Source organism: Nitrospira sp. (assembly GCA_016873435.1).
Classification (GTDB): Bacteria; Nitrospirota; Nitrospiria; order Nitrospirales; family Nitrospiraceae; genus VGXF01.
Window position 1 is genome coordinate 167,887 of sequence record VGXF01000002.1, and the last position, 56,994, is coordinate 224,880.

Sequence of the window (56,994 nt, forward strand, 5' to 3'; positions counted from 1 at the left end):
TTCGAAATGGAGGAGTGACCTATGGTTCCGGTGAAATCATTCATGGTACCCGTTGAGAAGTTTGTCACGATTGATCGCGACACAGACGTGCGGGCGGCTGCAGCCCTGATGCGCGACAAGAACATCGGCAGTCTGTTTGTGGCACGTAACAAGGAAATCATCGGAATTATCACGGACACAGACATGGTCCGCCGCGTCGTGGCCGTAGGGCTCGATGCGTCCAAGACGCCGGCCGAGCAGATCATGTCGGCACCGATCCTAACCATCGAAGAGGACAAGACGTTGCTCGACGCGAACGATCTGATGGCCAAGTCGCATCTACGGCATCTGGGTGTCTCCCGCAACGGCAAGCTGGTGGGCATGATTTCGGTGCGCGATCTGGTTGTGTTTCTGACGAATCTGCCACGGAAGAAATAGGATGGCGTTCCCCCGACACAGGCTTCGTCGGTTGCGGCAACAGGAGCCCTTGCGGCGGCTCGTCCGCGAGACGTGGCTGACCGCGTCCGACTTCATCTATCCAATGTTCGTGACAACCGGGAAGAGCCGCAAGGACGAGATCGCGTCGATGCCGGGGCAGTATCGCTTTTCTGTGGATCTGGCGGTCAAGGAGGCTGCGGAGGCGAAGCGGCTGGGCATCCCCGCAGTCATTCTCTTCGGCGTACCGGACAGCAAGGATGAGAAGGGGACGGGCGCCTACGATCCCGCGGGTATCGTGCCGCAGGCGGTGCGGGCGCTGAAGGAGCAGGTGCCGGATTTGCTGGTCATCACGGACGTCTGCATTGACGAGTACACGTCGCATGGGCATTGCGGTTTGGTGAAGGATGGTCGCATTCTCAACGATGAAACGCTCGACTGTCTCACGGCCATGGCACGCGTACATGCCGAGGCAGGCGCCGATATGGTGGCGCCGTCTGACATGATGGACGGCCGCGTACTGGCCATCCGCAACGAGCTGGATCGGGGCGGTTTCACGGAACTGCCCATCATGGCGTATGCGGCCAAATTTGCCTCTTGTTTCTATGCGCCGTTTCGGGATGCGGCTCAGTCCTCCCCCAAGTTCGGCGACCGGCAGTCGTATCAAATGGATCCGGCGAACGTCCGCGAGGCGCTGCGGGAAATCCGGTCGGACATTCAGGAAGGCGCTGACATTGTGATGGTCAAGCCGGCCCTGCCGTATCTCGATATCATTGCTGCGGCCCGCGCCAACACGACCGTACCCATTGCGGCCTACCAGGTTAGCGGCGAGTACAGTATGATCAAGGCAGCCGCACACGCTGGCTGGCTGGACGAATCCCGCGCCATGCTGGAATCGTTGTTGGCCATCAAGCGGGCCGGCGCGGACATGATGCTCACGTATTTTGCCAAGGATGCTGCCAGGCTTCTCAATTCCTGATCGCATGAAGATCACCCGAGGCCTAGCCGCCCATCACCGCACGTCCCATCCGGTTTTAACCATTGGAAATTTCGACGGGCAACATCTGGGCCATCGTGCGTTATTGCGGGATGTCGTCCGACGCGCGGATGCGGCCGGCGGTACGTCGCTGGTCATGACCTTCGATCCGCACCCCGTTAAAGTACTGGCTCCGCACGTGGACCTACGCTTTCTGACGACGCGGGCCCAACAGCTTTCCTATTTCGAAGCTGCCGGGATTGCTGAAGTTCTGTTCGTGGAATTCACGCCGGTGTTCGCTGCGCTAACGCCAGATCAATTCATGCAGCAGGTGCTGCGTGACGCGATTGGTGTGATGGAGCTGTTTGTCGGAGAGCATTTCGCATTCGGCAGGGGCCGGACCGGCAAGATCGCAGATCTGGTCCGGTTCGGATCAGACGCTGGTTTTCAGGTGCATCCCGTCCAGCCGATGCGCCTGGAGGGGGAAGTCGTCAGTTCGACGCGCATCCGACAGATGATTCAGGGGGGCGAGGTACGGTCGGCGTCGCGCATGCTAGGCCGGTGCTATGCACTGGAGGGTGTCGTCGTGCCTGGTGAGCAGCGCGGGCAGACGTTGGGCTATCCAACGGCGAATCTGAAATTGCCGGAGGAGCGTGTCATCCCTGCCGACGGCATCTACGCTACTCGGACATTCTGGGGCGCACGAGTCTTCGATTCCGTCTCGTACATTGGGACGCGGTCGACGTTTGGCGCCGGCGAACGTCTCCTTGAAGTGTCACTACTCGATGCAAAGGAAAATCTGTACGGCCAGACCATTCGCGTCGAGTTTGTCGAGCGAGTCCGTGAAGACCGCACGTTTGCGTCCGCCCAGGAGTTGGCGGCCTGCATCGAGCGGGACGTGCAGGCGGCACGCAAAATGTTAAAGGCCGCTCCTCAACTGGTGGCCGGCCCATGACGACACAGCTTCGGGTCCGAGCGACCCTCCATCGGTTTGAGCGTGCGGTGGTGGCTGCTGTACAGACGCAGGGACTCTTCAGAAAAGGCGAGCATGTGCTCGTCGCCGTATCCGGCGGGCCTGATTCGGTTGCCCTACTGGCGGTGCTGGTGGCGCTGGCGCCGGCCTGGCGGCTGACGCTGTCCGCATGGCATGGCAATTATGGCTTACGCGGGAATGAATCAGAGGAGGACGAGGGATTTGTGGCGCGCCTCTGCGCCGACTGGCGCGTGCCGCTGATCCGCGAGCGCATTGTGCTTCACGGCGGTGCGCGGGCAAATTCGTCGCTCCAGGCGCGCGCGCGCGCTGCGCGCTACGAGGCCCTCCAGCGCGCTGCTGACGCGCAGAGCGCCGACGCAATCGCCACCGGCCACACGGTCGACGACCAGGCGGAAACGCTAGTCATGCGCCTGTTGCGTGGAAGCGGCGCGGCAGGCCTGTCCGGCATCCGTCCGCGGCACGGGCGGATCATCCGGCCGCTGCTCAACCTGGACCGCGCCGCGGTGCTGGCTTATCTCAAGGACAAGGGGCAGGCATTTCGTACCGATTCCAGCAACGCCACGCCAGTCTATCTGCGCAATCGCGTTCGTCATGAGCTGCTGCCTCTCCTGGCCCGGTTTAATCCCGCCGTTGTGGACGCGCTGGCCCGAACGGCGGAAATCTTCCGCGATGACGATGTCTGCTTGCAGCATATGGCATTGGACTGGATGAGCCGGCATGTCCGACGAACCGAAGCGCAGGCCCTGACCGTTTCGAGGACGGCATTGCTGCAATTGCCGGTGGCGTTGCAGCGGCGCGTACTGCGCGAACTGGCCCGGGAGACTGCCGGAAGCACGCAAGGCCCGACCTTTGGTCCAATCGACGCGGTGTTAAAAAGAGTTGTGAATGGGCGTACCGGCACGTCCTTGTCACTGGGACGGGTTTGCATGGTTCGGGACTACGACACGATTCGTATGGCCCCAGCTTCTTCGCAATCATGGGAGCGCATGCGGGCGATCCCGCTCGCGATCCCGTCAGAAATCCTGTGGCCGCTGACCAGCCAGGTGGTTCGGATCAGCCTAACGGAGGCACCGGTCGAGAAACAGGCTCTCGAACGAAATATCGTGCGGTTCGATGCCGATCGATTCACGCATCGATTGACGTTGCGGTCGTGGCAGATTGGCGATGCGTTCCAGCCCAGCGGCATGGGCGGGCGTCGGAAGAAGCTCCAGGACTATTTTTCAGATATCAAGCTGCCGCGCGAACAGCGAAGTCGGGTGCCACTGGTGGTAGCTCCTGAGGGCATCCTTTGGATCGTCGGACATCGGACGGATCACCGGTTCGGCGTGACGGCGACCACTCAGCGAGTCTTGACGGTGGAGGTCGGACCGATTGAAGCAGCGCAAGAGGGGAGAGGCTGAGATGGAAAAGATTTTCGGCCGTCCGATCGTCACGCAGGGGGACATGCGCAAGCGCATCGAGGAGCTAGGGGGCCAGATCGCCCGCGACTACGCCGGGAAAGAACTGATCCTTGTCGGCATTCTCAAGGGCGCGTTTGCGTTTTACGCTGATCTGGCCCGCGCGATCCGTACGCCCCTCCGCGTGGATTTCATCGTCGTGACCAGCTACGGATCGAAGGTCAAGACGTCCGGGAAAGTGACGATGGTCACCGACTTGACTGAGGATATCAGGGGCAAGGATGTACTGCTCGTCGAGGACATTGTGGATTCAGGTCTGACGGTCCAATACCTTGTCAAAACGCTGGCAAAACGCAAGCCCCGGTCCATCAAGGTCTGTGCCTTATTGAGTAAGCCGCAACGCAGGAAGATCGTGGTCAAGGTGGACTATGTCGGGTTCGAAATTCCCAACAAGTATGTGGTAGGGTACGGGCTTGATTACCAGCAGCACTATCGCAACCTGCCGTACCTGGCTGTCCTGGACAAGGTGGATGAAGAAGGGCGCAAAGCATAGGCGGGGACGATTGTAAGATTTGGATACCCCGTGTTAGGATACACCGTCAGTCGAAGCCCCGTCCGGTGTGGTGAGGGGAAAGAGGAAGCGCAATGAATTCACGGGCCAAAAATCTGCTGTTCTGGGTCGTCGTCGGGCTGTTCATGATCCTGCTGTTCAACGTGTTCAGCGTGACCCCGCAAGTCCCGGAAGATGAAGTGATTTTTAGCGAGTTCATGGCCAAGCTGGACAACGGCGACATCACCAAAGTCACTATCAAGGCCAATCACATCAGCGCGATTCTGAAAAACGAAACGCGAATCAAGACCTACGCCGCCGAGTATCCTGATCTGGTGAAAGCGCTGCGCGAGCGAAACGTCCAGATTGAAGTTAAGCCCCCGGACGACAGCCCGTGGTACATCACGTTTCTCCTTACCTGGGGGCCGTTTATTCTGTTCCTCGGTCTGTGGTTTTTCCTGATGCGGCAGATGCAGATCGGGGGCAACAAGGCCCTGTCGTTCGGCAAGAGCCGCGCGCGGATGCTGACCGAGGAGCGTAAGAAAGTTACGTTCGCCGACGTAGCGGGGATCGACGAAGCCAAAGAAGAAGTTTTCGAGATCATCGAGTTTTTGAAGGACCCGCGGAAGTTTCAGAAGCTGGGCGGTCGGATTCCAAAAGGGGTACTGATCGTCGGACCTCCGGGTACGGGCAAGACGCTGCTGGCCAAAGCCATCGCGGGGGAGGCGGGGGTGCCGTTTTTCAGCATCAGCGGATCGGACTTTGTCGAAATGTTCGTGGGCGTCGGCGCGTCGCGTGTGCGGGACCTGTTTGAGCAAGGCAAGAAACATGCGCCCTGCATTATCTTCATTGACGAAATCGACGCCGTAGGCCGCTTGCGCGGCGCTGGACTCGGCGGTGGGCACGATGAGCGCGAGCAGACGCTCAATCAGTTACTCGTCGAGATGGACGGCTTCGACACGACTGAGGGCGTCATTTTGATTGCTGCGACGAATCGGCCGGACGTGCTTGATCCGGCCCTGCTGCGCCCAGGCCGGTTCGACCGCCAGATCGTCGTGAATCGGCCGGACATCAAGGGCCGGGCAGAAATTCTTAAAGTCCATACCAAAAAGGTGCCGGTGGGGGGCAATGTCGAGCTTGAGAAGATCGCGCGCGGGACCCCTGGCTTCTCCGGGGCCGATCTCGAGAATCTAGTCAATGAGGCAGCGCTCTGGGCCGCCCGGCAGAATAAGAAGGAAGTTGAGAGCGTGGACTTCGAAATGGCCAAGGACAAAGTGCTCATGGGTGCGGAGCGCAAGAGCATGGTTCTGACCGATGACGAAAAGCGCGTGACGGCGTTTCATGAGGCGGGCCATGCGCTCATAGCCAAGTTGCTGCCGGGGACTGATCCGGTCCATAAGGTGACGATCATCCCGCGCGGCCGTGCCCTGGGCGTGACCATGCAGTTGCCGACGGACGACCGGCACAACTACTCGAAGGAATATCTCTACAACACGCTGGCGATTCTGATGGGCGGTCGCGTGGCCGAGGAGCTGATCTTCAAGAACATCACGACCGGTGCGGGCAATGACCTCGAGCGGGCTACCGATCTGGCACGCCGGATGGTGTGTGAGTGGGGTATGAGCGAAATGCTTGGGCCGCTGACGTTCGGCAAGAAAAACGAGGAAATTTTTCTTGGGCGAGAAATCGCCACGCATCGTGACTTTAGCGAGCAAATCGCCGAACAGATCGACCGGGAGATTAAACGGTTGGTCACAGAGAACTACGACCGGACCAAGCGGCTTCTGACCGAGCACATGCATATCCTGAAAGCCCTGGCGGAGGCGTTGCTCGAGAAGGAAGTGCTCGACGCCCCTGAGATCGACAAGATCGTCCAGCAGGGACTGCCCCAGGCGACCCCCGCCTGAACATCTTCGTTCCGCCATGTGGTGTTCGTGCCCACAGAATGAACACCCGATGCTGACACCGACCACTCCGTTTCCCAGTGCTGGACCATCCGTGTCCTGGTCACGCACATGATCGTTCACACACAGAAGCCGGCGGACACGTTCACGTTGGCACACGGGCGCCGGCTGGCATTGGATCGCCCGCTGGTGATGGGCATTCTCAACGTCACGCCGGATTCTTTCTCGGACGGAGGGCGCTATCTCGATTCCCACGCGGCGCTGGAGCGTGCCACGACGATGGTCGGAGAGGGCGCCGATCTGATCGACATTGGAGCCGAATCATCCCGTCCCGGTGCGCTGCCTGTGCCGGCCGCAGAGGAATTGAGGCGCCTGATTCCCATCGTGCGGGCAGTTTGCAGACAGGTGGCAGTGCCGGTCTCAGTGGACACGACCAAGGCGGTTGTGGCCGAGCAGGCCATCGGACAGGGCGCCACGATTATCAATGATATCAGTGCACTAGAAGCTGATCCGGCTATGGTGGCGGTGGTGGCGCGCACTGGAGCCGGTCTGGTATTGATGCACCGGCAGGGGACGTCTCCTACCATGCAGGTGAAGCCACAATATGGCGATGTGGTCGGCGAGGTGCGGGCGTATTTGCAGACGCGGATGGAGATGGCCTCGCGCGCCGGCATTGCGGAAGATCACATCGTGCTTGACCCCGGAATCGGATTCGGGAAAAATCGCGAACACAATCTCGCACTGCTGACTCGATTGGAGGAGTTGCTGGTGCTGGGGCGACCGCTCCTGCTCGGGGTCTCCCGCAAGGCGTTTATCGGCGAGGTCCTGGGCCGGCAGACGGACGAGCGGATCTGGGGGACGGCGGCCGCGGTGGCCGTGGCGGTGTTGCGCGGGGCCCGGATCGTCCGGGTTCATGACGTGACAGCCATGCGGGATGTCGTCAGGATGGTGCATGCGATCCATGAAGCGCGCTAACAAAAAAGCCGTGCTGGCCCAACGGGCCCTGTTCGGGACCGACGGTGTGCGAGGCGTCGCCAACCTCGAACCGATGACCAGCGAGACGGCCATGAAACTGGGCCGTGCCGCCGCGTATCTATTCAAGCGGCGTGCAGGCCGGCATCAGATCGTGATCGGCAAGGATACTCGCTTGTCAGGGTATATGCTGGAGTCGGCGCTCACGTCGGGCATTTGTTCGATGGGTGTGGACGTATTACTGGTCGGCCCCATGCCGACACCCGGCATCGCGTTTCTCACTCGCAGCCTGCGGGCCGATGCGGGCGTAATGCTCTCCGCGTCGCACAATCCCTATCAGGACAACGGTATCAAATTCTTCTCCAGTGACGGACTGAAACTGCCCGATGAGGTCGAAGCCCGCATGGAGCAATTGATTACGTCGGATGAAATTGAGCATCTGCGTCCGACAGCGGAGGCGGTGGGGAAGGCTTTCCGGGTCGACGATGCTGAGGGACGTTACATTGAATTCGTGAAACGGTCGTTGCCGCGCGACATGGACTTTCAGGGATTGAAAGTCGTCGTGGACTGCGCGCACGGGGCTGCCTACAAGGTTTCTCCGAAAGTCCTTCGCGAACTGGGCGCGACGGTCTGGGTGATCGGCGACAAACCAGACGGCACGAACATCAATGCCGGGTGTGGCGCTGTCTATCCGGCCCGCCTCCAGGGTGCGGTGCGCGAACACACAGCCGATATCGGAATCGCGCACGACGGGGATGCGGACCGGGCGATTGTGGTGGATGAGCAGGGGAAGATCATCGATGGCGATCGTGTCATGGCGGCGCTGGCGCTCGACATGCATGCGCGGGGCGAACTCAAAAAGAAAACCGTGGTCGGTACGGTGATGAGTAATTTCGGGCTTGAGCAGGCCCTGACTCAGGCGGGTATTGCGCTGGTACGTACGCCAGTCGGGGACCGTTATCTGCTCGAGCGCATGCTCGCCGATGGCTACAACTTTGGCGGCGAACAATCCGGGCACTTGATTTTCCTCAACTACAACACGGCCGGCGACGGGTTGATTTCCAGTCTACAAATTTTGTCGTTGATGAAACGCTCGGGAAAACCACTCTCCGAGCTAGTGCGGTGCATGACACCGGTGCCGCAGGTCCTGCTCAATGTGACCGTCAAGACAAAGCCCGCCTTGTCCTCCCTGCCGGATGTCCAAAAGGCGATCAAGCAGGGCGAGGCGAAACTCAAGGGAACCGGTCGCATTCTGGTGCGCTATTCCGGAACGGAGCCGCTGTTGCGGGTGATGGTGGAAGGCGAGAGCGATGCGCTGATCCGGACCGTGGCCGAAGAGCTGGCCGCCCTTGCCCGCACCCGCCTGGGATAACCCCCCCCTCTGTTGCAACTGCGTGTTAACGGCGCCATGCTACCAGTGGTGCCAAACTAAAATATCCTATGTATTACTTTACATATAATGTATAAACTTTTGTTATTATAAGTTAAAATGATGGATGTTTAATGATCTTCGCTGATCTACCGTACCGTGAGCGAGCGCTGGGCTGACAGTAGCCCAGCGTGTCCTGCAGCAGTCCGCGGCTGATCGGTGGCGTGCGGATCTACGACATGATGCGGATCGTGGCGGGCGAGGTGGCGACGGGCAAGCAGTGGATCGAGTTTATGGGGAAGAACCAGTTACACTGCCGGGTGGAACGGGTGCTGAGCAGCTGGCCGGCCAGTGTTGCTATGCTCTGGGGCATGCCATCTGTCTGGGGCTGGCGGCTCCCGTGTTGCGCTATGCGGGGCTGGCCGAGGCTGCGCTGCGGCTGGACCCGGCGGCGGGGCTGCTGGTCATGCTGACAATCAGGGAGCATCGGCGGCGGGGATGATTCCTACGGTTGAATGGAAAAATGGTGTGGTGCGGCTGCTGGATCAAAGCCGGCTACCTGTGCACGTCAAGTTTCTGAATTGCCGAAACTCTAAGGCGGTTGCCTCCGCCATCCGTGAACTCAAAGTGCGTGGTGCTCCAGCCATCGGTGTCACCGCGGCCATGGGTGTCGCGCTGGGGGCCAAGGCGATCAAAACCACCTCGTATGAAGCGTTTGCCACCGCAGTCGTGAAAATTTGTGACGAACTGGCTGCCACGCGGCCGACCGCGGTCAATCTGTTCTGGGCCATTACGCGGATGAAAAACAAGCTGGCCGCGCTCAAAGCCAAACCAATTGCCGAGATCAAGCGGGTACTGGTAGATGAATCGCAGAAGATTCTCGACGAAGACATCGCCATGTGCCGGGCGATGGGGAGACACGGCGCAGCGCTCATCAAAAACGGCCAGACAGTGCTGACGCATTGCAACGCAGGCGCGCTGGCGACCGCCGGCTATGGCACGGCGCTCGGCGTGATCCGCTCGGCCTGGGAATCCGGCAAGCAGATCCAGGTATTGGCGGACGAAACACGGCCGGTGTTGCAGGGCGCACGGCTCACCGCGTGGGAGCTGATGCAAGATAAGATTCCCGTCACGCTCATTACGGACAACATGGCCGGCGCGTTGATGAAGCAGGGGAAAGTCCATCTCTGCATCGTTGGGGCCGACCGCATTGCCGCGAACGGTGACGTGGCAAACAAGATCGGGACCTATTCAGTGGCGGTCCTTGCCAGGGCCCACAACATTCCCTTCTATGTCGCCGCGCCATATTCCACAATTGACCTTGTCACTAAGTCCGGCAACGACATTCCTATTGAACAGCGCAATCCCTCTGAAGTAACCACGCTTCACGGCGGGCTGGCCACGGCTCCAGCCGGGGTGCCAGTCCTCAACCCAGCCTTCGACGTGACCCCGGCCGCTCTCATCACCGCCATCATCACTGAGCGAGGCGTGTTCACCCCCGGTGAGATTGCCACGCAGTTTCGCTCCTAGGCGATCGCGCTCCGGACTATGCGCTGCCGCGTCATCGGGGCTTGCATCTCGTGCCCGCTCTTCTGATGGATGATGTTCCACAAAAACACATCGCAATGTGGCCGCTTGAGTGGGGCACCACATATCGGGAAAGTCGGTGGAGTTCCGTAGGGGGAATAACTCGCCTGCATCGACAAGGCAAGAGCAAATTAAAATAGGGCTCGCGCTGTACGACGAACCACTCGCTAAAGCGTGCGTGTGTTCCAGGGCCCTTTTCGTGTGGAGTGTTCCAGGGCCGTCTTCAGCGCCTTGAGAAAGCGTGTTCGTGGCCAGGGAGTGGCGCCGAAGCGGGCGAGGTGGTCGGTGTAGACTTGGCAGTCCACAAAGTGAAAGTGCCAGCTGCGCAGTTGTTTGACCAGATGCACGAACGCGACTTTTGAGGCGTTGGGCTGCCGGGCGAACATGGATTCACCGAAAAAGGCTGCCCCCAGCGACACGCCGTAGAGCCCGCCCGCCAGGGTTCCGTCCTGCCAGGCTTCAACAGAATGTGCATAGCCCATCTCGTGCAACTGACAATAGGCTTCAATCATTGGATTGATAATCCATGTGCCGGGTTGCGTGGGGCGTGTGATCATGGCGCAGTGGGTAATAACTTGTTCAAAGGCCGTGTCGAAGCGGATGTCGAATCGTTGCTTGGCGCAGGTTTTCTCCAGGCTTCGGCTCACGTGCAATTCGTCCGGCCGTAGCACCATGCGTGGATCGGGCGAGAACCAGAAGAGAGGCGCGGTCGTGTCATAGGGCCACGGAAAGATGCCCTGCGCATAAGCGGCCAGAACGCGCTCGGGCTGGAGGTCGGCGCCATAGGCGACCAGGCCTTCGACGTCCGCCTTGCGTGGGTCGGGAAAAGGAAAGCGCGCAATCCATGTAGGAATGGTCATGGGCGTCCCTGCTTGCGGTTCCAGAGGCGGCCACATTATAATCGCACCCGTTTGACGGGGACAGCCACAATTTTGAGAGGAGCTGCAAGGATCATGTCGGAACGGACGTTGGCGATCATCAAGCCGGACGCGGTGAAGAAGGATGCGATCGGGGGCATCATCAACATGTATGAAAAGGCGGGCCTGCGGCCGGTGGCGCTGCGGATGATGCGCATGGCGAAGCCGACCGCCGAGGGGTTCTATGCCGTGCACAAAGCGCGACCGTTTTTCGATAGCCTGACGACCTTCATGGCTTCTGGGCCGGTGGTGGTTGTGGTGCTGGAGGGAACGGATGCAATCAAGCGCCACCGCGATCTTATGGGCGCGACCGATCCGGCCAAGGCCGAGGCGGGCACGATTCGCAAGGCGCATGGTACCAACATCGAGTATAATGCGGTGCATGGCTCAGATTCGGCTGAGACCGCTCGCGCAGAGATCAGCTACTTCTTCCCGGAAATGGACGTGGTGGCGCGGTAGCAATCTTTCCCGCGTTCTCAGTCTTCTCATCATCCTAATCGTCACGGGCTGCGGGGGACCGCACATACGCCTCGTACCCGGTGACGAAGTGCAGACACTCCTCATCCAGCAGGCGCAGGGGCATTTTGCGGAGGGCCGCTACGAGGCCTCCGCCCGCCTCTTACGCCGTCTCCTCGACAGTTATCCGCGTTCTACGCGTGAAGCCGAAGTCCGCTGGTGGTTGGGCCGCTCCTATGAGCAGGCGGGTCGCTACAAGCAGGCGCTGGCGGAATATCGCCTGCTGGCGTCGCTGCCGCCACATCCGGAGGCACGGCCAGCTACCTACGGAACTGATGCGAAGATGCGCAGGGCCGCGCTCGAACAGCGGCTAGGACTGCTGGCACAGGCCCCCAAGGGGCTGGTCGGCCTGCACGTCTCGCCACGCACGCTGCCCGATGCAGTAACCATCGATCAGTGGATGCAGGGGGTTGCACAGGCCGGTATAACGTTGTTGGTGTTGGATGTAGGGACGAAAGCGAGTGAGCCCTCGCCCGGGGTCTATTTCAAAACAGCTTGGGCGACGTCCACACGTGATGTGTTTGGTTATGCGGTCCGGGCTGCTCATCAGCGCGGCCTCGCCGTGTTCGCTTCCGTGAGCCTTCGTCGAATGCCCTGGCTGGATACGCGCTTGGGCTGGAACGATATGACGTTGGACCGGGCAACGGGGCGGTTGATCACTTCAACTGAGCTGAATCTGTTCCATCCGGCCTATCAGGAATATTTGGTTGGATTTCTGGCTGATTTGTCTATGACGGGCATCGACGGCGTGCTGTTCCGCGCCGAATCGCCCTCCGGTCCGATGGAAGGCTTTTCGGCCCACGCGCTGCGCGGGTTCGAACGCGATTTTTCGATCAAGCTCGATCCAACCACACTCGCGATTCCCAGCGAATCCGTCTGGCGCGTGGCACCGATGAACAACGGTCAGCCGATACGACCGGAAGGTGTGCCGGACTATTGGCGGTGGCTGGGATGGAAGGCGCGCGAGACGGTCGCAACGCTTGCGCGGCTTCGGCAGGCGGTCCAACAGCGGGCACCTGTTCTGCAGTTCGCATTGGAAGTCCATCGTGAGGCCGTGTCCGATCCGCTAGCCGCGCTGTTCCGCTACAGCGAGGATGTGTTGGAGGCAAAGGCTGCCCGGTTCGAATTTTATCTGACGGCCGACGGACCACCGCCGATGCCCTTCGTGACCGTGCCGCCGCCCGGGACCGCGCCGACCGTTGTGCGTTCCGCCAGCACCTTCGCAGGCCGCGCGTTGGAGCTGATCGGCGAGGCGGACGACCTTTGGCTGGCAAAAACTTTGCCGACGGGCGACAGCGCGCGTCCTTGGGTGCGTGTGACACCTGGCACCGATCGCGCGTCGCTGGCACCCGGCATGGGCTTGTTGTATCTTGAGACGCCGCTCGACGGATCGTAGGTTGACAGAGCGAGGGAAGTCCCCCTACGATCACGCGGCTGTGAACGCAGGTTGAGGCTGAGGCTAAGGTTCGCTTTTAAACACCTAGTCTTTCTCAACTTAACCCAAATCTCAACCGTCACCTTGCTTGAAGGGAGCCTATGTATCCGACAGAGTTGAAGTACCACAAAGAGCATGAATGGATCCGCCTGGACGGCAAGCAGGCCACGCTAGGCATCAGCCATTTCGCCCAGGACGCGCTGGGCGACATCGTCTTTCTTGACCTGCCCAGGGTCGGCGCGACCGTCACGGAAAATCAGCAGATCGGCGAGGTGGAATCTACCAAGACGACCTCCTCCATCTATACGCCGGTGAGCGGCACAATTGTGAAGATCAACGCAGACCTCAAGGACCATCCTGAGGTCGTCAATTCTGATCCGTACGGCAAGGGCTGGATCGCGGTGATCGAACTCAGTGATGCCAAACAGGTGGACGGGTTGATGACCGCCGCCCAGTACGAGGCCTTTTTAGCTGGGCAGAAGACAGGTTGAGGGAAACACATTGTCTGACTAACACGATTGTTCCGCGCTGAGCCGCTCTCTAAACCGCAACCTGCGTGTTCCATGAAAAAACAACAACACATCGCCATCCTGGGCGCTGGACCAGGCGGCTATGTAGCTGCGATCCGTGCCGCCCAATTGGGCGCGCGGGTGACGGTCATCGAGCGGGACGCGCTCGGGGGCGTCTGTCTCAACTGGGGATGCATTCCCAGTAAGGCGCTGCTCGCCGTTGTCGAGCTGGGCGACAAGGTCAAAAAGTCGGCGGAGGCTGGTCTCGTTATTGAAGGTACCGTCGGGTATGACCCAGTCCGCATGGTCGCTCGCAAAAATAAAGTGGTGGAGGGGCTGGTCAAGGGTATCGCCACGCTGTTCAAGAGCTGGAACATCGAACAGCTGGATGGTACGGGTGAATTGCTGGATGCCAAAACGCTTCGCGTCGTGAAACGCGATGGTACGGAGACAATTGTGCAGGCCGACGCCATTGTGATCGCCACCGGCTCCTCCTGGCCCAACCTGCCGCTATTTCCCATTGACGGCAAGCAGATCATTACGAGTAAGGAGGCGCTCGATCTGCAAGTCATTCCAGCCAGCCTGCTGATCGTCGGTGGCGGAGTGGAAGGCTGTGAGTTCGCGTCCTTATATAGTGGTCTGGGGACCAAGGTGACGCTGGTCGAAATGCTGCCGACCATCCTGCCGCTGGAGGACGAGGAAATTGCGTCGGTCATGGCGCGTGAGCTGAAGAAGCGCGGCGTGGAGCTATGCACCGGGACAACGGTCGAAAAGCTCGAGCGGCAGTCGAATTTGGCGCGTGCCACATTGAACAATGGAGTGATTGTCGAGGCGGCGCAAGTGCTTGTGTCGGTTGGGCGTGGATTCAATTCAAAAGGCATCGGCCTTGAGAAAGTAGGCGTGTTGGTGGGGTCCCGTGGGGAGATTCTGGTCAACGACTGCTTGGAAACCAACGTGCGCGGCATCTACGCCATCGGTGACGTGACGGGGAAGGCGATGCTCGCACATGTGGCATCTGCGCAGGGCAAGGTGGCTGTGCAGAATGTCCTCGGCCATCCGTCCAAAGTCAGCTACAATCTGGTCCCGGCCGGGATTTTCACGCTGCCGGAGATCGGACGGGTCGGGCTCACGGAGCGGCAGGCGCGAGAGAAGGTGCAGGCGGTCGGGCGCAACCCGCATGTGGACGTGAAGATCGGGCGGTTTCGGTACGCGGCGCTGGGCAAGGCGCAGGGCACGGGCGAAACGACTGGCCTATTTAAAATCATTGCCGACGGGATGACCAATACTCTTCTCGGTGTACATATCATCGGTGCCCATGCAGCCGATCTGGTCCACGAAGCGGCCATGGCCATGCACACCGGTGCGTCACCTGCGCAGGTGGCGGAGATGATCCATGCGCATCCGACGCTGGCTGAGGGGCTAATGGAAGCGGCGGAGGACGTGGAGGGGATGGCCATTCATCTGGCACGCAAGAAGGCGTAAGATGGCGCAGTCGCTTCTGAGTATCCTGGCCATGCTAGCCGGGCTAGGGGCCGTGGATGTCTGGAACGGCTGACCAGTGTGACGGGAAGAAATCGCATCGCCTGAACAGGCGAACGTAGAGGCGGCTCAGGTGCCTAGTTCTGCTCTAATTGAGGCTCTGCCGACCACGTTGGCGGGGTAGAACAAAAAGCTCGTTCTGAATCGCGCGACGACGGCTGAAGAGGAGACGTTGCCTAACGTTGGGCTGATACTGGCGCAGTGCATGGGTTGGGGGAGTAAGGCGTATGGCCGGTATCGGACAGTAGAAGAGTTGCGCGATGTGAAGGGCATCGGCAAGAAACGGATGGAGGAAATGCGACTATTGGGTACGGTGAAGGCGTGAGTGACCTGAACAAGCAAGTGGATTTGATCCTCCGTGGTGTCGTGGAGGTGATCCAGCAGAGCGAGTTGGAAGCCAAACTGGCCCGCTCGATCAAAGAAAAGCGACCGCTGCGGATTAAGGCCGGCTTTGATCCAACCGCGCCGGATCTCCATCTGGGGCATACGGTCCTGATCCATAAGCTTAAACACTTTCAAGATCTCGGCCATCAGGTGATTTTTCTGATCGGTGATTTCACCGGCATGATCGGCGATCCGACCGGTGTCGCTGAAACCCGAGTCGCGCTGACCAAGGAACAGGTGCTAAAGAACGCGAAGACCTACGAACGGCAGATTTTCAAGATTCTCGATCCGAAGAAAACACTTGTGGACTTCAATAGCCGCTGGATGGGCGCGATGAAAGTGGAGGAGCTGGTCCATCTTGCGGCGCATTACCGCGTGGCGCGCATGCTGGAGCGCGAGGACTTCCACAAGCGCTACCACGAACAGAAACCGATCAGCGTCCATGAGTTTCTCTATCCGTTGATCCAGGGCTACGACTCCGTGGAGTTGAAGGCGGATGTAGAGCTGGGCGGGACGGACCAGAAGTTTAATCTATTGGTTGGGCGCGATTTGCAGCGAGCGTATGGGCAGGAGGCGCAGGTAGTTATCACGATGCCGCTACTTGAGGGGACTGACGGCGTGCGAAAGATGAGCAAGAGCCTTGGAAACTATATCGCGCTTGAGGATAAACCGGAGGAGATGTTCGGCAAAATCATGTCCATTAGCGACACGCTCATGCACCGCTACTACGAGTTGCTGACGACAGAGGATCTAGGCCGCGTCACGACGCTGCATCCGATGGAATCCAAGCAGGCGCTGGCGGAGCAAATCGTCGTCCGCTATTACGGTGCGGAGGCGGGTCAGGCGGCGCGGGCGGTATTCCAACAAAAATTCCAGGAAAAGGAATTTCCAACTGAGCCGGATGCGCGGGTGGTGCTTACCAAGGTGGATCTCAAGGATGGGAAAATCGGCCTGGTGGATGTCATTGCTAGGACCGGATTAGTGCCGAGTAAGAGCGAAGCCCGCCGTTTAGTGGCGCAGGGTGGGGTCGAAGTCGACGGGGAGAAGCAGCAGGATGCCACTGCTACGCTGGTTCTGAAGGCCGGACACCAGTGCCGGCTCAAAGTTGGCCGTAGGAAGTTTGCTGTGGTGGAGTATCGTCCGTAAAGCTGTGAGCACTTCCAGAAATGCAGGAGCAAAACTAAAGGTTTGATCCGTTGCCTCAGTTTCGCTAAGGCGATATTAGGGCGATAGTAGACGCAAACGAGGGGTGGAGCGGGCGATGGGATTTGAACCCACGACAACTTGCTTGGGAAGCAAGGACTCTACCGCTGAGCTACGCCCGCCTCCGATTCCCTCAAAATGATCAACCTGCTGCATCGTATCGTCCGCCCTGTGGTAAGTCAAGAATGACCTCCCATAATCGTTGGATAATTACGAAAGGAACGCCCATGACACGTATGCAATATGCGGTTTTAGTGGCTGCCGCTATGGTTGCCGGTTTCCTCGGTAGTGCCCTTTCTGAGCGTCTGTTCGTCGTCAGTGTAGCCGTGGCACAGTCCAAGTCGAATAGCCTCACTGCTGAGGAGTTTCTGCTACTCGACAAGGCCGGCAAAGTTCGCGCAGGATTAGGCTTGGATGCGAATGGGGAAATCGGCTTGGTATTGACTAGCCGGGATGGCTCCAGGAAGCTCTATCTGTCTCCGGATGAATCTGCTGCCGTTAGACTAGTTGACCGAAACGGCAAGGTGCTCTGGGCGGCCCAGTAGGGAGGGGCCATGTCCATCAACTGGAAGGCCATCGTGCGGGATGTCTCCATTGTCTTTGGATTGGTGCTGGTGAGTAGCTTGACCACTTCAGTGATCGTCCAATCAATGGGAGGGGAAGTCACGCCGCTGGTCATCGGACTCTCCAATATTTTCTGGGGCACGGTGGGGTTTGTGATCAGCGGATGTCTGGTCGTAATCCAACGGTTCAAACATCTGTTTCTGGTGGCCATCGGGCTTTGGCTGGTGAGTTTTGTGAACGTCCTAGCGGAGATGACGCAGCCGACGGTCTGGGCGGCCGGCTTACTACTGATTCTGCTGATGATGGGGTTAGGCGGCAGCCTGTCGTACCTGTTCATGCCGTCGCCGAAACCCGAAGCGACTCCGCCGCCTACATGTGAAACATGAAGCGTATCGCCTAAAGCGATGACGAGATACGAATGATGCGGACTAGACGGCCTTTTGAACGAAACCCGAACGTAGGCAGCGGGTGCAGACCTTGATGCGTTTCGGGCTGCCGTTGATCAGCGCCTTGACGGTCTGCAAGTTGGGGTTGAACGTCCGCTTGGTTTTGTTGTTGGCATGACTGACGTTGTGCCCGGACTGATGCCGCTTGCTGCAAATCTCGCATGTGAACGCCACGATCGCACTCCTTCGCTGACTGAGGTTCTTGGTCCAAAAACGAGCGTATGCTAACATACGGCTTCCTTGCCTGACAAGCTTCTCACAGCGTCCTCGCCGCATGCCGACCATCTGCACGAGCTTGTGCAGCGCCTTGTCCGTCCAATTGAATTCGCCAGCCGCGACGCCTTTGCCCATCTGTCAACGGTGAAAAGCCTTGGCCCGTTCGTGTCGCATCAGGTGCTGGAGGCGCTGGTCGGTAATGTCTATCCGCCGCTAGTTGAGACCGGCTTGCTGGCGCTGCGCAGCCTCTTTGCTGATTTCGACACCGTGACTGATCCCGCTGAACGCCGCCGGCGAGTTGAGGAAGCCCAGGTCATTCTCACGCGGCTCAAGGCGCCGGATGTTTGGAGCCAACCGCCGCCTCCGGTCAAGGACAAAGTCGTCTGGGAGTTGCCGATCCAATATGTCAGGGGCGTGGGGCCCAAGCGTGCCGCGTTACTGGCAAAGCTGGGGATTCATACGGTCGAGGAAGCTATCTGGATGATCCCATGGCGGTACGAAGACCGGTCAAAGATGACGCCCATTGGGCAGGTGGCGCTGGGTGTGACAACGACGGTGTGCGGCACGGTGACGCGCGCGCGCCTCAATCGCATCCCGCGCCGCCGCCTGTCCATTCTGGAGGCGACGATTGAGGACGACACGGGCTCGCTGCAGGCGGTGTTTTTCAACCAGCCCTATCTGGAGAACGTCTTCAAAACCGGAACGCGGATCATGGCGAGCGGACGAGTGATGGCCGGTCGCAAGGGCTGGACGGACCTCCGCATAGAGGCACCCCAGTACGAGGTGCTGGATGACGAGGATGCGCCGCTACACGTGGGCCGGATCGTGCCTATCTACCATGAGACAAAGGGGCTGACGAGCCGCCAGGTCCGTGTACTCATGAAGGACCTGTTGGACCGCCATCTGGATGGACTGGTGGATGCATTGCCGGAAGCAGTGCGGAGGCGGCAACGGCTGTTGCCGGTCCGCGTCGCGTTGCGCGAAGCGCACTTTCCGCACTCGACCGGCGATCTGGACTTATTGAATCAAGGCTTCACGCCGGCGCATCGCCGGCTGGCCTTCGAGGAGTTGTTCTTGCTTCAGCTAGCGCTGGTGCTTCGACGTCGGTCGGTGCAGCAGGAAACCAAGCGTCTCCGGTTTCAGATGGACGCGCCGCTGGCCGCCCAGGTGCGCGCAGCGCTACCGTTCAAACTGACGCAGGCGCAGGAGCGCGTGTTCGCGGATATTCAGAAGGATATGGCATCCGCCCATCCGATGAACCGGCTAATTCAGGGCGACGTGGGATGCGGGAAAACTGTCGTGGCGCTACTGGCCATGACGACGGCCTGCGGGTCTGGCAGTCAGGCTGCGCTGATGGCGCCGACTGAAATCCTGGCGGAGCAACATTTCCGGACGCTTTCGCCGTGGCTGGATCCGCTTGGCATCAAAGTCGTATTGCTCACCAGCGGGGCAGCGCTGAAGACGCGGGCGGCTATTCGCAAACAGGTCGAGTCCGGTGATGCACAGATGGTCATCGGGACGCATGCGCTGATTCAAAAGCAAGTGAAATTTAATAAATTAGGGTTGGTGGTGATCGATGAGCAGCATAAGTTCGGAGTGTTGCAGCGCAAAATGCTTCAAGAAAAAGGTTACAATCCTGACGTGCTCGTGCTAACGGCCACCCCGATTCCACGGACCTTGGCCATGACGGCCTACGGCGACCTGGACGTGTCCATCATCGACGCACTGCCGCCTGGGCGCAAGCCGGTCCGCACGCGCGTGTTCACGGAGGCGGAACGCGGGCAGGCCTATGCATTTCTGCGTAGCGAGCTGCGGGCAGGTCGGCAAGGCTATGTGGTCTATCCACTAATCGAGGAATCTGAGAAAGTGGACTTGCGGGCGGCTATTGATGGGGCCGAGCGACTGCAGAAGTATTTTACAAAATCAGCTACAGTTGGCCTGTTGCACGGACGGATGAAAGCCGAGGAAAAAGAGCGTACCATGACGGCATTTAAAGCGGGTGACATCCAGGTGCTGGTGTCCACGACAGTGATTGAAGTGGGGGTGGACGTGCCGAATGCCACAGTGATACTGATCGAACATGCTGAGCGATTTGGACTGGCGCAGTTGCATCAGCTGCGCGGGCGGGTCGGGCGCAGCACGCAGCAAGCCTCATGCGGGCTGATGGCCGAATTGCCACAGAGCGATGAAGGCAGCAAGGCGCGGCGGCGGCTCGATGCACTGGTCCAGTCGAACGATGGATTTGTGATCGCGGAAGAAGACCTGCGTCTCCGTGGGCCGGGTGAGCTTTTGGGCGTACGGCAGTGGGGCGTACCGGAGTTTCGCGTAGCGAATCTGATCCGGGACTCGGCGTTGTTGGAACAGGCACGGCAGGAGGCTGTTGCGTTGGTGCAGGCGGATCCGCGCTTGAAGGCAGCTGACCACACTGCGGTGCGAGCAGCCATGTTGCGTAAGTGGGAGACCAAACTCTCGTTGGGAACGGTGAGCTAACCCGTGGGATTGGTGCAGCGGGTCAAGCACGACCTGAAAGCCGGCTGGGCCACGCTTCGCTATGAGGCCGCACGGGCAACCACGCGGGCGCTGGAGGAGTCGGAACTCCTCAGGCTGCGGCTCGATCTGCGCCGACTAGACGAGCGCGTTCGAGACCTCTGTGGCGATATCGGTGAGCGGGCGGTGGACCTGCACGAGCGTGGCGAGCCGGTGGATCGCGTGCTGGAAGATCGTGCAATCAATCATCTAGTGCAGCAGGTGTTGTCGCTTCGAGAGGAACGGGCAAAATTGCTGTCCGAGATGGAGGACATCCGCAGTGGCGAGTAGCGGGATGTTGCTCGCAGGAGTAGACATCGGCACGCTGACCTGCCGACTACTAATCAGCCGCGTGACGGTGGATGGTAAGCTGACGGAGGTCAAGGCGGACCGTCGCATTCTGCGTTTGGGCGAAGGCGTGGATCATGACCAAATGCTCCGTCCTGCCGCTATGGCGCGCGTGATCGAAACGCTGCAGGAGTGGCGAGCAGTCATCAATGCACATAAGGTGGACGCGCAGATTGCCGTAGCGACCAGCGCCGTTCGCAATGCCCGCAACCGCGACGAGTTTCTCAGACGGGTCAAACAGGAAGTCGGCTTCGAGGTTGATGTGATTAGTGGCGAGGAGGAAGCCCGCCGCACGATGCTAGGTATTCGCTCCGGACTGCCGGCCGGCGTGACGAATATTCTGGGGCTGGATATCGGAGGCGGAAGCACGGAGTTCATCCTTGATCGTGCTGGCAAACTGCCGGTCCTGCGTTCGATCGAAATTGGCGTGGTGCGGCTAACCGAACGGATGTTGCAACACGATCCGCTGACCGTAGATCAAATCCAGGCTGTTCGTGATCTGGTTTGCCAGGAAGCAAAACGGGCGATGGCTGCACTGGGGCCGCTTGGAGATGTCACGTTGGTAGGCACGGCCGGCAGCATCACTACGCTGGCCGCGATGGCGCAGAAACTCTCGATCTACGAGCCGATCCGCATTCACAATTACTGGCTCAAGCTGGTCACGATCAAAGAATTGGAGCGTGAAATTCTCGCTAAGACAATCGCGCAGCGGCGCAGCCTACCGGGGTTGGAACAAGGACGTGAGAAAGTTGTCGCAGCTGGTACGCTGATCCTAAGTGGCATCATGGAGGTGTTGGGTTTTGCCGAGGGCCTCGTGAGCGACGTCGGCCTGCGCGAAGGCGTCTTGATCGATTTGAGCCAACGCCGCTGCAAGGCGTGAAGAGATCGCTACTCGTCGGGGTGCGAAACTTTTCGGTTCGTTTTTATGTCCGCTCTGTGATGCTTAGCCTCTAGCATCTTTTCCTTCGCGCGTTTGCTCCGCTTCCGCTTCTGCCGTCTGATCTTCTCAATTGCTTGGCGGTGCTTGCTGGCTGCGCCAAGCACCAACTCCTCCATCTTTTCAGCTAGCCGTTTGCGCGCGAGGTAGCGGTTGAGTCCTTGTGAGCGTTCCTCCTGGCAGCGCACGGTCAGGCCGGAGGAACGGTGCGTCAGCATTACACAGGTGGACACCTTGTTAACGTGCTGACCGCCGGGTCCTCCAGAACGAAGGAACTGTTCATCCAGATCACGCTCGTGGATGCCGAGTTTCAGTAGGCGGCCTTGCAGAACCGCCCATTTATCGGGGCTGACGGGACCGTAGGGCATGACGGAATTTCTCCATCTAGCGTTGCGAGTACCAGCGGAACCCCTTGGTTTCCTGAAACGCCGTTTTCGGCGCCCCGCCAGGCTTTTCCAATAGCAACACTTTGAAGTCCCAGAGGCCGAACCAGGCCGGATCAATGATCTCGTGATAATGATACCCGGAGAGCCGGGCCAGCATGTCGCCCAGCGCCTGTGCTAATTCGTTCTCAGTATAGGCACGAATGGAAAAGGATTTCCCCTGCGCCTGACAGAAGCGCTGGATGGCGTAGGCGGCACCAGTGCAGAGGACTTTTGTGTCCGGCTTGACCATGAGGAACTGCGGTAGCGCGAGATACTGCTCCTGAAAACCAAGCCAGCGTGACGCCTGTCGCAGATGCGTGTATTGAACTTCATATTCGGTATGTCCGGGCAGTTTTACTGGTGTGGGCCAGCCAGTCTCCACGCCGAACTCGACGAGAAGGGCGCGGCCACCTGGGCGCAGTACGCGCCAGAGTTCAGCGAGAAATCGAACGGGGCCCAGATTGAAGACGCATTCGTCGGGTAATTGCGGATTGAGTGGCAGCCGGATGCGGCGAATCCAGTCAAGCGCTTCCTGATGGACGGGCGTCTGGCTCCGGCCGGTTTCAATCTCGTGGCGCGTGAGATTGACCGGCGTCATGTCAGCGAGGTTTTCGTTATCGATGACGATGTCGATGCTGGCATCGTGGAAGGGCAGGTGTTCGGCGTTTGCATTCAACCCGCGGCAGGGCCAGCCGGCCGCGCGGGCAAGGCGTAATTGTGTTTTGACAAACGGCGGCGTGAGATCAAGAAAAGTGTACTGGAGCCCCTGTCGCTCGGCCGGCGAGAGCTCCGCCGCAAGTTCCTTGGCGACGTATCCCAGCCCGCCGCCGATTTCGACCAGCATACGCGCTTTGGATGACCACCAGCCGCGCTGCCGCAATTGCCGGCCGAGCAGCCGGCCATAGGTCAGGCCTTGCAACGCTTCGCTCGGTTCGCGGAACAGATGCGAGACTGTCGTTTCAATCGTGTCGAAGTGACCCTCGTGACTGGCTATGTCCTTCGTATGAAACTGGACGAGATGCTCACCGCCCTCAAAACCCTGCCGGCCTGACCAGCCTTCACGGATCTGCTGCAAGAGCAGGTCCCACTTGATGTTCAGCCGATGCCCGCCGTCGGGCGGTTCGGTGCCGTAGTAACAGAGCGAATAGTTGGGAAGCGACCAGCGTTCTAAGAACCAGCAGCCATTCTGTCCTTCCGGCCCACACACCCACTTACCATAGCGATTAAGGAGTTCCCCGACGGTTGCGTGGCCGTCCATAGCGGTCAGGAGTTCCAGTCCGGCACGATTGAGGCGGACAAGCGGGAACTGATCGTCGAGCGGAGTGAGCCACCATTCGTTGGCGCTGTATTGGTACATGATCATGTCTGGCATGCGCCAGGCACGGAGCGCGAGAACCTGATCGGATAAGGTGAGAGGTTGATGGAGTGTAGCGGCTAATTTCATGGTGCGTGCGTTAGGGTAAACGGCTAGTTAATTCGGGACGTAAGGTACATGAATGGCGGAACGGAAGTCGAGCGCGGAACGGTCAGGTTTGCGACGGGAGAGAGGATTCTATGACGGTCAGCATGCCTCGCATAATAGGATGTACGCGACAGTGATAGGGATACCGGCCGGGCGGCAGGCTGTCAATGGTGTAGCGCGCGTTAGGCAGCATGGTGCTCGAATCGAAGGCGCAGGTCTCGTCGGTGACGCAGCCGTCGTGGGTGATCGTGTGCTCGGTCGGCGTGAGATTATCCCATCGGATCGGCGTGCCAATCGTGACAGCGGCCGTCTTGGGTGAAAAATAGGGCGAGGCGTCGTCGATTGTGATCAAAAACTGCATCGGCGTGGCCGTGCCGGGCAGGGCGCTCAGTAGCAGCGCGGCAATTGCAATGACAGTGCGAACGGCGGTCTTGGCAAGATTTCCGATCATTGCTTCATCATACCATCTTTTTTCATATGAGAGACAGCACATGGGGATTTGCTCCTGCCAATCGTGGGCAGAGAAGGTTTTTTTCAATGGGCAGGCAGGGGCAAAAATTATTCCGAACCAGGATGAAACCGCTGGATTTTCAGCAATTTACGATCAGGGTGGTCTACGGGTTGAAAGCGGTAACCTTTTCATGATAAATGGGGCCGCAAAACAGGGCCAAGCGCAGCACGGGATTAAGGGGGAGGCATGGCGATAAAGAAAAAGAAGAAAACGGCCACGCGGGCGGCCAAAAAATTAAAAAAGCCGGCAACAAAGAAGGTCACACAAAAGACGAAAAAGAAAGTCGCGCCCAAGCCGGAAATAGCCGCAAAGCCTGCACCAGTTGCCAAGCCGGTGAAGCCCGCGATGTCGTCCGCAGCGCCGGTGCGCGAAATGAAGCCCTCCCCGTCGCGTCGGGAGTCCATGCGCGAGGAACTGCCGGACGATCTGGATATCGACGACGATCTGGGAGACGACCTACCCAATGCCATGCGCGAGGGCATGGATGACGAGGAGTCGCTTAACGGGGAGGGAAACCACTACCTCGACAAGCCGGACGAACTTGACGAGGACGAGTAGGCGCGGGCGCAGTTCCAGTAAATCAGCCCACTGGGTCTTGTCCAACAATCCGACGATTCTCCACCCCCATGGCCAGTCATTTTCTGTTTATCGCCGGCGCGCTTCGTGAGCGAAGTTCGCGGGAGAGCGCCGACTTACAACTGCAGCATGGCCTCTGGGGGCTGCGCAGCGCCTTGATTGCCGATAATCTTGCACGCTATCTCGACCCGGAGTCGTGCGGCTGGGTGTATGTGCTGAAGGAAGGTCTTGGCGCGCGCTTTACGATCACCTCCGGCGTACGCGCGTTCAATCTGTTGGATGCCTTTGTGCGCGACGAGCTGCGCACCGAGGCCCGCTACGGATACATCACGATCGGGCCGGTGCAAAGTTGGGCGTCGTCACCTGAACAGGATCTGCCGGTGCTGAAGCGCGTGCTGGACGTGCCCGACCAGGCTGAACTCACTCGCCGGTTTAATCTCGGCATGCATCGTCTGACGCAGGCACAGCACGACGCATTATTGATATCGATCCCAGGAGCAGGATGAGTCATAACTGGGCACGCGCCGTGCTGGTGCTGTGGGTCAGTGCTCTGTGCAGCGGAGGGGGGGGCGGTGTGTTCGGAATATCTGCCTGGGCTGCCTGCACGATGGAGCGGGAGCGGCCTGGACAGACCGACCGGTTTATCCGTCACCTCGGTTCTGAGTGCAGCGAGGCAGAACGCGCCGCGCAGGCGATCAAGGCGGAGGAGGTACTGGCAGCGCTGGAGGCCGGTAAGGGCGTGGACCTTGCCGGCGTCGTGCTGACGGGGGATTTGCTCTTTGACGCACTGCCGCCTGTTGCCGTGGAGACTATTGCGGATGCTCCGCCGGTTTTTCTTGACCTGGTTGAAGCCGCGCAACTCAGGACCGTGCGGCATCTGGGCGGCTCTTTGACGATGACCAACTCGCTCATACGCGGAGCGATCGGTAGTCGGACGGCGAAAGATTATCTCGTGATCCAGGAGGGCGTCGTCGCGACCGGCACGACCTTCGAGCAGCCCGCCGACTTTTCCCGCACGGTGTTCCTGGGGTCGGTGGATTTGTCGGGCTCAGTGTTTGCAGCCCAGGCCTTTTTCATTGCGGCCCGGTTTGCACAGCCGGTCCGGTTCGAACAGACATCCTTCGGTCCGCACACGCGGTTTCACAAGGCGGTCCTATCTGACACGGCGATATTTCGAGGCGCTGCCTTCAACGGACTGGCGGAGTTGCTCGAAGTCGTCTTTGCCAGAGACGCCGATTTTTCCCGCACGAAGTTTCGACTGGGAAGCGGGTTTTCTGGCAGCCGTTTCCGGGGCCGTCTGGACATGTCGGAGGCAGTGTTTGAGAGGGAAGCGTTTTTCACTTTCACGGAGTTCGAGCAGGACGCGGTCTTCCGGGGTGGACTGTTTAAGGGCACCGCAGACTTTTCCGATGCGCGTTTCCAAGGCGCGGACGATTTTTCGCGCGCCATGTTTACCGTCGAGCCTCGCTTTGTTCGTGTGAACTCCAGCGGGGCAAAACCGCTCCATGGACTTCTGTCCAATCCACGTGCCCTGTATGGACTCGCGGGCTTGTTCTTAACTGTCAGTTTCTTCCTGGTCTGGCATATCCGGCGGCAATAGGGTTATCCACTCCCATCCACAACATATAGAATTTATCTTGCAACCCACCACATAAGGTAGTATAAATTCACAGTTTTTGTAGGTTGGAGGGTACGTGCAGGACAATGCAGAACGCAGCGCTTCGGCAGACATGTCGGAGCAGATGGAATTGCTCTATCAGGTTCGCCTTGAGCACTTCGAAGGCCCGCTTGACCTGCTGTTGCATCTCATCAAGAAAAATCAGGTCAATATCTACGACATTCCCATCGCCATGATCGCGCAACAGTACCTGGAGTATTTGAGCATGATGAAGTCGTTGAATCTGGCGGTGGCGGGAGAGTTTCTCGTCATGGCGGCGACGCTCGTGCAGATCAAGTCACGCATGCTGTTGCCGACGGACGATACCGACGAAGACGACGAGGATGGACCAGATCCGCGCGAAGAACTTGTCCGCCGGCTGCTGGAATATCGCACGTTCAAGGATGCGGCTGGGCAGTTGGATGAGCGCGAGCGGATGTGGCGTGAGATCTATGCGCGCGAGCCCATGCCGTTGCCGCCAGTGCGGTCTGATGAGGTCGTGCTAGATGACGTGAGCTTGTTCGATCTGGTAGATGCGCTGCAGGATGTGCTCACGCGTCTGCCGGTGGGCAGCCTCGTCGAAATCGTGCCCGAAAATCTGACCGTCAAGGACCGCATGAATACGATTCTCGAAGTATTGGACGGGAAGGAGTCGGTGACGTTCCAGTCGCTGTTTCAGGGGCAGGTGCAGCGGCTGGTCGTGATCGTGTCGTTCTTGGCACTGCTCGAGTTGGTGAAGATCAAACTGGTTCGTCTGTTCCAGGGCGAATCATTCGGGCCGATTCTGGTGACGAGGACGTTTGCGCCGGTGGCCGACGACGAGCCGGTCGAGCTCTAAGTCAGCGGGAGGACGCTATGGATAACCACGAACAACTTGACCCCCGGGAATTGCTGGCGGGGGCAACGGATCGGACCGAGGCGACTGCCGACACACCGGCTGTAGTGGACGAGGACGCGTCCCGACAGCAGGCCATGGAGGCCCGCGAGTTGCGAGCCATCATTGAAGCCTTGTTGTTCGTCTCCGCTGAGCCGGTGCCGCTCGACCGCCTCATGGTCGCACTTGGCACCATTTCAAAGCCGGAGGTTAAGCAGGGGCTGCAAGCATTGCGCGAGGAAATGGACCGTGAGGGGCGCGGCGTGCAACTTATCGAGGTGGCCGGAGGCTACCAGATTGTCACACGGCTCGAATATGCTTCGTGGATCAAGCGGCTGGCCAAGGCCAAGGCCGCGCCCAAACTGTCCCGCTCAGGGCTGGAGTCCCTTGCGATCATTGCCTACAAGCAGCCGATCGTGCGCGCGGAGATCGAGCAGATCCGCGGCGTCGAAGTGTCGGGCGTGCTCCGGACCCTGCTCGAGCGAAAATTGATCCGTATGGTGGGGCGGAAGGACGTGCCTGGCCGACCGATCATGTACGGCACGACGAAGCTTTTTCTCCAGCAGTTCGGCCTCAGCGAGCTGTCACAACTGCCGCCGCTTCGGGAGTTCAAAGAATTGGGTGAGGCGGAACAGGCCTTGTTGCCGGTGGAGGAGGGCTTGGCGATCGGTGAGAGTGATACCGTGCTGACCGGCGCCTCGAACGATTCGACGACAGCCGAGCCCTTACCGGACGCCTGAGCCTGGCGCGTTCCGTTTGTGTTTCCCGCCCATGCTCTCTCTAGAATGCCGTCCCTAGCGTATCGGGCTGTCTAAGCGATGATCCCGTTACGCAAGGCAGACGGGTGGTTTCTCGGCGCCGTGGTGCTTGTGGTTGTGGGCGTATCGCTGCTGCCGTCTCCGCGCGACCGCAATCCCGCCGTGCCGGGAACCCCGGTGCATCACGGCTTGTTAGAGAAAGACTGCAGCCGGTGCCATGCAGACGGGCAGAGCCATCCGCTTCCGAAGCAGCATCCGAAACGGACGGATTGCTTTCGGTGCCATGCCGGGAGTCAGCCGTGAGGAGGGAGTGTAGAGGATGGTGACTATCTTACTATTTGGCGTGACGCTCCAGCAGAGTGTTGGAGAATCAGAAGTGCACCTGGATGTGGCCGGCCCGATGACGGTCAAAACGTTGCTGGAGTCGAATCACGACACGCTGACCGGCATGCTCGCATTCATGCACAAGGGCGAATTGCTGGTGACGATCAATAAGAAGGTCAGCTCGCTGGAATCAACGGTAAAGGACGGGGATACGGTCAAGCTGACGCACCAGGCTCATCCAATTTTTGACGGCGCCATGTGGCAGAATCCTTGATGGATGTTGAAAAAGGTCTCCGGCGCCGCTCTCGCCTTACTCAGAATCTCAACGTACTGTGAAGCGTACGCTGCGAGTCGTCGCCTGCGTCGGCCTTACCAAAAGGCTTTCTGAACCTCTGTCAAAGAAGTGTGCAGCGGAGGTCGCACGGTGGTTAAACCGTGGCAGGAGGTTCAGTGACTACACCCATCAAACGGTATTTCTGATCGCGCGCCGCCAGCAATCGTTCTATGGAGAGTTCGTCCAGCTGAGCCAACTGAGCGGCCAGTGACTTGGCCACCCGCTCGGAAGCGTCACGGAGGTCCCGGTGGGCGCCGCCCGTCGGCTCCGGAATCACTTCATCGATCACTCCCAGATGGCGGAGGTCTTGCGCCGTCATCTTAAGCGCGACGGCCGCATCCTGGACCTTCGTGGGGTCGTTCCAGAGGATGGCTGCGCAGCCTTCCGGCGAGATAACCGAATAGACGGAATGTTCCAGCATCAGCACGCGGTCGGCCACGCCAAGCGCCAACGCGCCGCCGCTGCCCCCTTCGCCCGTCACAACGGAGACGATCGGCACGGCGAGGCGGGACATGACGTAGAGATTACGCGCGATGGCTTCCGATTGCCCGCGCTCCTCAGCGCCGATGCCCGGATAGGCGCCCGGCGTGTCAATGAAGGTGAGGAGCGGTCGCTTGAATTTTTCGGCGAGCTTCATCAGACGGAGCGCTTTGCGGTAACCTTCCGGGTTGGGCATGCCAAAGTTCCGCTGCATCCGTTCCTTGAGCGTCTTGCCCTTCATGTGGCCCAGCACCATGACCGAGCGGTCGTTGAAGCGGGCGAAGCCGCCGAGTATGGCTTGGTCGTCACTGTAGGCTCGGTCGCCGTGGAGTTCCACAAAGTCGCGGCAGAAGGCGGTGATGTAGTCGAGGACGCCAGGCCGTTGCGGATGGCGAGCCAGCTGAGTGCGCTGCCAGGGGGTCAGGTTGCCGTAGAGCTCCACCTCCGTCTGAGCGAGGCGGGCCTTGAGCTTGCGGAGTTCTTCTGCAGCCGCGGGCTTGGTCGAGCCGGAACCGGCCAGTTTCTCGATCCGCTCCTCCAGCTCACGCAGAGGCTTTTCGAATTCGAGGTAATCCTTCATACCCTCAGACTCTCATTACAGCATGACGATAGTGCCTTTGCCTAGCAGATTTTCAACTTCGGAGACAAAGTCCTCGCTTGGTAGTACCTTCATGTGCGGCAACGGCGCCATCTCCGCTTCGATGTCCGGCGGAAGGCACAAGGTTAGCGAGATGGCCGTGGGGCCGGGATGCTTGCGCAGGATGTGCGCAACTTCGCTGAGCTGGCGCCGCGCATCTGGCCCGTCGTTCACCCGGATATTCACGCGGGATACGGCACGCGCAAGCAGATCAGCCAGCAGTTCGATCTTGGTGCTCTTGAGACGGGTGCCTCGTTCTGCTTTATCGACGATGCCCGTGACCTGAATGACCCGTTCAGGCGTAAGGAAATCCATCGTGGCTTTAAACAGATCGGGAAAGACGATGATCTCAACCAGGCCCTGCGGGTCTTCAATCTGGATGTAGGCCATCCGGTCTCCCTTTTTAGTAGTCAGGGATTTCACTGTCGTGATGATGCCGCAGAGCTTCACTTCCTTGCCGTCCAAGGCCTCCGCCAGCGAGGCGGTCGTCACAGTCGAGAATTTTTTGATCGCCGTCTCAAATTGCGCAAGCGGATGCGCGGTGATGTAGAAGCCGGTCAGCTCTCGTTCGTATTTTAGCAGCTGGCTCTTGTCCCATTCCGGAAGATTGGGCAGGGCGGGATCACTCAGGCCGAACGCGGCGGCATCACCGTCGACATTGCCGAAGATGCTGGTCTGGCCCTGCTCCCGCTCGGCCTGTGCCGAAGCGCCTTCCTCGACGGCCTGATCCAGCACGGCCATCAACTGCGCGCGGCGCGCGCCGATCGAATCGAAGGCACCGGCCTTGATCAACCCCTCCAGCATGCGCTTGTTAACTTTGTGCAGGTCCACGCGTCGGCAGAAGTCAAAGAAGGACGTAAAAGAGCCGCCTTGATCACGAACCGCGATGATAGATTCAACCGCGCCTTCGCCGACGTTCTTGATGGCAGCGAGGCCGAACCGGATGCCGCCTTCTGCCACGGCAAAATCCTTCTGGCTCTCGTTGACGTCGGGTGGCAGGACCGTGATGCCCATGTCGCGGCATTCGGTCAGGTAGCCGACCATCTTATCCGTGTTGCCCATTTCGTTAGTGAGCAGCGCCGCCATGAACTGCATCGGATAATGTGCCTTGAGGTAGGCCGTCTGGTAGGTGACGACGGCATAGGCGGCGGCATGGGACTTGTTGAACCCGTAGCCAGCAAACTTCTGGATAAGGTCAAACAGCTTCTTTGCCTTGGCTTCTGCGATTTTTCTGGCCTTGGCGCCTTCGATGAACTGCGAGCGGAGCTTTTCCATTTCCTCGGGCTTCTTTTTGCCCATGGCTCGGCGCAAAATGTCGGCCTGGCCAAGAGAGAAGCCAGCGATCTTGTTGGCGATCGCCATGACCTGTTCCTGGTACACGATCACTCCGTAGGTGCCTTTAAGCAAATCTTCCAGTTCTGGCGCCTCGTAAGCGATGGGTACCTTGCCCTGTTTGCGTTTGATGAAATCCGGGATCAGATCCATCGGGCCTGGGCGGTATAGGGCGATGATGGCGATGATATCCTCGAAGCGGTCCGGGCGCAGGCCGGTCAGCAGATCGCGCATGCCTCCGCTTTCTAACTGGAACATGCCAGTGGTCTTTCCAGCTGACATCAGCGCAAAGACCCGTGGGTCGTCGAAGGGAATGCGATCGATGACCAGCGGCGGTGCGTCCGGGTGGGCCTCGTTGATCATTCGGACTGCATGGTGAATCATGGTCAGGTTTTTAAGTCCGAGAAAGTCGAACTTGACGAGACCAATCTTTTCTACGTCGACCATCGAATATTGCGTGACGACTTCGCCGTTTGAGCCTTTATAAAGCGGCACGTGGTCAGTCAGGGGACTTTCGGAGATGACAACGCCCGCAGCGTGGGTCGATGCGTGGCGGGCGAGTCCTTCCAGCGAGCGGGCGACTGACATGAGCTCGCCGATTTTCGGATCGGTATTGACCAGTTCGTTGAGCCGGGGCTCCTGAACGAGGGCATCTTCAAGCGTGATATTGAGTTGGTTGGGAACTAGTTTTGCCACGCGATCCACCTCGGCGTAGGGGATCTCCATCACGCGTCCCACGTCTCGGATGGCAGCCTTGGCACCGAGCGTGCCGAATGTGATGATCTGCGCGACGTGGTCCGCGCCGTACTTGCCCACGACGTAGTTGATGACTTCGCCGCGCCGGTCCATGCAGAAGTCCATGTCGATATCAGGCAGCGACACCCGTTCCGGATTGAGAAAGCGCTCGAACAGAAGACCGTAGACGAGCGGATCGAGGTCGGTGATGTTCAGCGCGAAGGCCACGAGGCTTCCAGCGGCGGAACCTCGCCCGGGGCCGACGGGAATGCCGCGCGCGCGCGCGAAGCGGATGATGTCCCACACGATCAGGAAGTAGCCGGCAAAGCCCATCGAGCAGATCACGATCAACTCTTCGCGCAGCCTTTGTTCGTAGGAGGAGGACGGGATGGTGCTGGGTCGCTCACGCAGCCGGATCTTCAATCCTTCGACCGCCAGGTGCTCGACATAGGTCTCGCGCGTGTAGCCTTCCGGTACCTTGTATTGCGGCAGGTGTGTCTTGTTGAGGGCCAGTTGTAGGTCGCAATGGTCCGCGATGCGGCAGGTGTTGCTGACGGCTCCAGGAAAGTCTGCGAAGGCCGGTACGATCTCTTCCGTTGATTTGACATAGAGCTGATCCGTGTCGAACTTCATCCGGCCGGGGTCGCTCATGGTCTTGCCAGTCTGAAGACAGAGCATTAGTTCATGGGGGCGAGCGTCATCCTTCGTGAGATAGTGGCAGTCGTTGGTGCCAGCGAGCGGGATTGCAAGCTTCTTGTGAATCTCTAACAGCCCGGCATTAGCGACGCGTTGGTGGTCAAGACCGTTGGCTTGGACCTCAAGGTAGAAATGATCCTTACCGAAAATCTCTTGAAACTCGCCGGCCACCGCCAAGGCACCAGCCATATCTTTTTGACCGATCAGATAAGGAATTTCGCCAGTGAGGCAGCCGGAAAGAGCAATGAGACCATCATGATGCTGCTTGAGAAGTTCTTTGTCTATTCGAGGTTTATAATAAAAACCCTCAATATACCCTTTACTAACTAATTTGATCAGGTTTTGATAACCGGTCAGGTTTCTAGCGAGAAGAATCAGGTGATAATAATCGTTATGAGCTAGGCCACTATCCTTTTTCGCGTGGCGGCTTCCCATCGCCATATAGACTTCACAACCGATGATGGGTTTGACGCCGGCGTCCTTGGCCTTGCGGTAGAACTCAATGGCGCCAAACATGTTGCCGTGGTCGGTTATGGCCACGGCGGGTTGGTTAAACGTCTTGATCTGCTGGACGAGTGGTTCGATCAGATTGGCGCCGTCGAGCAGACTGTACTCTGTGTGGAGATGGAGGTGGACGAATTGCGACCGCACTTGTGGGACCTCGCTGCGAAATTGTAGTGAGCCCCGTGCGCGATGTCAATGCGGCCGGAACGCGGTTGAACTTCTGGAATTCATCTGATATTCTGCGCGCGGTTTTTGCACTCGAATTATCTACAAGAGGAGACCATGAGCGGAATCAAGCGCGCACTGGTGAGCGTGTCCGATAAGGCCAGCGTGGTGGACATGGCCAAGGGGCTGGCCGCACTCGGGGCCGAAATTCTCTCGACCGGCGGCACGGCCAAAACGCTGCGCGAGGCTGGCGTGGCCGTGACGGACGTCGCGGCCTACACGGGCTCACCGGAGATTCTCGACGGCCGCGTAAAGACATTGCATCCGAAAATTCACGGCGGCTTGCTCGGCCGTCGGTCTGTGTCCGCACATCTGGATGAGATGAAACAGCACGGCATCGGTCCGATCGATGTCGTGGTTGTCAATCTCTATCCATTCGAAGCCACGATCACCAAGCCCGGCTGTTCGTTCGGGGAAGCGATCGAGAACATCGACATCGGTGGGCCGTCCATGCTGCGGTCGGCAGCGAAGAATCACGAGGATGTCGTGGTGGTCGTTGATCCGTCCGACTACGGACGCGTACTGGAAGCGCTGAAGACTGGCAAAGTGGAGCATAGCCTGCGCCGTGAGCTCGCCATGAAAGTCTTCCAGCATACGGCACGGTACGACAGTTTGATCGCCGGGTATCTGGAAAAGCAGGTGGAAGGTGGGCATGGCAAATTCCCGAAGATACTGTCGCTGCAGTTCGAGCGGGCGGAGATGCTCCGCTACGGAGAGAACCCGCATCAGCAGGGCGCCTTCTATCGCGAACTCAATGCCAAAGAGCCGTCGGTGTCGCTCGGGAAGATCCTGCACGGTAAGGCAATGTCCTACAACAATTTTCTTGATGCCAACTCGGCGCTCGAGTTGGTGAAGGAGTATGACGAGTCGGCAGTCGCGATCATCAAGCACAACAATCCTTGCGGTGTTGCACTCGGTGTCACGCCAGTCGAAGCTTACGTCAAGGCGCGGAACACCGATCCGGTGTCGGCCTTCGGCGGCGTGCTGGCGTTCAACCGACCGGTGGATCTGGCGGCGGCAAAGGAGATCACGTCCACATTTGTTGAAGTGGTCATTGCGCCGAGTTTTACTGAGGAGGCGCTGGCCGAGTTAAAGCGAAAAAAAGATTTGCGTCTGCTCGACGTCGGTCCGCTGACCAAGGCAACATCAGAGGGAGTAGACCTGAAGAAACTCGTCGGGGGGCTGATCGTGCAAGACCGCGATCTTGGCGTGCTGGCGGAGCTGAAGGCCCTGCCAGTGCCGACGCAGCGCAAGCCGACAGTAGATGAATATGCGGCCTGTGCGTTTGCGTGGAAAGTCTGCAAACACGTGAAGTCAAATGCGATTATCTACGCTAAGCCAGGCCAGACGGTGGGCATCGGCGCTGGGCAGATGAGTCGGGTAGACAGCGTCAAGCTGGCGGCAATGAAGGCGCAGATGCCGGTCAAGGGCTGCGTGATGGCGTCTGATGCGTTCTTCCCGTTCCGCGATGGACTCGACGCCGCCGCGCAAGCCGGTATCACGGCGGTGATTCAGCCTGGTGGCTCGATCCGTGATCAAGAAATCGTCAAAGCTGCTGATGAGCATGGCCTCGCGATGATTATGACGGGCATGAGGCATTTCCGCCATTGATGATCGCTTGGTTGCATCAGTACCGACGCGTACAATCATCTAGCCACTTCGGTTTCTCGTTTTCATTTGTCAGGCAGGTTCCTACGTGAAAATCCTTGTCATTGGCAGTGGCGGGCGTGAGCATGCGCTGACCTGGAAGATTGCCCACAGTCCGCGCGTGTCGAAACTCTACTGCGCGCCGGGTAATGCCGGGATTGAACAGGTGGCGATTTGCGTACCGATCCAGGCTGATGACATTGCTGGACTGAAAGCATTCGTGGTGCAAGAAGGGATCGATTTAACTGTCGTTGGGCCGGAAGCGCCGCTAGCGCTCGGCATTGCTGATGAGTTTCGCAAGGCGAAGCTAAAAATATTTGGGCCGACCAAAAACGCTGCGCGGCTGGAGGCCAGCAAGATTTTTTCCAAGGATGTCATGGCTCAGGCAAAGATTCCCACGGCCCGCTCGCAAAGCTTCGACAAGCCGGTCGAGGCGCTGGCCTATGTCGAGCAGCACGAACTGCCGGTTGTCATCAAGGCGGATGGGCTGGCCCAAGGCAAGGGCGTGATTATTGCCATGACGCGGGAGCAGGCAAGACATGCGATCGTCGATTTAATGGAGAAGGCGGTCTTCGGACAGGCTGGCAAGCAGGTGCTGGTCGAGCAATTTCTTGACGGGGAAGAACTGACAATCATGGCCTTCACGGATGGTAAAGCCATTGCACCGATGCTACCCGCGCAAGACCACAAGCGTGTGGGGGATGGCGATACGGGACTGAATACCGGCGGAATGGGCGCCTACTGTCCGGCGCCGCTGGGCACGCCCGAGTTGCGAGCGCAGGTTGTAAAGGAGGTCTTGCAACCGGTCGTAGATACGATGGTGCGCATTGGGTGCCCATTTCAGGGTGTGCTCTATGCAGGTCTGATGATCGTCAAGGGCAAGCCTTATGTACTGGAGTTCAACGCGCGGTTTGGCGATCCTGAAACCCAGGTGGTCCTGCCGCTGCTGAAAACCGATCTGGTTGATGTTGTGGAGGCGGTAGCTGAACATCGGCTGGATCAGTTGAAGGTGGAGTGGCATGACCGGTCCGCAGTCTGCGTCGTGATGACATCCGGCGGGTACCCGGGTCCATACCAAACGGGCGTGCCAATTGCGGGACTCCCCGAACCAATCTCGTCGCAGGCTGTTCTGGTGTATCATGCGGGCACAAAGCGGGATCAGGGGGCGGTGGTGACAGCGGGAGGACGCGTACTCGGAATCACGGGAATCGGCGAGCACCTGACTGATGCGGCCAAACGTGCCTATGAGCAGGTGCGGAGCATTTCGTTTCCCGGCTGTCACTATCGGACCGATATCGCTCATCGGGCCATTCGCGTGTGACCGCATGCTGCGAGTAGGCACCATGTCGCATGTGTTAACGTTCGATGAGAAAACGGCAGCGGTTGTCTGCACGGAGGCGGCTGCCGTGGTCCGGGATGGCGGTGTGCTGGCCATGCTGACGGACAGCTTGTATGGCCTAGGGGTCAACCCATTTGACGGTGCAGCGGTGCGTCGTGTGTGCGCGATTAAAGGCAGGGAAGAGGGGAAGCCGATTCTCGTGTTGATCGCAGCCCGATCGCAATTGAACGGGTTAGTAGGGCCGTTGCCCCAAGCCGCCGTTAAGCTGATGGATCAATTCTGGCCCGGGCCACTCACAATTGTCTGTCCGGCCGCTCCGGGGCTTTCAGCCATGCTGACAGCTGGAACGGGCACGATCGGGGTGCGGCTTCCTGCACATCCGCTACTGGCGCAGTTGCTTCGTCAAACGGGACCCCTGACTGGGACCAGCGCCAATCGAGCGGGCATGCCGCCGGGGCGCACAGCAGTGGAGGTCGAGCGTGCACTGGGATCTGATGTGGATCTGATTCTTGACGGCGGTCCATCGGGTGGCATAGTGCCGTCAACTGTTGTCGACGTGACTAGAGGGGCAGCGAAGTTGATCAGAGAAGGACCGGTCAGTTGGCAGGACGTTGAGAAGGTGCTGGGGCGGGTGGTGTGAAGACGGCATTTAGCCGGAAGGAGGATCGTCGATGATGTACATGCAGGGAGCCAGGGCCGTTGGTCTAACAGGATTAGCGGTGATGCTGTTGATAGGAGTCAGTGGCTGCGATTACTGGCCGCCGGCTCTGCAGGCCCAGATCGAGCAGGCTAAGGCCGAGACTGATGCGGTCAAGGCTGAGAAGGCTGCGATGGAAAAACAAGTGGCAGCGTTGACGGAGGAGAAAACCGCGCTCGTCGCGAAGATCGAAGAAACGACCCGCCTGCTGAAGACCCGGGCCGATCAGGTAGCTAGTCTCGAGCAGAGTCTGGCGGCGGAGCGCGAGAAGGCCTCCAAACTGACTGCGCCCAAGACCAAGGCACCCACGAAGGCGCCGGCCAAGCGGGGCAAGAAAAAATAAGGGGTCGTTGTTACTTCGTCGGGGTGGTTGAGGACGGGGTAGCGGGTGTCGCGGCCGCTGTCCCAGACGAGGCCGGCGGAGGCGTGCTTGGTGCGGCTGCCGGAGTGGCGGTCCCCGTGGCTGCCGGGGTCGCGCTTTCCGTTTTCGACGGTTCGGCCGGTGGGGCTGCTGGTGCAGCGTCTGTCGGAGGTTTTAGCTTGTCCGAGTAGTCGGTGACATACCAGCCTGTTCCCTTGAACATAATAGCTGGAGCGGAAATGACTTTCGTCACGGCTTGGCCGCACTGCTCGCATGTTGAGAGCGGCGGATCCGAGATGCGCTGCTTCACTTCGAAGCGGCGTTGGCACCCCTGACAGACATATTCATAAATCGGCACGGCCCACTCTCCTCTTTATACGCGTTGCGTTATGAGGCCAGTTTGCGGATGGCGGCCTCGATGCGATCCAGCCCTTTATTAATTGCCTCCATGCTGGTGGCGTAGGATAGCCGGATGTGTTTGGCGCTGCCGAAGGGCTCGCCCGGCACCACAGTCACCTTAGCCTCCTGCAACAGATAGTTGGCCAGATCAGCGGCAGATTTGATCGTACCGCCTGGGTGTTTCCGCCCGAGCAAGCCCGCCACGTTGGGGAACGCATAAAAGGCGCCAGTTGGCATGCGGCAGCTCACGCCGGGAATCTTGTTTAGGCGTTCCAGGATGACCTTTCGCCGCTTGTCGAATTCCTGCACCATCTGCTTTGTGAAGACGTCGCCTCCCTCAAGAGCTGCTGCTGCCGCCTTCTGTGAAATCGACGTCGGATTCGACGTACTTTGGCTTTGGATGTTAGCCATGGCTGTGATCAATTCTTTGGGCCCGGCCGCGTAGCCAATGCGCCAGCCGGTCATGGCATAGGTCTTGGAGACGCCGTTGACGATGACCGTGCGGGCAGCGATCTCCGGTCCCAGCGTGGCGATACTCAGATGTCGGACGCCGTCGTAGGTGATTTTGTCGTAAATCTCATCCGAGATGATCATCAGGTCGTGCGTGACAGCAATCTGCGCAATGCCTTCAAGCGAGGCACGGTCGTAGGTCGCCCCAGTGGGGTTGCACGGGCTGTTGACGATGATTGCCTTCGATCGGGGCGTGATGTGCTTTTTAAGCAGGTCAACGGTCACCGCATAGCCGTCCGCTTCGTGCGTCTGCACCAGTACCGGTGTGGCATCGTTCAGAAGCACTTGATCCTGGTAGGAGACCCAGAAGGGCGCAGGGATTAGGATCTCATCGCCGGCATCGAAGAGCGCTTCAGCGATGTTATAGAGGGTGTGCTTGGCTCCGCAGGAAACCAGGATTTGATTCTTGTCGTAGCGCAGACCGTGGTCCACCTCGAGTTTTTTAGCGATGGCCAGTTTTAGCTCGTCGATGCCCGAACTGGCCGTGTATTTGGTGAAGCCGCTGCGAATGGCAAATTCGGCGGCGGCCTTGATCGGTTCCGGTGTGTCGAAGTCCGGCTCGCCGGCGGCAAAGTCCACGACGTCGATGCCCTGCGCAGCCATGGCCTTGGCCGTGGCTGCAATGCTGAGCGTTGGAGAGGGGACGATGCGTCCAGCTCTGGCTGCCAGTTTCATGCTTTCCGCTTTCCCAGCCGCCTCAGCAGCCGTTGGGCAACTTGTGGGTGTAGAAAGTCGCTGAGACGGCCGCCGAAGCTGGCCACTTCCTTGATCAGGGTGGAGGTCAGATAGGAATATTCCTCGCTCGGCATGAGAAACACGGTCTCCACCGATTTATTGAGCTTCCGGTTCACCAACGCCATCTGAAACTCGTATTCGAAGTCCGAAATTGCGCGCAGCCCTCGGATGATGGCGTGGGCCTTCCGTTTCTGAACAAATTCCACCAGCAAGCCATCAAACGGAACCACTTCGACGTGCAAGAGGCCCTTGGTGACCAGCTTGACCATCTTGATTCGCTCGGCCCAGTCGAACAGCGGCTGCTTGGTCGGATTGGGTGCAACGGCCACGATGACCTTGTCGAACACGCGCAGGCTGCGGACAATAATGTCGGTGTGTCCATGCGTCACCGGATCAAAGGTGCCTGGGTAGACGGCGATTTTCATGACACCGCTCCGTCCTGCGCGGTGCACTCAAAGACGGACAGCGTGGTGTCGCCGTAGTGGTATTGCCGAAGCAAAGACAGGGAGGGTATCGCCGGCGGCAACGCCAGCTTGGTTGCATGTTCAAACACCAGCAGGCCGCCAGGCGCCAACGCAGTAGTACGGGAAAGGATCGGCCACAGGGTGGCGGTCGGATCAAACTGATAGGGTGGATCGGCAAAAATGATGTCGAATGCAACGGCGCCAGCCCGCTGGCTGCGGAGAAAGGTCTCCGCCTGCGACAGATAGAGGTGGGCCTTGGCTTCAAGGCCGCAGGCTGCCAGGTTGGTCTTTAAAATGCGTCCCGCAGAGGGGCTTGACTCCACAAACATCACAGACGCGGCTCCTCGGCTCAGGGCTTCAATGCCGATGGCACCAGTACCGGCGAACAAATCCAGGAACCGGGCTCCGGCCACGCGTGCGCCCAGGATGGAGAAGAGGGCTTCCTTGACCCGGTCTGCAGTCGGACGCAGGTCCGGTCCCTTCGGGCCATGCAGTCGGCGCCCTTTTTGTGTGCCTGCGATGACACGCATTGACGATGGAAAATAAATGAGATGGAACTGTAGCACACCGTTTTTTTGAGGGTCAAGGCAAGCGGCGCAGGCCCCGGTCTTGCTTGATAAAGGGACGAGCGTGTGGCCCAGAGGGGATGCCCGCGTGATCGCAGGGTCTCCTACGCGGGACCCTGCGCGAAGGTCCTGTTGCAGGTTTTGTCTGGCAGTATAGATTGTCCGTAAATTGAACTAAGGGGGAAGGATCAGCCGAGCGTACGGGTTGGCACCGGTTCCGCCTCCAGACCGGCCAAACTCTTCTGCCTGTTAGCGGCAATCGTGCGATCCACAATCGAGCCACAATTGATACATTTCCAGGCATAGAAGATGAGGAAGAAGTCAGAAAACCTCTCCAGCACCATCAGCCCTTTGCATTTTGGACAGTCCATCATCACCCTCCAGCACTCGCCTATTTTCTCACTAGCACGCGTCTCATACAAAGTGTAATTCAAGCAATTCTCAAGCCTGAATAGTATAAATCCATTATTATCAATAATTTATAAATTTTTGGTAATTCACAGATCATCCACAATATAAACAGACTGTGTGTAAAAAACAACACTTTTGGATCACAGGCAACACAGGTGAGGCTATATAAAACGGGGAGGACTGATTAGAAAATGAAGGGGAATCACTCACGGGCCAGTAACAGAAGGGCCGCGCGAACTGCCTGTCGGATGATCGAGGATTGCAAAGCTACTAGAAACAGCTGGTCTAGGGGGCGTCCTATTTGTCAGCCGGATTCAGCACCACATAGAAGGCCCGCGTTTCGCGGGTGATCCGGAGCAGCACGCGCTCGCCACGTTTAACCTTCGCCAGGCCGGCCGTGAAGTCGGCAACGGAGGCTACCTCGACGCGATTGACTTCCTTAATCAGATCACCTTCGCGGAGCCCTTCGGCCTCAGCCTCGCTGCCGCGCTCGACTTTTGAGATCAGTACGCCGGCCGACTCCTTGAGCTTAAATTTCTCGGCGAGTACAGCTGTCAGGCCTTGCACGTTGAGCCCAAGCTTGGCTTCCGATTTGGAGGGTGGGGGCAGGGAGGCGACCACAGCTGATTCGGCCCGCTCGCTGAGAGGGACTGGGATGAGCTGGCGTTGCCCATCGCGGACAATTTCCACACGGGCCGTCGCGCCGGGCAGGAGGCCGGCAATAACGCGCGAGAGTGCGTTAGGCGTATCGACGAAATTGCCGTCCACCTTGGTGATGATGTCACCCGGTTTGATGCCGGCGCGGGCGGCCGGATCCTTCTCGAACACTTCGTTGACCAGCACGCCGTCGCCCTCCGTCACACCGAATTTAACCGCCAACTCGGCGGTCACGGGCTGGATACCAACACCCAGCCAGCCGCGCACCACCTTTCCGTGAACGATTAATTGATCGCGCACTTGCTTGGCCATGTTTGAGGGGATGGCAAAGCCGATGCCCTGAGCGAAATTGATGATGGCGGTGTTGATGCCGATCACTTCGCCGTGTAGGTTGAACAGCGGGCCGCCGGAATTGCCTGGGTTAATGGAGGCATCGGTTTGCAAAAAGTTCTCGTAGCGGGACAGGTTCATGTTCTCCCGCCCTATGCCGCTGATGACACCCAGCGTGACCGTGCGGTCCAGTCCAAAGGGATTCCCAACGGCCAGTGCCCACTGGCCGACCTTCACACGTGAGGAGTCGCCGAACTTTGCGCTAGGCAGTTTCCGCTCGGTCGTGATTTTTAGAATGGCCAGATCGGTGTCCGGATCCTTGCCGATGACCTGCGCCACGAATCGGGTTTTGTCCGACAGACGAACCTCGACCTCTGTGGCATCGCTCACAACGTGATTGTTGGTGATAATGTGGCCGTCGGTATCAATGATCACACCGGAACCGGATCCCGGTGCGTTGGACGGACGGTCGCGTAGGATTTCCTTAGGGCGGATCGCGGCGACGCTGACAACCGACGGCTGCACGCGTTCCGCCAGTTCGGTGATGACAGTCTGCATGTCCTCCAGCATCTGGAGGCCATCAGCCTGGGCAGGGATAGTGCCCAGGAAGAATAGGCCTATAGCCAGAATGTGGTGGATGGGACGGGGCGATGGAAAAGGTGTGCGCATTGGTCAGGCCGTGGCGCGCTTGCGTTCTAAAAAGAGTGGCAGGATCTGCGGCAGATCCTGCCGCATACCCATGAGGATCACCGTGTCGCCCTGACGGAACAAAGTCGTGTCGAATCCCAGAATGAGGGCCGGTCCGCGTAGGAGCGCCACTACGCGCACCGTGGGTGGAAGGCCCAGCTGGCTGGCGGTACGTCCGACGGCCGCTGCACCGACTACAATCCGGAGATGTTCGATGGTTGCCTGCCGGAGAAATAAATCGCGTTCGAGATTGAGCAGATCTTCGCGAAGCGATTCGGATTCGATCTGTCGGACCTGGGGGTCGATACGTAGCAGCGCAGCTTTTAAGTGTCGGATTCGCGAAGCGATCTCGGCCACGTGCAGTTCCGTAGTGTATTCCGGCTGCTCGGCCAGTAGCGAAGGATTCGGTCCACCGATGGTCTGACAGAGATGCACTCCGAGATGCTGCTGAAGGTGCTCAATCTGCTCGCAAAGATCGGCAGCGTGCCAGTGGAGTTTTAGGATTTGGACTTTCCGATTGACGCGCTCGGCAATGGCCAGGACGGTCTCGTGGATGCCGCGCGCCGTCAGCGTGAATTCCTTACGGATTCGCCTTAGAAACTCAGAGGTCACAGGCTCCCTGCTGAATCATCATGTCTGATAAGATGTATTATGTAAACTTTCAGATTGACCGATTTTCGGCTCCGTCCCGGCCCGTAATCGGACAATATTTGCCTTGTGCTTGAGGATTATCAGAGTACTCACGGAGAATGAAAATGTCATAAAGGCCAGATTACTTCCGGTGAGTAAGGTCAGAATTGGAAGGGCTAGAAAAGCTATCAGTGCGGCACCAGACGAGTAGCGCCAAACCGCGGCCACAAACAGCCAAATACCGATGAGGCTGATGCCCAACAGAGGGGCAACTGCTCCCACGGCCCCTAGGGCGGTCGCGACCCCCTTGCCTCCCCTAAAGCCCAAAAAGATCGGATAGAGATGGCCCAAAATAGGGCTGATCGCCACACACAAAACCCCAATTTCGCTTTCCAATGTCTGAGTGGCCGTCCATCCTGCCAGCAAGCCCTTGCCCATGTCACCAAGCAGGGTCAGGATGCCGGCCTTTTTCCCGGAGGAACGCAGGACATTGGTAAAACCAATATTTTTGCTGCCGACTGTGCGTGGATCCGGAAGGCCTAGTGCCTTGGACGCCAGCACACCAAATGGGATAGAGCCAAGAAGATAACCACCGACGATCAATAAAATGAAGAGTCCGTCGTTCGGGAGGTTCACTTATAAACCTTTTTTAGAACTTTGTTGCCAGAAGGTCATGAGGTATCGGTTGCCTGAGTAGAAGGCTAGCGCCAGCGCAAGGTATAGCAGCACAGTGCCTACGTCATGGGCATGCCAGGTGTCTGGAAGCACGCCCCTCTCGAGCAATAGGAATACAATAGCTACCACCTGCACTGCCATCTTATACTTTCCCATTGTTTCTGCTTCCATGATGATTCCTTGTGGCGCTGCGAGTCCCCGAACACTTGTCACGGCCACTTCCCGAGCAATAATCAGGATGGCGACGACGGGATGGACCCGGTCGAATTCCACAAGTAGGATCAAGGCGGATAACACCAGCAGCTTGTCGGCGATAGGATCGAGCAAACGGCCGAGCCGCGTGACCTGGGAATGCCGGCGGGCAAGATAGCCGTCAAGCAGATCCGTCACGGCTGCAATAATAAAAATGATAGCCGCGATCAACGAGCGATCAGGGGTCGGATCGGAAAACAGGACGACGAAGACCGGAATCAGGAGGATTCTGGCAACAGTCAGAAAATTCGGGAGGTTGACGTTGGTCGCGGTATTGGCACGCGAGCCAGCGATCGAGTCGGCCTGCTTCAGGGCGTCTGTAGTGCGCATGCCTCGCCTTCCCGTGCTCCGCGCTGGTCAGACGGCGCCGCTTTTCAGTAGATCGTGGAGATGAATGACTCCAGCAAGGCGGCCACCGTCATCCACGACCACCAGCGAAGTGATCGAGAACTGTTCCATAGTCTGGATCGCCGTAGCGGCCAGGGCCTTGGCTTTGATCGTCCGAGGAGACTTGGTGCCCATATCACCGGCCTTATACTTGGCAAGATTGCTCCCCTTCTCAAGGGAGCGTCGCAGATCTCCGTCAGTGATGACGCCAACCAAGTGTCCTTTGGAGTTGACGACGGTTGTCATGCCGAGCTTTTTGGATGTCATTTCGATGATGGCATCCATTGCCGACGCAGTGGCCTTGACGCACGGCAGGGCTTCGCCCTGATGCATGAGATCCTTTACCGTGAGCAGTAGTCGGCGGCCCAGCGTTCCACCGGGATGGAACTGTGCGAAATCCACCGCCTTGATTCCCCGCTTTTCCAGCAGCGCAATAGCCAGCGCGTCACCCATAGCGAGCGCTGCTGTTGTGCTAGAGGTTGGCGCTAGCCCCAGCGGACAGGCTTCTTCCGAGACGGAGACGTCCAGCACCACGTCGCTGTTCTTGGCCAGCGTGGATTGCGGTCGTCCTGTTAGGGCGATGACGGGAATGTTCAGCCTCTTCATGAACGGCAGGAGCTTGAGTACCTCCTCCGTCTCCCCGCTGTTTGAGAGAGCCAGGAGGGCATCGTGTTTGCCCAGCATGCCCAGGTCGCCGTGGATGCCATCGGCGGGGTGAACAAAGAAAGCCGGCGTACCGGTGCTGGCCATCGTGGCAGCGATCTTCTGCCCGATCAGGCCAGACTTGCCCATGCCGGAGACTACCACCTTACCGGAGCAACGGAAGAGAATGTCCACCGCCTTGGCAAACCGGTTGTCGAGGCGTTCTACAAGCGCGGCGATGGCGCGCGCCTCAATCTGCAAGACTCGTTTTCCGTGTGACAGACTCATTGGTCACTCTCCGCGCCCTTGCCTGCCGCCTGACAGATTTGCAGCAGTCGCTCCAACAGTTTCTTGAGATCGTGCAGCGGGACCATATTGGGGCCGTCGGATGGTGCGTGGTCTGGATCCGGATGGACTTCCATGAAAAAGCCGTCGCAGCCGGCCGCCGCGGCCGCACAGGCGAGCGGAGTGATGAATTCACGCTGTCCGGAGGACTTGGTCCCACCTCCGCCGGGCAGCTGGACGCTGTGTGTTGCGTCGAAGACAATGGGATAGCCAAATTTTCGCATGATCGGCAGCGCACGCATATCCACGACCAGATTGTTGTAGCCGAACGAGGAGCCTCGTTCCGTCAAAAGAATCTTTTTCGTGCCGCTCTCCTCCAGTTTAGTGACGACGTTAGCCATTTCGCCGGGCGACAGGAACTGGCCCTTTTTGACGTTGACAACTTTTCCGGTCGTGGCTGCAGCCACCAGGAGATCTGTCTGACGGCAGAGAAAGGCCGGAATCTGCAGCACATCTACCGTCTCCCCCGCCCGCTTAGCCTCCTCCGCACTATGCACGTCAGTGAGCACGGGGGCGCCAACTTCGTCCCGGACCTTTTTCAGGATTCTCAATCCTTCCGAAATACCGAGGCCTCGAAAAGACGAGATGGAGGTGCGGTTGGCCTTGTCGTAAGACGACTTAAAAATAAACGGCATCTTCAGTGCACGCGAGATTTCAGCGATGCGCTGGGCTGTCTCCAGCGTCAACCGCTCGCTTTCAATCACGCAGGGGCCGGCGATCAGAAAATGCGGATGGGCACCGCCAACTTTTAGTTTTCCGATCGTGACGTCATGCGACATAACAGAAATACTCTACCTCCCGCACTTTCTCCGTAACGCGGCGCCCACGAAGGCGCTGAATAGTGGATGCGGACGATGCAGACGCGAACTGTACTCCGGATGGAATTGTGTAGCGAGGAACCAGGGATGGCCTTTCAGCTCCACGATTTCGACCAACTGCCCGTCCGGCGATAGGCCGCTCAGAACTAACCCCTGTGCTGCCAGCCGGTCACGGTAAGCGTTGTTGAATTCGAAGCGGTGCCGGTGGCGTTCCTTGACCTCGAGCACGCCGTAGGCCTTGTGCGCCAGGCTGCCGTCCAGCAGGCGGCAGGGATAGGAGCCCAGCCGCATCGTACCACCTTTGTCGTGGATAAACTTCTGATGCTCCATCAGATGAATCACTGAATGAGGGCCGTTGGGTTCAAATTCTGAGCTATTGGCATCCTTCAATCCCGCGGCGTTGCGGGCCAGTTCGATGACGGCGCACTGCATGCCAAGGCACAGGCCGAAGAACGGAATCCCCCGTTCTCGGGCACATCGGATTGTCTGGATCTTGCCCTCGATGCCACGAATGCCGAAGCCACCTGGAATCAGGATACCGTCGGCTTCTCGAAGAATCTGTTCGGCGCCCTTCCGTTCGATTTCTTCCGACTCGATCCAATGAACGTTGACACGAGTTTCGTGATCCACGCCGCCGTGCACCAGCGCCTCAGACAGGCTCTTGTACGATTCCTTCAGCCCGACGTATTTGCCAACCAAGGCTACGGACACTTCGTGTTTAGGCCGCTTGATCTTCTGCACGATCGCGTCCCACTCACGCAGGTTCGGCGGAGCGGTTTCCAGCTTGAGTTGGCGGACGATCAGTTCGTCAAGGCCTTCCTTGCGGAACACGATCGGTACTTCATAGACCGTTTCCACGTCCTTGGCCGTGATGACGGCGCCCTTCTCCACGTTGCAGAAAAGCGCAATCTTGTCTTTAAGGTCCGGCGGCAGGAACCGGTCTGTTCGGCACAACAGAATGTTCGGTTGGATACCGATCTCGCGCAGCTTGTTTACGGAATGCTGCGTGGGCTTGGTTTTCAGTTCCCCGGAGGCGCCGATGTACGGGACGAGTGTCAGATGGACGTAGAGAACATTCTCGCGACCGACATCGTAGGGAATTTGCCGGATTGCTTCCAGGAATGGCAGGCTCTCGATGTCACCGACCGTGCCGCCAATTTCTACGATGGCCACGTCAGTGTCCTTCGACACGTTGCGGATGCAGTGTTTGATTTCGTCGGTAATGTGTGGCACGACCTGCACAGTACCGCCGAGATATTCGCCGCGCCGCTCCTTCGTGATGACGGAATTGTAGATACGCCCAGTGGTGTAATTGTTTTCGCGGGTCAGCGTCAGTGAGGAGAATCGTTCGTAGTGGCCTAGGTCAAGATCAGCTTCTGCGCCGTCCTCAGTGACGAAGACCTCCCCGTGCTGGTACGGATTCATCGTCCCGGGGTCGACATTGATGTAAGGGTCAAGCTTGAGGAAGGTGATCTTCAGTCCGCGGCTTTCAAGGAGATTGCCGATAGAAGCTGAAGCGAGCCCCTTGCCGAGTGATGAGATGACGCCGCCGGTGACGAAAATGAACTTGCTCATCGCTTCGTCAAGCCTCCCTTTCGTGTGCCCGGGCGGGCGGTGGTACGTCGCCGGGTTTGACCGATCAGCGCGGCGGCCGCCTCTCGGAGGTCCTTTGGCGTGTCGATGCGCAACGAGGGATGACGGGTTTCCCACACCCGGATCGGAATCCCCGCCTCCAGCGCACGCAACTGCTCCAGCTTTTCAGCGTCTTCCAATGGGCTGGTGGGCATCGCCGCCAGCCGGAGCAGCGTTTCACGGGTATAAATGTAAATTCCCAGGTGGACATAATGCAACCCGGAAACGAATTTTCCCGGCTCTTGATCGCGCACATAGGGGATTGAAGAACGAGAAAAATATAGTGCGTTACCCTGCCTATCAGTGACAACTTTCACAATCGCAGGATTGCGGACTTCACCGGACGACATGAGTGCGCGTTTGAGTGTGCCCATCAGCGCGCCGCTGGCGAGAAATGGCCGAATGAGATCGGTCAGCAGCTCAGGATGGAGCGCGATTTCATCGCCTTGCAGATTGACAAACACGTTGCCGGGCACCTCCTGCGCGACGGCAGCCACGCGGTCCGTCCCTGTGCGAAACTGGCCTTCAGGTGTGATGACCTCGCCGCCGACCTCTAGGACCGCTTGGCGGATGCGATCATTGTCCGTCGCGACGAGGACGCGGTCGACACCGGGTGCCGAGCGGACACGCTCATAGGTATGTTGGATGAGCGGCTTGCCGGCGAGTTTTGCCAGCGGTTTACCAGGGAAGCGGGAGGATCCGAACCGGGCCGGGATGACCACCGTCACCGGTCCGTTCGTGTTAGGCATGCGTAAGAGCCTCAAGGAGTTGTTCGGCCGTGGCCGTTGCCGTGCCGACCATCCCGACAACGATGCCGGCCGCATGGTTGGCGAGCATCGCGCTTTCGCGGATGGAGGCGCCTGCCGCCATGGCGAGCGCCAGCGTCCCGATGGCAGTATCGCCGGCACCAGTCACGTCGTACACCTGCCGGGCGACAGTGGGGATGTGCCAGTGGGCGTCGTTAGCTTCAAAAAGACTCATGCCCTTCTCCCCGCGCGTAATCAGGACGCAGTCACAGCTCAAGCGTTGCCTGAGAATGGCGCCGGCCCGATTGACCGTAACGTCGTCGTCCCCGTGCACGCCCGCCGCCTGGGTGGCTTCGAGATGGTTAGGTGTGACAACGGTGACGCCTTTATAGTAAGAAAAATGCTCGACCTTAGGATCGACGATCACGGGAATTTTTTTCATGGCAGCCAGGCGGATCAGCTCTGACATCAGCGAAGCGGTCATTACGCCCTTAGCATAGTCCGATACTACGAGGCAGGAAATATCCCGCAAGCGGGACTCCACATAGCGCAGGATCCGTTGCTGGTACTGGGGCTTGATGTCTGTCCGCCCTTCGACATCGTACCGAACGATCTGCTGGTTGTGCGCAATGACGCGGGTCTTGCGTGTTGTGGGCCGCTCGGGGTCGATGACCACACCGCCGCGGCCATGGCGGGCAGTGCCGAGTTCCTTAAGCAATTGCCGCCCGCCTTCGTCCTGACCGATGATGCCGCAAATGTCTGCCTGCCCTCCGAGCGACACGATGTTGTTGTAAACGTTGGCAGCCCCGCCCAGCTTTAGCGACTCCGAATCGACGTGGACGATCGGGACCGGCGCTTCGGGAGAGATCCGGCTGACCTTGCCCCAGATGTAGTGGTCGAGAATCAAATCGCCGACGACCAGTACGCTTGCCGTTTGGAATTTAGCGATGATTGAGCGCAATGATTGCTGGAGGGCGGCCGGCAACGGTCCGGCATCACGGTTCCGTTTATCCTGATGAGGTGCCCGCCCCAACGATTTCGACTTGTTCACTGGATGGCCTTTCCAATACGGTCCCAGCGTACCCATTCCTGCCAGGCGCCCTGCCCTTTCCAGGACCAGTAGATGCGCAACGCGCGGCCGCGGATCTTTTCTTCCCGCACATAGCCCCAGAACCGGCTGTCCAGGCTTTGATCGCGATTGTCGCCCATCACGAAGAACGAATCCTCCGGCACGGTCACAGGACCGAAATTGTCTCTCGGATTAACCGTGCCGTCAATCATGCCTGGGTCCACGCGCTGGGTATACCACTGATCGGTTATGGCATCACCGTTAATGTAGACGGTTTTGTTGCGGATCTGCACGGTATCGCCCGGCAAGCCCACGACGCGTTTGATAAAGTCCTTGTCCTCATCTTCAGGGTACCGGAAGACGATCACATCGCCCCGCTGCGGCGACCCAAAGATGACGAGATGACGCGTGACCGCGCAGCTGATCGGCGGCAGCGTCGCTTTCAGCTTGCAATCGCCTGGCCACTGAATACCGTAGGACAGTTTGCTTACGAGGATGTGGTCTCCGATAAGCAGTGTCGGGATCATTGAGCCGGAGGGAATCTTGAACGCCTGCACGATGAAGATGCGGATAGCGAAGGCCAAGATCATGGCCACGACGATCGCTTCCGTGTACTCACGCCAAAGCGATTTGCCGCGCGGCGCGGAGGTTTCTCCCTCTGGAGCGTCAACAAGCCGCACGGCATCCGATGCCGTATCCGGTGTCGGCGCATTGTCCAGTGGAGTCGGCGAGGCCTGCTGTTCCGGTTCGCTCGTCATTCAGTTGTCACCTTGAGCAGCGCGAGGAAAGCTTCCTGAGGCACTTCCACCTTCCCGACCTGCTTCATCCGTTTCTTGCCCTCTTTCTGCTTTTCCCACAACTTGCGTTTGCGCGAGATGTCACCACCGTAACATTTTGCCGTGACGTTCTTCTTGAGCGCGCCAATAGTTTCCCGCGCGATGATTTTACTGCCGATGGCCGCCTGAATGGCGATCTCGAACATTTGCTTGGGGATCAGCTCCTTCATCTTCTCAGCGAGCTGGCGGCCGCGCGTATAAGCGTTCTCCTTGTGCGTGATGAATGAGAGGGCATCCACCGTCTCCCCATTCAGTAGCATGTCGATCTTGACGAGATCGCCTGGCCGGTAGCCGAGGAATTCATAGTCGAAGGACGCGTAGCCCTGCGTTTTGGATTTCAGACGGTCAAAGAAATCCAAAATAATCTCGTTGAGTGGCAGTTCGTAGGTCAGCATCACACGTGTCGGATCGAGATACTGCAGTGCCAGCTGCACCCCACGGCGTTCCTGGCAGAGTTGCAAGGCTCCCCCGACGTAGCGTTCCGGTGTGATGATCGTCGCCTTGATGAACGGTTCCTCAAAGCTTTCGATGGACGAGGGAGACGGCAACTTGGCCGGATTGTCAATCATCAAAATCTCTCCGGCTGTCGTGAGGAGCTGATAGACGACGGTCGGTGCAGTCGTGATAAGCGTCAGGTTGTATTCCCGCTCGAGCCGCTCCTGGATGATTTCCATGTGCAGCAGACCGAGAAATCCGCAGCGAAATCCGAAACCGAGAGCCAGCGATGTTTCCGGCTCGTACACGAAGGAGGAATCGTTGAGGCGCAGTTTCAACAGCGCGTCGCGCAGGTCCTCAAAACGCGCCGTGTCTGTCGTGTACAGGCCGCAGAAGACCATCGGTTTGACGTCCTTATAGCCGGGAAATGGTGAATCGGTCGGCTTTACGGCGTCCGTCAGCGTGTCGCCGATTTTCGTGTCGGCCGTCTCTCGCATGCCCGAGCAAACGTAGCCGACATCACCCGTGCTGAGTTCGTCGGTCTTCGTGCGTTTTGGCGTGAACTGGCCGACTTCCATGACCTCGAACATCCGGTTGTTCGACATGCCCTTGATCTTCATGCCCGGCCGGATGGTGCCGTCGATCACGCGGACGAGCACAACCACGCCCTGGTAGTTGTCAAACCAGGAATCAAAGACGAGTGCCTTGAGCGGCCTGGCCGGATCGCCTGAGGGGGGCGAAATTTTTTCGATGATAGCGTTGAGCACCTCGCGGATGCCCTTGCCCTCCTTGGCGCTGATCAATAGTGCGTTTTTCGCTTCTAATCCGAGCACGTCCTGAATCTGCTGCTTCACGCCCTCAACGTCCGCTCCGGGCAGATCGATCTTGTTGATGACCGGAACAATCACTAGATTGTTCGCCATGGCGAGGTGCGCATTAGCGATCGTCTGCGCCTCAACGCCCTGACTGGCGTCCACGAGCAACAAGGCACCTTCGCATGCTGCGAGGCTGCGCGAGACTTCATAGGTAAAGTCCACGTGACCGGGCGTATCGATGATATGGAGCGCGTAGGTCTGCCCGTCCGCAGCCTTGTAGCGGAGTGCCACGGCGTGGGCCTTGATCGTGATACCCCGTTCGCGTTCCAGATCCATGGCGTCCAGAATCTGGTCCCGGGCCTCCCGCTGGGTGATGGCGCCGGTGGCTTCCAGGAGACGATCAGCGAGGGTGGATTTCCCGTGATCGATATGAGCGATGATGGAGAAATTCCTGGTATGCGTTTGCAAGTCGTTGTTCCTGCAAGAGAATTTGGTGCATTATAGGCGGTGGACTTCCGGTTGTCAAAGCAAAGGCCGCCACTTATAATCGCCTCCTCTTGCGCTAAACTTCATTGGTGGGATGGCTCAACTACGCATGGCAAGACGGCAACGGCATCGACGGCTCGCACAGTGGGACCGGCAGTTCCTGTGGCACCCCTTCACGCAAATGCGCGAGTGGGAGCAGGAGCAGCCGCTTATCATCGAGCGTGCCAAAGGGGCATACCTCTACGATACGGCTGGCAAAAAATATCTGGACGGCGTTTCCTCCATTTGGCTGACCGTGCACGGGCATCGGCATCCGGCACTCGATCGCGCGATCCGGAAGCAATTGGAGAAAGCCGCGCATACCACTCTGTTGGGGCTGTCCCATCCAACTGCCATTAGACTAGCTCGTGAGCTGGTCGGCATCGCGCCACGCGGTCTGACGCGGGTCTTCTATTCCGACGATGGCTCCACGGCCATGGAAGTTGCGCTCAAAATGGCGTTGCAATATTGGCGCCAGCGCAAGCCAGCTGCCGGTTCAAAAAACACCTTTCTGCACCTTCAGCTTGGCTATCACGGCGACACGATCGGCGCCATGAGTATCGGGGGGCTGGCATTATTCCACGAACGGTTCCGCCCCCTCCTCTTTCCATCATTGAGCGCGGAGCCTCCCTATTGCTATCGCTGCCCGCTCAAGTTGACCTATCCCTCATGCCAGATGGCGTGCATTGATCCGATCGAGCATATCTTGAAAAAGAGGCATCGCGATCTGGCCGGTCTCGTAATCGAGCCACTCGTGCAGGCGGCGGCCGGCATGATCACTGCCCCGCCCGGTTATCTCACGCGCATCCGCCGACTCTGCACGAAGTACAACGTTCTGCTCATCGCCGACGAGGTAGCCACAGGATTTGGACGGACCGGCCGCATGTTTGCCTGCGAGCAGGAAAGCGTGACGCCGGATTTAATGGCAATCAGCAAAGGGCTGACCGGCGGCTATGTGCCACTGGCGGCGACATTGTCGACGGACAAAATCTATCGAGCCTTTCTCGGGCGCTACGACGAATGGAAGACATTTTTCCACGGACACAGCTACACGGGTAATCCGCTCGGGTGCGCCGTGGCGCTGGCGAATTTGGAGACGTTCCGAAGGGAACGGACACTTGCGCGGCTTCGGTTGAAGATTGTTGCGTTGGCCAGCTTGTTGCGCCCGCTTGGCACACTCCCGCACGTCGGCGACATCCGGCAGCGTGGATTCATGGTCGGCATCGAACTGGTGCGCGATCAAGCAACGAAAACGCCCTATCCGCTGGAAGCGCGCATGGGGCATCGGGTAGCTATGGAAGCCCGCTTTCGCGGTCTGATCACCCGTCCTCTTGGAAATGTCGTTGTGCTGATGCCGCCGCTCAGTGCAACGGAGGCCGAGCTGGCCCGCATGGTGCGAATCATAGGAGTGGCCATCCGGACGGTGACCGGCGCATGGGCGCGCACGCGGGAAAAGGCTTTTACTGTCCGATAACGTTAGGGTGAAGTATACTGGTCTTTCATTAATTAATAAGTGAGGGACGAGCATGCCTCGTGATCTGCCGATCGGCAACGGGTCCCTGCTGATTACCTTCGACAGTGCCTACCAGTTGCGCGACGTGTACTGGCCACATGTCGGCATGGAAAACCACACCAAGGGGCAGGTCAACCGGTTCGGCGTCTGGGCCAATGGCAAGTTTCGCTGGATTGATGACGGTGGCTGGACGCGCCGCCTGGTGTATGAACATGACACCCTCGTCACCAAAGTTGAGCTCACGCACCGCGACCTTCCCGTCAAACTATGTTGCCGCGATGTTGTTGATTTTCATGAGAATCTCTATCTCCGCCAAGCTGATGTTACCAATACCTCCACTCAGGAGGTCGATGTCCGCCTGTTCTTCCACCTCGATCTGTATATTTCTGGCCATGAGGTTGGCGACACGGCTTACTACGAGCCGGAGCGCCGTGGTGTCTACCACTACAAGGGCGACCGCTGGTTTCTGGTGAATGCCGCGACACCCGGTAAGCACCCGGTCGATGCGAAGGATACAGTCGAGGGATGGCACATCGGTGTAGATCAATGGGCCTGCGGCCACACAGGCGTCCAGAGCCTACTGGGGACATGGAAGGATGCGGAGGACGGGCAGCTTTCAGGGAATCCTATTGCCCAGGGATCGGTGGATTCCACCGTGGCTGTACACATGCGCGTGCTGCCTGGTCAGACGCAAACGGTCTACTACTGGATGGCGGTGGGAAAGAATTTTGAAGAGGTCACTCGCATCAACCGCACGGTGCGACGCCGCGGTCCGTGGAGTTTCCTCGACCGCACCGCCTCCTATTGGAAGTTGTGGCTGGAGTCGCACAGGCCAGATTTTGCCGATCTGCCCCTCGAAGTCGTTCGCCTCTACAACATCAGTTTGCTGGTGATCCGTACGCAGACGGACAACGGCGGCGCGATCATCGCGGCCAACGATTCGGACATTGCCTCAGCCGTACGCGACACCTACTCCTACATGTGGCCGCGCGACGGGTCGTTGGTCGCCCATGCCATGGATCTCGCTGGCTATTCCTGGACGACGCGCATGTTTTATCACTTCTGCAAGGATGTGATCAGCAAGGAAGGCTATTTGCTGCACAAGTACAATCCGGACGGCACGCTGGCCTCAAGCTGGCATCCTTGGATCCGCGACGGTCAAAAAGATCTCCCCATCCAGGAAGACGAAACTGCACTCGTGCTGTGGGGGCTCTGGAACCACTTCGACAGGTGGAGGGACGTCGAGTATATCAAGCCGCTCTATCGTTCGCTTATCACCAAGGCCGCGGATTTCCTTGTCGTCTATCGGCACGACAGCACTGGGTTGCCCAAAACCTCCTACGATCTCTGGGAGGAGCGCCGCGGCGTACTGGCCTTTACGGTGGCGGCGGTCTGGGCCGGATTGACGGCTGCGTCAAAATTTGCCGAGGCGTTGGGGGACGTAGATGCGACGGGGAAATATCGGACGGCTGCGGCCAAGATGAAGGCGGGCGTGGAAACTGTCCTCTACCGCCCCGAGTTGAACCGGTTTGCCCGGATGGTCAATCGAAAATCCGATACGACTTGGGATGTGGACAAGACGGTGGACGCCGCCATGTACGGGCTGTGGTATTTTGGTATGTTCGCGCCAGACGATCCGCGGATCGTCAAGACAATGGAGGCGATCAAGGAAACGCTCGGGGTCAAGACGGCGGTCGGCGGCGTGGCACGGTATGAAAACGATTACTACCACCAGCAGAGCCAGGACATCACCAATGTGCCGGGAAATCCCTGGTTCATTTGCACCCTCTGGGTGGCACAGTGGCAGATTGCGACGGCGCGCTCACACGCCGACCTCAAGCTCGCGCGGGCCACGCTCGAATGGTGCGCGCAGCACGGACTTCCCTCCGGCGTGCTGGCCGAGCAGGTGCACCCCTACTCGCACGCGCCGCTGTCGGTCTCCCCGCTCACGTGGAGCCACGCCACCCTCGTGATGGCCGTACAGGAATATTTAGCGAAGTGGAAGAGCCTGCCGAAGTGAATGTCGGTCCATCGCTTTACGTAAGGCCAAAGACGTCCTTGGGACTGGGTACTTAGTCTCAAGCTAGGAGCGGGTCGTCGTAACGTAACTTAGTGCAGATCACTGTCACTCATCACGAGCCTAGGCCTCGTCGAAGCGGATTTGGACCACCTCGTACTCGACCACCTTGGCGGGTGTTTTTACCTCGACGCGATCGCCGGCCCGCTTGCCAATGAGTGCCTTGCCGACCGGAGACTGGACGGAAATTTTCCCAACCTTGAGATCGGCTTCATCCTGCCCAACCAGCATGTACTGTTTCTTTTGGCGGCTCTCAGCTTCGATGAGTAGAACCGTGGCGCCGAAGACGACCGTCTCACTCGTTCGTCCAGTGGTTTCGATAATGCGCGCATCAGCCAGTTTGCCTTCTAGTTCGTTGATGCGCGCTTCGATGAAACCCTGCCGGTCCTTGGCGGCGTCGTACTCAGCGTTCTCGCTCAGGTCTCCGTGCGACCGGGCTTCAGCGATGGCTTCGATAACTTTGGGTCGCTCAACTTTCTTGAGCCGGTCCAAATCGGCCTTGAGCGCTTCGTAGCCTTTTTTCGTAATCGGTGTCGGCATGCGTTTCTCCAGAATACAGACTGAATTTCGCCCAAAGCAGACTAAATTATACTACTGCCTTCATCGTACAGCGTTCAGACTTCATTGTGCCCCATGGTATTCCTGCAATGACCGGATGGCGAGACCATTTTTTAGCATAGCCTCAATGGCCATGGTTGCTGCCCGCGCACCTGGCATCGTCGTGTAGTATGAGACGCCATGCTGCAACGATTCTCGTCGGATCGAAGCCGAATCCGTCTGCGATCCCTGACCCCACACTGTATTGACGACCAGACTGATCTCGCCGTTTTTGATGTGGTCCACAAGATGCGGGCGGCCCTCGCCGACTTTCTTGACCGCTGTGCACTCAACGCCATGTTGCAAAAAAAAGGCAGCGGTGCCCTGCGTGGCTTCGATGCGGAACCCCAGTTTGTGCAACTGCTGGGCCACAGCGAGTGCCGCCGGTTTGTCCTGATCCTTCACGCTTAACAACACCGTGCCACTGCGCGGTAGTGACACACCGGCCGCCGACTGGGACTTCGCGAAGGCCCACCCGAAGTCGGCGTCCATACCCATGACCTCGCCAGTGGATTTCATCTCCGGTCCGAGAAGAACGTCCACACCGGAAAATTTCATGAACGGAAACACGGCTTCCTTGACCGACACGTGGGACGGCGAGGGAGCCTGCGTGAATCCGAGTTGGTCGAGCGTCCGTCCCAGCATGACCTTCATGGCCAACTTGGCGAGCGGAGCGCCGATGGCCTTACTCACAAAGGGCACCGTGCGCGAGCCGCGTGGGTTGACCTCCAGTACATAGATTGTGCCGCTACGCACAGCAAACTGGACGTTCATCAGCCCAACCACGTGCAGTTCGAGCGCCAGCGCGGTCGTTTGACGGCGAATTTCTTCTACGATGTCGGCCTTGAGCGTATAGGGTGGTAGCGAGCAGGCCGAGTCTCCTGAGTGGACGCCCGCTTCCTCGATATGTTCCATGATGCCGGCCACGATGACGCGCGTCCCATCTGAAATTGCATCCACATCG

Annotated in this window: 58 protein-coding genes and 1 tRNA gene (1 of these 59 only partly in view); 33 read left to right on the plus strand and 26 right to left on the minus strand. The window is 58.8% G+C overall.

What is annotated here, in order from left to right; all coding sequences use genetic code 11:
• Positions 1-21: 21 nt before the first annotated feature.
• The 10 genes from FJ248_02530 to mtnA all read left to right on the plus strand — a co-directional run bounded on the left by FJ248_02530 (position 22) and on the right by mtnA (position 10,106).
• Positions 22-417 (plus strand): CBS domain-containing protein, encoded by a 396-nt coding sequence (locus tag FJ248_02530; protein ID MBM4119763.1) that lies wholly within the window; start codon positions 22-24, stop codon positions 415-417.
• Between the two features lies 1 nt (position 418).
• Positions 419-1,393 carry a porphobilinogen synthase gene (gene hemB, locus FJ248_02535; protein MBM4119764.1) on the plus strand — a complete coding sequence of 325 codons (975 nt, stop codon included), beginning with the start codon at positions 419-421 and terminating at the stop codon, positions 1,391-1,393.
• Entirely contained in the window at positions 1,368-2,345 is a 978-nt protein-coding gene (locus FJ248_02540; GenBank protein MBM4119765.1) for a bifunctional riboflavin kinase/FAD synthetase, read from the plus strand. Before hemB ends, FJ248_02540 begins: the two co-directional genes overlap by 26 nt.
• Positions 2,342-3,784 carry a tRNA lysidine(34) synthetase TilS gene (gene tilS / locus FJ248_02545; GenBank protein MBM4119766.1) on the plus strand — a complete coding sequence of 481 codons (1,443 nt, stop codon included), beginning with the start codon at positions 2,342-2,344 and terminating at the stop codon, positions 3,782-3,784. The genes FJ248_02540 and tilS overlap by 4 nt, the downstream gene beginning before the upstream one ends.
• A 1-nt stretch (position 3,785) precedes the next feature.
• Complete coding sequence (hpt, locus tag FJ248_02550) at positions 3,786-4,334, plus strand: hypoxanthine phosphoribosyltransferase (protein ID MBM4119767.1); 549 nt, start codon at positions 3,786-3,788, stop codon at positions 4,332-4,334.
• Positions 4,335-4,426: 92 nt separating this feature from the next.
• Entirely contained in the window at positions 4,427-6,238 is a 1,812-nt protein-coding gene (locus FJ248_02555) for an ATP-dependent metallopeptidase FtsH/Yme1/Tma family protein (protein MBM4119768.1), read from the plus strand.
• A 108-nt stretch (positions 6,239-6,346) separates the two neighbouring features.
• Positions 6,347-7,210: a dihydropteroate synthase gene (gene folP / locus FJ248_02560; protein ID MBM4119769.1), complete on the plus strand. Its 864-nt coding sequence runs from the start codon at positions 6,347-6,349 to the stop codon at positions 7,208-7,210.
• Positions 7,197-8,579 (plus strand): phosphoglucosamine mutase, encoded by a 1,383-nt coding sequence (locus tag FJ248_02565; protein ID MBM4119770.1) that lies wholly within the window; start codon positions 7,197-7,199, stop codon positions 8,577-8,579. The genes folP and FJ248_02565 overlap by 14 nt, the downstream gene beginning before the upstream one ends.
• Before the next feature lie 277 nt (positions 8,580-8,856).
• Positions 8,857-9,078 carry a hypothetical protein gene (locus FJ248_02570; protein MBM4119771.1) on the plus strand — a complete coding sequence of 74 codons (222 nt, stop codon included), beginning with the start codon at positions 8,857-8,859 and terminating at the stop codon, positions 9,076-9,078.
• Positions 9,075-10,106, plus strand: coding sequence for an S-methyl-5-thioribose-1-phosphate isomerase (gene mtnA / locus FJ248_02575; GenBank protein ID MBM4119772.1), 1,032 nt, complete (start codon positions 9,075-9,077; stop codon positions 10,104-10,106). The genes FJ248_02570 and mtnA overlap by 4 nt, the downstream gene beginning before the upstream one ends.
• Before the next feature lie 224 nt (positions 10,107-10,330).
• On the opposite strand, the gene FJ248_02580 is transcribed toward mtnA, so the two are convergent.
• On the minus strand, positions 10,331-11,023 hold the full coding sequence (locus tag FJ248_02580; protein ID MBM4119773.1) for a leucyl/phenylalanyl-tRNA--protein transferase: 693 nt from the start codon (positions 11,021-11,023) through the stop codon (positions 10,331-10,333).
• Between the two features lie 93 nt (positions 11,024-11,116).
• Here FJ248_02580 and FJ248_02585 point away from each other — a divergent pair, with 93 nt between their 5' ends.
• The 6 genes from FJ248_02585 (at position 11,117) to FJ248_02610 (ending at position 16,609) form a co-directional block, all read left to right on the plus strand.
• Positions 11,117-11,539 carry a nucleoside-diphosphate kinase gene (locus FJ248_02585; GenBank protein MBM4119774.1) on the plus strand — a complete coding sequence of 141 codons (423 nt, stop codon included), beginning with the start codon at positions 11,117-11,119 and terminating at the stop codon, positions 11,537-11,539.
• Positions 11,433-12,992, plus strand: coding sequence for a tetratricopeptide repeat protein (locus tag FJ248_02590; protein ID MBM4119775.1), 1,560 nt, complete (start codon positions 11,433-11,435; stop codon positions 12,990-12,992). The genes FJ248_02585 and FJ248_02590 overlap by 107 nt, the downstream gene beginning before the upstream one ends.
• A 140-nt stretch (positions 12,993-13,132) precedes the next feature.
• Positions 13,133-13,522, plus strand: a complete 390-nt coding sequence (gene gcvH, locus FJ248_02595) for a glycine cleavage system protein GcvH (protein ID MBM4119776.1) — start codon at positions 13,133-13,135, stop codon at positions 13,520-13,522.
• A gap of 72 nt (positions 13,523-13,594) precedes the next feature.
• Positions 13,595-15,022, plus strand: a complete 1,428-nt coding sequence (lpdA, locus tag FJ248_02600) for a dihydrolipoyl dehydrogenase (GenBank protein ID MBM4119777.1) — start codon at positions 13,595-13,597, stop codon at positions 15,020-15,022.
• A 196-nt stretch (positions 15,023-15,218) separates the two neighbouring features.
• On the plus strand, positions 15,219-15,404 hold the full coding sequence (locus tag FJ248_02605; GenBank protein ID MBM4119778.1) for a hypothetical protein: 186 nt from the start codon (positions 15,219-15,221) through the stop codon (positions 15,402-15,404).
• Positions 15,401-16,609, plus strand: coding sequence for a tyrosine--tRNA ligase (locus FJ248_02610; protein MBM4119779.1), 1,209 nt, complete (start codon positions 15,401-15,403; stop codon positions 16,607-16,609). Before FJ248_02605 ends, FJ248_02610 begins: the two co-directional genes overlap by 4 nt.
• Positions 16,610-16,713: 104 nt before the next feature.
• On the opposite strand, the gene FJ248_02615 is transcribed toward FJ248_02610, so the two are convergent.
• Positions 16,714-16,788 (minus strand) — tRNA-Gly (locus tag FJ248_02615).
• A 105-nt stretch (positions 16,789-16,893) separates the two neighbouring features.
• On the opposite strand from FJ248_02615, the gene FJ248_02620 reads away from it, so the two are divergent.
• Together FJ248_02620 and FJ248_02625 are read left to right on the plus strand one after the other, a co-directional pair.
• Entirely contained in the window at positions 16,894-17,211 is a 318-nt protein-coding gene (locus FJ248_02620) for a hypothetical protein (protein ID MBM4119780.1), read from the plus strand.
• A gap of 9 nt (positions 17,212-17,220) precedes the next feature.
• A complete protein-coding gene (locus tag FJ248_02625; GenBank protein MBM4119781.1) occupies positions 17,221-17,616 on the plus strand; it encodes a hypothetical protein in 396 nt (131 codons plus the stop codon).
• A 42-nt stretch (positions 17,617-17,658) separates the two neighbouring features.
• On the opposite strand, the gene rpmB is transcribed toward FJ248_02625, so the two are convergent.
• A complete protein-coding gene (gene rpmB / locus FJ248_02630) occupies positions 17,659-17,850 on the minus strand; it encodes a 50S ribosomal protein L28 (GenBank protein ID MBM4119782.1) in 192 nt (63 codons plus the stop codon).
• A 66-nt stretch (positions 17,851-17,916) separates the two neighbouring features.
• Here rpmB and recG point away from each other — a divergent pair, with 66 nt between their 5' ends.
• The 3 genes from recG to FJ248_02645 are packed head-to-tail and all read left to right on the plus strand — an operon-like array spanning position 17,917 to position 21,646.
• Positions 17,917-20,382 (plus strand): ATP-dependent DNA helicase RecG, encoded by a 2,466-nt coding sequence (gene recG, locus FJ248_02635; protein MBM4119783.1) that lies wholly within the window; start codon positions 17,917-17,919, stop codon positions 20,380-20,382.
• Positions 20,383-20,385: 3 nt separating this feature from the next.
• Positions 20,386-20,709 (plus strand): hypothetical protein, encoded by a 324-nt coding sequence (locus tag FJ248_02640; GenBank protein ID MBM4119784.1) that lies wholly within the window; start codon positions 20,386-20,388, stop codon positions 20,707-20,709.
• A 4-nt stretch (positions 20,710-20,713) separates the two neighbouring features.
• Positions 20,714-21,646 (plus strand): Ppx/GppA family phosphatase, encoded by a 933-nt coding sequence (locus FJ248_02645; protein ID MBM4119785.1) that lies wholly within the window; start codon positions 20,714-20,716, stop codon positions 21,644-21,646.
• 8 nt (positions 21,647-21,654) lie between these two features.
• On the opposite strand, the gene FJ248_02650 is transcribed toward FJ248_02645, so the two are convergent.
• The 3 genes from FJ248_02650 to FJ248_02660 form a co-directional block, all read right to left on the minus strand.
• Positions 21,655-22,071, minus strand: coding sequence for a peptide chain release factor-like protein (locus FJ248_02650; GenBank protein MBM4119786.1), 417 nt, complete (start codon positions 22,069-22,071; stop codon positions 21,655-21,657).
• A gap of 16 nt (positions 22,072-22,087) precedes the next feature.
• Positions 22,088-23,572: a class I SAM-dependent methyltransferase gene (locus FJ248_02655; protein MBM4119787.1), complete on the minus strand. Its 1,485-nt coding sequence runs from the start codon at positions 23,570-23,572 to the stop codon at positions 22,088-22,090.
• 82 nt (positions 23,573-23,654) lie between these two features.
• Positions 23,655-24,083 (minus strand): hypothetical protein, encoded by a 429-nt coding sequence (locus FJ248_02660; GenBank protein ID MBM4119788.1) that lies wholly within the window; start codon positions 24,081-24,083, stop codon positions 23,655-23,657.
• A gap of 204 nt (positions 24,084-24,287) precedes the next feature.
• Between FJ248_02660 and FJ248_02665 the strand changes: the two genes are divergently transcribed.
• From FJ248_02665 to FJ248_02690, 6 genes are all read left to right on the plus strand, one after another.
• Positions 24,288-24,659 (plus strand): hypothetical protein, encoded by a 372-nt coding sequence (locus tag FJ248_02665; GenBank protein ID MBM4119789.1) that lies wholly within the window; start codon positions 24,288-24,290, stop codon positions 24,657-24,659.
• A 68-nt stretch (positions 24,660-24,727) separates the two neighbouring features.
• Entirely contained in the window at positions 24,728-25,183 is a 456-nt protein-coding gene (locus FJ248_02670) for a hypothetical protein (GenBank protein MBM4119790.1), read from the plus strand.
• Positions 25,180-26,277, plus strand: a complete 1,098-nt coding sequence (locus tag FJ248_02675; protein MBM4119791.1) for a pentapeptide repeat-containing protein — start codon at positions 25,180-25,182, stop codon at positions 26,275-26,277. Before FJ248_02670 ends, FJ248_02675 begins: the two co-directional genes overlap by 4 nt.
• A 94-nt stretch (positions 26,278-26,371) precedes the next feature.
• Positions 26,372-27,172: a segregation/condensation protein A gene (locus FJ248_02680; protein ID MBM4119792.1), complete on the plus strand. Its 801-nt coding sequence runs from the start codon at positions 26,372-26,374 to the stop codon at positions 27,170-27,172.
• Positions 27,173-27,306: 134 nt separating this feature from the next.
• The gene (scpB, locus tag FJ248_02685) at positions 27,307-27,948 is read left to right on the plus strand and encodes an SMC-Scp complex subunit ScpB (GenBank protein MBM4119793.1); all 642 of its coding nucleotides are present in this window, start codon (positions 27,307-27,309) and stop codon (positions 27,946-27,948) included.
• Between the two features lie 337 nt (positions 27,949-28,285).
• Positions 28,286-28,564, plus strand: a complete 279-nt coding sequence (locus FJ248_02690; GenBank protein MBM4119794.1) for a MoaD/ThiS family protein — start codon at positions 28,286-28,288, stop codon at positions 28,562-28,564.
• 154 nt (positions 28,565-28,718) lie between these two features.
• On the opposite strand, the gene FJ248_02695 is transcribed toward FJ248_02690, so the two are convergent.
• Both FJ248_02695 and FJ248_02700 read right to left on the minus strand, forming a co-directional pair.
• Positions 28,719-29,684 (minus strand): acetyl-CoA carboxylase carboxyltransferase subunit alpha, encoded by a 966-nt coding sequence (locus FJ248_02695; protein ID MBM4119795.1) that lies wholly within the window; start codon positions 29,682-29,684, stop codon positions 28,719-28,721.
• A gap of 15 nt (positions 29,685-29,699) precedes the next feature.
• A complete protein-coding gene (locus FJ248_02700) occupies positions 29,700-33,155 on the minus strand; it encodes a DNA polymerase III subunit alpha (GenBank protein ID MBM4119796.1) in 3,456 nt (1,151 codons plus the stop codon).
• Between the two features lie 135 nt (positions 33,156-33,290).
• On the opposite strand from FJ248_02700, the gene purH reads away from it, so the two are divergent.
• The 4 genes from purH to FJ248_02720 all read left to right on the plus strand — a co-directional run bounded on the left by purH (position 33,291) and on the right by FJ248_02720 (position 37,259).
• Positions 33,291-34,844, plus strand: a complete 1,554-nt coding sequence (gene purH, locus FJ248_02705; protein ID MBM4119797.1) for a bifunctional phosphoribosylaminoimidazolecarboxamide formyltransferase/IMP cyclohydrolase — start codon at positions 33,291-33,293, stop codon at positions 34,842-34,844.
• Between the two features lie 85 nt (positions 34,845-34,929).
• The gene (purD, locus tag FJ248_02710; GenBank protein MBM4119798.1) at positions 34,930-36,201 is read left to right on the plus strand and encodes a phosphoribosylamine--glycine ligase; all 1,272 of its coding nucleotides are present in this window, start codon (positions 34,930-34,932) and stop codon (positions 36,199-36,201) included.
• Positions 36,107-36,859, plus strand: coding sequence for a threonylcarbamoyl-AMP synthase (locus tag FJ248_02715; GenBank protein MBM4119799.1), 753 nt, complete (start codon positions 36,107-36,109; stop codon positions 36,857-36,859). Before purD ends, FJ248_02715 begins: the two co-directional genes overlap by 95 nt.
• 31 nt (positions 36,860-36,890) lie before the next feature.
• Positions 36,891-37,259, plus strand: a complete 369-nt coding sequence (locus FJ248_02720) for a hypothetical protein (protein ID MBM4119800.1) — start codon at positions 36,891-36,893, stop codon at positions 37,257-37,259.
• A gap of 10 nt (positions 37,260-37,269) precedes the next feature.
• Here the strand turns inward: FJ248_02720 and FJ248_02725 are convergent, their stop codons facing one another.
• The 16 genes from FJ248_02725 to lepA form a co-directional block, all read right to left on the minus strand.
• Positions 37,270-37,635: a zinc ribbon domain-containing protein gene (locus FJ248_02725; GenBank protein ID MBM4119801.1), complete on the minus strand. Its 366-nt coding sequence runs from the start codon at positions 37,633-37,635 to the stop codon at positions 37,270-37,272.
• Between the two features lie 29 nt (positions 37,636-37,664).
• Positions 37,665-38,861 (minus strand): pyridoxal phosphate-dependent aminotransferase, encoded by a 1,197-nt coding sequence (locus FJ248_02730; protein MBM4119802.1) that lies wholly within the window; start codon positions 38,859-38,861, stop codon positions 37,665-37,667.
• Entirely contained in the window at positions 38,858-39,346 is a 489-nt protein-coding gene (gene coaD, locus FJ248_02735; protein ID MBM4119803.1) for a pantetheine-phosphate adenylyltransferase, read from the minus strand. The genes FJ248_02730 and coaD overlap by 4 nt, the downstream gene beginning before the upstream one ends.
• Positions 39,343-39,915, minus strand: a complete 573-nt coding sequence (gene rsmD / locus FJ248_02740; GenBank protein MBM4119804.1) for a 16S rRNA (guanine(966)-N(2))-methyltransferase RsmD — start codon at positions 39,913-39,915, stop codon at positions 39,343-39,345. Before rsmD ends, coaD begins: the two co-directional genes overlap by 4 nt.
• Positions 39,916-40,139: 224 nt before the next feature.
• Positions 40,140-40,322: a hypothetical protein gene (locus FJ248_02745; protein ID MBM4119805.1), complete on the minus strand. Its 183-nt coding sequence runs from the start codon at positions 40,320-40,322 to the stop codon at positions 40,140-40,142.
• Positions 40,323-40,659: 337 nt separating this feature from the next.
• Entirely contained in the window at positions 40,660-42,018 is a 1,359-nt protein-coding gene (locus tag FJ248_02750; protein ID MBM4119806.1) for a Do family serine endopeptidase, read from the minus strand.
• A gap of 3 nt (positions 42,019-42,021) precedes the next feature.
• On the minus strand, positions 42,022-42,648 hold the full coding sequence (locus FJ248_02755; protein MBM4119807.1) for a hypothetical protein: 627 nt from the start codon (positions 42,646-42,648) through the stop codon (positions 42,022-42,024).
• Positions 42,649-42,666: 18 nt separating this feature from the next.
• The gene (plsY, locus tag FJ248_02760; GenBank protein ID MBM4119808.1) at positions 42,667-43,275 is read right to left on the minus strand and encodes a glycerol-3-phosphate 1-O-acyltransferase PlsY; all 609 of its coding nucleotides are present in this window, start codon (positions 43,273-43,275) and stop codon (positions 42,667-42,669) included.
• Between the two features lie 27 nt (positions 43,276-43,302).
• Positions 43,303-43,923 (minus strand): CDP-diacylglycerol--glycerol-3-phosphate 3-phosphatidyltransferase, encoded by a 621-nt coding sequence (gene pgsA / locus FJ248_02765; protein ID MBM4119809.1) that lies wholly within the window; start codon positions 43,921-43,923, stop codon positions 43,303-43,305.
• 27 nt (positions 43,924-43,950) lie between these two features.
• A complete protein-coding gene (locus FJ248_02770; GenBank protein MBM4119810.1) occupies positions 43,951-44,910 on the minus strand; it encodes a KpsF/GutQ family sugar-phosphate isomerase in 960 nt (319 codons plus the stop codon).
• Entirely contained in the window at positions 44,907-45,746 is an 840-nt protein-coding gene (locus FJ248_02775; protein MBM4119811.1) for a 3-deoxy-8-phosphooctulonate synthase, read from the minus strand. Before FJ248_02775 ends, FJ248_02770 begins: the two co-directional genes overlap by 4 nt.
• Positions 45,747-45,758: 12 nt before the next feature.
• Entirely contained in the window at positions 45,759-47,360 is a 1,602-nt protein-coding gene (locus FJ248_02780; protein ID MBM4119812.1) for a CTP synthase, read from the minus strand.
• Positions 47,357-48,166 (minus strand): 3-deoxy-manno-octulosonate cytidylyltransferase, encoded by an 810-nt coding sequence (kdsB, locus tag FJ248_02785; protein MBM4119813.1) that lies wholly within the window; start codon positions 48,164-48,166, stop codon positions 47,357-47,359. Before kdsB ends, FJ248_02780 begins: the two co-directional genes overlap by 4 nt.
• Complete coding sequence (rfaE1, locus tag FJ248_02790; GenBank protein ID MBM4119814.1) at positions 48,159-49,250, minus strand: D-glycero-beta-D-manno-heptose-7-phosphate kinase; 1,092 nt, start codon at positions 49,248-49,250, stop codon at positions 48,159-48,161. Before rfaE1 ends, kdsB begins: the two co-directional genes overlap by 8 nt.
• Positions 49,211-49,990 carry a signal peptidase I gene (lepB, locus tag FJ248_02795; GenBank protein MBM4119815.1) on the minus strand — a complete coding sequence of 260 codons (780 nt, stop codon included), beginning with the start codon at positions 49,988-49,990 and terminating at the stop codon, positions 49,211-49,213. The genes rfaE1 and lepB overlap by 40 nt, the downstream gene beginning before the upstream one ends.
• On the minus strand, positions 49,987-51,786 hold the full coding sequence (gene lepA / locus FJ248_02800; GenBank protein ID MBM4119816.1) for an elongation factor 4: 1,800 nt from the start codon (positions 51,784-51,786) through the stop codon (positions 49,987-49,989). Before lepA ends, lepB begins: the two co-directional genes overlap by 4 nt.
• Before the next feature lie 127 nt (positions 51,787-51,913).
• Between lepA and bioA the strand changes: the two genes are divergently transcribed.
• Positions 51,914-53,317, plus strand: coding sequence for an adenosylmethionine--8-amino-7-oxononanoate transaminase (bioA, locus tag FJ248_02805; GenBank protein ID MBM4119817.1), 1,404 nt, complete (start codon positions 51,914-51,916; stop codon positions 53,315-53,317).
• 52 nt (positions 53,318-53,369) lie between these two features.
• A complete protein-coding gene (locus FJ248_02810) occupies positions 53,370-55,376 on the plus strand; it encodes a glycoside hydrolase family 15 protein (GenBank protein ID MBM4119818.1) in 2,007 nt (668 codons plus the stop codon).
• Between the two features lie 120 nt (positions 55,377-55,496).
• Here FJ248_02810 and greA read toward each other — a convergent pair whose 3' ends face one another.
• Both greA and carB read right to left on the minus strand, forming a co-directional pair.
• A complete protein-coding gene (gene greA / locus FJ248_02815) occupies positions 55,497-55,973 on the minus strand; it encodes a transcription elongation factor GreA (GenBank protein ID MBM4119819.1) in 477 nt (158 codons plus the stop codon).
• 81 nt (positions 55,974-56,054) lie between these two features.
• Positions 56,055-56,994, minus strand: partial view of a carbamoyl-phosphate synthase large subunit gene (gene carB / locus FJ248_02820; protein ID MBM4119820.1) — the end only. 2,315 nt of this gene lie beyond the right edge of the window; 940 of the gene's 3,255 nt are visible here — the last part of the coding sequence; its start codon lies off the right edge, out of view; its stop codon occupies positions 56,055-56,057.

Coding starts and splice junctions, on each gene's coding strand:
- bioA (MBM4119817.1), top strand. CDS start 51,914: ATGGCAAGACGGCAACGGCATCGACGGCTCGCACAGTGGGACCGGCAG.
- FJ248_02675 (MBM4119791.1), top strand. CDS start 25,180: ATGAGTCATAACTGGGCACGCGCCGTGCTGGTGCTGTGGGTCAGTGCT.
- FJ248_02715 (MBM4119799.1), top strand. CDS start 36,107: ATGCGGCCAAACGTGCCTATGAGCAGGTGCGGAGCATTTCGTTTCCCG.
- FJ248_02670 (MBM4119790.1), top strand. CDS start 24,728: ATGGCCAGTCATTTTCTGTTTATCGCCGGCGCGCTTCGTGAGCGAAGT.
- FJ248_02810 (MBM4119818.1), top strand. CDS start 53,370: ATGCCTCGTGATCTGCCGATCGGCAACGGGTCCCTGCTGATTACCTTC.
- rsmD (MBM4119804.1), bottom strand. CDS start 39,915: ATGCGTGTCATCGCAGGCACACAAAAAGGGCGCCGACTGCATGGCCCG.
- pgsA (MBM4119809.1), bottom strand. CDS start 43,923: ATGCGCACTACAGACGCCCTGAAGCAGGCCGACTCGATCGCTGGCTCG.
- FJ248_02585 (MBM4119774.1), top strand. CDS start 11,117: ATGTCGGAACGGACGTTGGCGATCATCAAGCCGGACGCGGTGAAGAAG.
- FJ248_02665 (MBM4119789.1), top strand. CDS start 24,288: ATGGCGATAAAGAAAAAGAAGAAAACGGCCACGCGGGCGGCCAAAAAA.
- FJ248_02620 (MBM4119780.1), top strand. CDS start 16,894: ATGACACGTATGCAATATGCGGTTTTAGTGGCTGCCGCTATGGTTGCC.
- mtnA (MBM4119772.1), top strand. CDS start 9,075: ATGATTCCTACGGTTGAATGGAAAAATGGTGTGGTGCGGCTGCTGGAT.
- FJ248_02650 (MBM4119786.1), bottom strand. CDS start 22,071: ATGCCCTACGGTCCCGTCAGCCCCGATAAATGGGCGGTTCTGCAAGGC.
- FJ248_02655 (MBM4119787.1), bottom strand. CDS start 23,572: ATGAAATTAGCCGCTACACTCCATCAACCTCTCACCTTATCCGATCAG.
- FJ248_02565 (MBM4119770.1), top strand. CDS start 7,197: ATGAAGCGCGCTAACAAAAAAGCCGTGCTGGCCCAACGGGCCCTGTTC.
- greA (MBM4119819.1), bottom strand. CDS start 55,973: ATGCCGACACCGATTACGAAAAAAGGCTACGAAGCGCTCAAGGCCGAT.
- kdsB (MBM4119813.1), bottom strand. CDS start 48,166: ATGCCTAACACGAACGGACCGGTGACGGTGGTCATCCCGGCCCGGTTC.
- FJ248_02770 (MBM4119810.1), bottom strand. CDS start 44,910: ATGAGTCTGTCACACGGAAAACGAGTCTTGCAGATTGAGGCGCGCGCC.
- FJ248_02590 (MBM4119775.1), top strand. CDS start 11,433: ATGGTACCAACATCGAGTATAATGCGGTGCATGGCTCAGATTCGGCTG.
- tilS (MBM4119766.1), top strand. CDS start 2,342: ATGACGACACAGCTTCGGGTCCGAGCGACCCTCCATCGGTTTGAGCGT.
- coaD (MBM4119803.1), bottom strand. CDS start 39,346: ATGAAAATCGCCGTCTACCCAGGCACCTTTGATCCGGTGACGCATGGA.
- FJ248_02730 (MBM4119802.1), bottom strand. CDS start 38,861: ATGAAACTGGCAGCCAGAGCTGGACGCATCGTCCCCTCTCCAACGCTC.
- purH (MBM4119797.1), top strand. CDS start 33,291: ATGAGCGGAATCAAGCGCGCACTGGTGAGCGTGTCCGATAAGGCCAGC.
- scpB (MBM4119793.1), top strand. CDS start 27,307: ATGGAGGCCCGCGAGTTGCGAGCCATCATTGAAGCCTTGTTGTTCGTC.
- FJ248_02540 (MBM4119765.1), top strand. CDS start 1,368: ATGCTGCCAGGCTTCTCAATTCCTGATCGCATGAAGATCACCCGAGGC.
- FJ248_02695 (MBM4119795.1), bottom strand. CDS start 29,684: ATGAAGGATTACCTCGAATTCGAAAAGCCTCTGCGTGAGCTGGAGGAG.
- FJ248_02775 (MBM4119811.1), bottom strand. CDS start 45,746: ATGTCGCATGACGTCACGATCGGAAAACTAAAAGTTGGCGGTGCCCAT.
- rfaE1 (MBM4119814.1), bottom strand. CDS start 49,250: ATGGGTACGCTGGGACCGTATTGGAAAGGCCATCCAGTGAACAAGTCG.
- FJ248_02625 (MBM4119781.1), top strand. CDS start 17,221: ATGTCCATCAACTGGAAGGCCATCGTGCGGGATGTCTCCATTGTCTTT.
- FJ248_02580 (MBM4119773.1), bottom strand. CDS start 11,023: ATGACCATTCCTACATGGATTGCGCGCTTTCCTTTTCCCGACCCACGC.
- FJ248_02660 (MBM4119788.1), bottom strand. CDS start 24,083: ATGTGCTGTCTCTCATATGAAAAAAGATGGTATGATGAAGCAATGATC.
- folP (MBM4119769.1), top strand. CDS start 6,347: ATGATCGTTCACACACAGAAGCCGGCGGACACGTTCACGTTGGCACAC.
- FJ248_02555 (MBM4119768.1), top strand. CDS start 4,427: ATGAATTCACGGGCCAAAAATCTGCTGTTCTGGGTCGTCGTCGGGCTG.
- lepB (MBM4119815.1), bottom strand. CDS start 49,990: ATGACGAGCGAACCGGAACAGCAGGCCTCGCCGACTCCACTGGACAAT.
- gcvH (MBM4119776.1), top strand. CDS start 13,133: ATGTATCCGACAGAGTTGAAGTACCACAAAGAGCATGAATGGATCCGC.
- FJ248_02690 (MBM4119794.1), top strand. CDS start 28,286: ATGGTGACTATCTTACTATTTGGCGTGACGCTCCAGCAGAGTGTTGGA.
- FJ248_02750 (MBM4119806.1), bottom strand. CDS start 42,018: ATGCGCACACCTTTTCCATCGCCCCGTCCCATCCACCACATTCTGGCT.
- hemB (MBM4119764.1), top strand. CDS start 419: ATGGCGTTCCCCCGACACAGGCTTCGTCGGTTGCGGCAACAGGAGCCC.
- FJ248_02530 (MBM4119763.1), top strand. CDS start 22: ATGGTTCCGGTGAAATCATTCATGGTACCCGTTGAGAAGTTTGTCACG.
- FJ248_02645 (MBM4119785.1), top strand. CDS start 20,714: ATGTTGCTCGCAGGAGTAGACATCGGCACGCTGACCTGCCGACTACTA.
- FJ248_02745 (MBM4119805.1), bottom strand. CDS start 40,322: ATGGACTGTCCAAAATGCAAAGGGCTGATGGTGCTGGAGAGGTTTTCT.
- hpt (MBM4119767.1), top strand. CDS start 3,786: ATGGAAAAGATTTTCGGCCGTCCGATCGTCACGCAGGGGGACATGCGC.
- FJ248_02720 (MBM4119800.1), top strand. CDS start 36,891: ATGATGTACATGCAGGGAGCCAGGGCCGTTGGTCTAACAGGATTAGCG.
- FJ248_02780 (MBM4119812.1), bottom strand. CDS start 47,360: ATGAGCAAGTTCATTTTCGTCACCGGCGGCGTCATCTCATCACTCGGC.
- lpdA (MBM4119777.1), top strand. CDS start 13,595: ATGAAAAAACAACAACACATCGCCATCCTGGGCGCTGGACCAGGCGGC.